The organism is Parazoarcus sp. PS-13 R2A, assembly GCF_057621855.1.
In genome coordinates this window covers 1-57,538 of record NZ_JBYEXN010000002.1, presented here as the reverse complement: position 1 = coordinate 57,538, position 57,538 = coordinate 1, and the positions used below count along the sequence as shown (strand labels likewise).

The window sequence follows — 57,538 nt, the reverse complement described above, 5'->3', positions numbered from 1 at the left end:
GCGTCCGGAAACTCCCTTGAGATCAGACGGCATCGGGTGGCTTGGCTACAATCACGTCCTAGAGCCTTGCCCTTGCTGCTAGCACCACCGGACAGGAAGGCGCGAATTCTACCAATGTTCCGGAGCGCTTCACCCATGTCACTCGAATCTGCCATGTTGCCAGATGTAATCCGTCACGCGGCCGGCCTGTCGCGCTTTCTGCAGCGCATGCTCGATAGCCGTCCCTGGCTTGCAGAAAGCCTGACGGCCAGCGTCGACCGCGCGATCGGGGGCGACGACATGCGCGCGTTCATCGACGCCCGCGGCGCCGATGAAGCGCAGCTGCGCCCGACCCTGCGTCATCTGCGCACCTGGGTGATCTGCCACCTCATCGTTCGCGACCTCGGCGGCCGGGCCAATCTGCCCGAAGTCACGGAAACCATGACGGTGCTTGCGGAAGTCGCCGTTCGCCATGCACACGACGTGCTGCGCGAACCACTTGTGCAGCGCTACGGTCAGCCCCTGTCATCCTCGGGCTGGGAGCAGGAGCTGCTGGTCATCGGCATGGGCAAACTCGGCGGCCGCGAGCTCAACGTGTCCTCCGACATCGACCTCATCTTCACCTACCCGGAAGACGGCGACACCGGCGGCAAGAAGGTCATCAGCAACTTCGAATTCTTCGAGCGTCTCGGCAAGCAGCTGATCCAGGCGCTGGCCGACGTCACCGAGCACGGCCAGGTCTTCCGGGTCGACATGCGCCTGCGCCCGAACGGCGACTCCGGTCCGCTGGTGGCGAGCTTCGACATGCTGGAAAGCTATTTCATTACCCAGGGACGTGAATGGGAGCGCTATGCCTGGATCAAGGCCAGAGTGCTGGCAGGCGAGCGCTGGCCCGAGCTCGAGCAGATCTCGCGCCCCTTTGTTTTTCGCAAGTACCTGGATTTTGGCGCCATCAACGCCATGCGCGAACTGCACGCGCAGATCCGGCGCGAGGTTGCGCGGCGCGACCGTGCACAGAACATCAAGCTCGGCCCCGGCGGCATCCGCGAGATCGAGTTCATCGCCCAGGTCTTTCAGCTGATTCGCGGTGGCCGCGACACCGAACTGCAGGTCCGCCCCACGCTCAAGGTGCTGGCAGGCCTGGCCGAGCGTGGCATTCTCGCCGACACCACAGTGAATGCCCTGAGTGAAGCGTATGTCTTCCTGCGGCGACTGGAACACCGCCTGCAGTATCTGGACGACGCCCAGACTCACGACCTGCCGCAGAGCGACGCCGACTGTGCGCTCATCGCCCGCGCAATGGGCTTCGACGATTACCCCTCGATGCTCGAGGTGCTCGAATCCCACCGCAGCAATGTCAGCCAGCATTTCGATTCGGTCTTTGCCGACCCCAACCAGGAAGACCACTCACTGGATTCGATATGGTCGGGTGCCGAGGACGTCGAGCTGACCACGCCGGCGCTGGCAGCCCTTGGCTACCATGATCCAGGAAAGGCGGCCTCAAGGCTTGCCGCCATCCGCAGCAGCGCACGCTACATTCAGCTGACAAACAAGATCCGCGGCCGCCTCGACGCCCTCATGCCCCGCGTCATCGAGGCGGCTGCGGCCACGCAGGGCGCCGATGAAACCCTGTCACGCTGCCTCGACCTGCTCGAAGGGATCAGCCGTCGCGGCGCCTATCTCGCACTCCTGCAACAGTATCCGCAGGCGCTGCGCAGGGTGGTCGATCTGATCAGTGCATCGCGCTGGGCCGCGCAATACCTGGGACGCCATCCCATCCTGCTCGACGAACTGCTCGACGACCGCAACCTGGAAGCCGTGCCCGACTGGGCGCGCTTCCGGGCCGAACTCGAAGCCCAGCTCGACGCCATCGAACCGGACATGGAACGTCAGATGGACCTGATGCGTGAGCAGCACCACGCCCAGTCGTTCCGCTTGCTGACCCAGGACATCGCCGGCCTGCTGTCGGTGGAAAAGCTTGCCGACAACCTGTCAGCCCTGGCCGACACCATGGTCGAGCTCACCATCCCCCTGTGCTGGCGCAAGATCAAGATCCGCCACCGGGAATCCCCCGCTTTCGCCGTCATCAGCTACGGCAAGCTGGGCGGCAAGGAGCTTGGCTACGCGTCGGACCTCGACATCATCTTCCTCTACGATGACGACGCACCCGAAGCGGCCGAGGTCTATACCCGCCTCGCACAGCGCACCAATACCTGGCTGTCGAGCCAGACTGCGGCAGGCAAACTGTTCGAGACCGATCTCCGCCTGCGCCCCAACGGTGACTCCGGCCTGATCGCGTGCTCGCTCGAGGCGTTCCGCAAATACCAGCTCGAGTCTGCATGGGTGTGGGAGCACCAGGCACTCACCCGCGCCCGCTTCACCGCGGGAGACCCGGAGCTCGGTGCCGCATTCGAACGCATCCGCTGCGAAGTGCTGCGCATGCCGCGCGATGTCGAGAAGCTGCGCACCGACGTGCTCGAGATGCGCGCGAAGATGCGCAGCGCACACAGCGGCAAGAGCAGCCAGTTCGACCTCAAGCACGACCACGGCGGCCTCATCGACGTCGAGTTCCTGATCCAGTATCTGGTGCTGGGCTATGCCCAGACCTATCCGGAGCTGACCGGCAACCTGGGCAACATCGCGCTGCTGCGCATGGCAGGCGAACTCGGCCTCATCCCCGCCGACCTCGCCGCCGCCTGCGGCGACAGCTATCGCAGCCTGCGCCACCTGCAGCACCGTCAGCGCCTCAACGACCTCGCGTCGCGCGTGTCGCTGCAGGAGGCCGAGTCCGCGCGCACACCCGTGATCGCACTCTGGCAGCAGGTATTCGGCACCACATGACTCCCCCGGGGTCTGTCATGGAAATGAACATGACGCCCATTTTTGCGGCAGATAGAATGCGTTCATATCAATTTCGAGGATGCTCGCCCGTCGCGGCGACATCGCCCCGATGAGTCAGGAAATCGAACTCAAGCTGAGCCTGCCAAGCCGCTCGCTCCCCGCGCTGCGCCGCCACCCCCTGGTTGCCGGTGCGCCGCGGGAAGGCAAGACGTGCACGCTGGACAATACGTACTACGACACCCCGGAGCTCGCCCTCAAGGCGCGCAAGGTGGCCGTGCGCACCCGCCACCAGGGCCGGCAGTGGCTGCAGACGGTGAAGTGTGCGGCGGTGTCGACCGGTGGGCTTTCGCAGCGCCCGGAATGGGAGCAGCCCTACACCGACCGCTTCAATTTTTCCGCCATCGACGTGCCCGAGGTCGCAAAGCTGCTCTCGCGGCACAAGGACGAACTGGTTCCGGTGTTCACCACCCGCTTTCGCCGCGAAACACGGCGCTACAGCCCGCGCGAAGGCGTCTGCATTCTTCTCATGATCGACACCGGAAGCGTCGAGGCGGTCAGCCGCAGCGCGCCGATCTGCGAACTCGAACTCGAGCTGGTGGAAGGCAAGCCGCTCGATCTGCTCGAACTGGCCTGCGAACTCGCCCGGACCCTGCCGCTGATGCCGGGCGACGTGTCGAAGGCGCAGCGCGGATACCAGCTCTTCCTCGACCTGCCCGCGCGTCCGACCAAGGCAGAAGCCATCGAACTCTCCCCCGACGACACCGTTATCGAAGCCTTTCGCCGGCACGCCTTCGGCTGCATCCGTCAATGGCAGGCCAATGCGTCGGCGATCAACGAGGGGCACGACGGCCCCGAGTTCATCCATCAGCTGCGTGTCTCGCTGCGGCGGCTGCGCTCACTGATCAAGCTGTTTGCCCCCGCCCTGCCCACCGAGTTTGTCACCGAATGGAATGACCGCCTGCGCGAGAACGCAAACCGGTTTGGCGACACGCGCGACCTCGACGTGCTCCACGCCGAGCTGCTCGCGCCCGTGGTGGCCGAAGGGCTCGCTGACGGCGCCGAAAGCGGCCTGCCGCCGCTGCTGAAGCTCATCGAAACCGCACGCCAGCAGGCGCGCAAGGACGCCTTGCACAACATCACGCACTCCGCGCAAGGGCGGCTCGTGCTCGAACTCAACGCCGCACTGCAGGGGCTCCCGGTCAGCAACCTGATCGCCGCGGTTGACCTCAAGACCTTCGCCCGCCTTCAGCTCGATCGACTGCGCAAGCGCGCACGGCGCCGCTACGAAGCGTCGGTCACCCTCGTTCCCACTCAGCTCCACACCTTGCGCATCGCAATGAAGCAGCTGCGGTACGGGCTTGAGTTCTTCGGCTCGCTGCTCCCCGCGCGCGCAGTCGAGCGCTATCTGACAGGCGTCACCGAAGCGCAGGGCACACTCGGCTTCCTGAATGACGTCGATGTCGCCCGCGGCCGGCTCAATGCATGGGCCGGCAAGCGCAGCGACCTGCTGGCAGCAGCGTCATTCATCATCGGATGGCACGGACCGCGCTATGCCCGCCTTCGACGCCGGGTGCTGCAGGAGGTCGAACCCCTTCTGTGGGGAAAGACACCATGGTGAACCCCTGAATTCCGCCGCTGTCATACCCGTGCAAGACGTGCCGGTTACGCTAACGGCCCCTGACAAGATGGAGCACGGAATGGACTTGCTGTTGTGGCGCCACGCTGAAGCGGTGGATGGAACGCCCGATCACTCCCGCGAACTCACCGAGCGCGGGCTGAAGCAGGCTCGCCGGATGGCGGGCTGGCTTGACGCGCACCGGCCCAAACGCCTCAGAGTGCTGGCGAGCCCGACCGTGCGTACGCGGCAGACAGCCAGTGCATTCACCGACGACTTCGAGATCGTTCCTGCACTTGGACCCGATGCCGGCGTGTCCGACATGCTGGCAGCGTCCGGCTGGCCCGACGCCAGCGGCGCCACGCTGATCGTCGGTCATCAGCCCGGCCTTGGTCGCCTGGCCGCGCTGCTGCTGTCCGGCGCAGAGGCCGACTGGACGATCAAGAAAGGCGCGCTGTGGTGGTTTACCAACCGGGTCCGCGACAACGAAACCCAGACTGTCCTGCGCGCGGTCATTCCAGCCGATTTCGCCTGAGCACGGAAGCATTCCCGCAGACGCCTCCAGGGCTCGACGACGACGGGAATTTTCGCAGGCCTGACTTGTCCTAAGCTTAATCTGGCACACTACAAGGCTGTCGCGATACCGGATCGTTTTGGCGGTTTCGCGGGTGCATTCAGGCGCCAGCCAACATTGCGTAAGATAGGGTCTTTCCTGCAAAGCGGATCATGCTCAAACGTATTCTGCCCACCCATGACAGCATCAAGAAAAGCCGGCTGCTGAGCTGGCTTGGGCCGCGTGTGCACGACCCCTCGCTTTGGCACATCAACCGCCGGGCCGTTGCGCGCGGCGTTGCCATTGGCGCGTTTTTCGGCCTGATGGTACCGGTGGCGCAGATCCCGGCCGCTGCAATCGCCTCGCTCTTTCTGCGCGGCAACCTGTGGATTGCGGCCGTGTCGACGCTGGTCAGCAACCCATTCACCTACGCGCCGATCTACTACTTTGCCTACCGTCTGGGCGCGAGCCTGATCGGCGCTCCGGTCCCGCAACATGCTGCGAACCTGAGCCACGATGCCGTTTCCCAGGCATGGATCAGTCAGATCACCGACCTGTGGGCCTGGATCTCGGGCATTGGCCAGCCGCTGGTACTGGGCATGCTGCTGATGGCGCTCAGCGGCGCTACCATCGGCTACTGGGGTGCAAGACTGTTCTGGCGCTACAAGGTCATTTCGAAGCGTCGTCGCCTGCTTCATGCACGCGTCCTGCGCCAGGCTCACTGAGGCCTCACCGCGCAGCGCGTCGTGCTTTTTTGCAGTGCATGATCAGCGTATGCTGGCGGCTCCGGCCCCCAAACCATACCTATCGTCCCAGTCATGAACACGGAAATCCCCAACGGCACCCCCGACGTCATCGACGGCGTCAATCGCGTCTACTACGACGGCTACTGGATCAAGGCCTACAAGCCTCCTGCCGATTCGCTGCAGGCAAAAAAGACCCTGATCCAGGCCCTGACCCGCAGACTGTTCAACCATGTTGAACACGGCATCAACATTCCCGGCAAGCGTCTCAACGAAGCACGGGAAGCCTACGAGCAGGAGCAGGACCCCGAACGCAAGCGTGTGAAGGGCGCGATGCTCGCGGGTGCGATGTTCAACCGCGCCACCGACATTTTCACCAAGCTGGTCGAAATGCAGGAACTGGGGATCGAGATCGAATCCGACAACGCCCTGATGCGCGAGTGCGGCGTATGTCTGCATGAAGCGCTGATGCTGGGGCGGATGGTTCGGCATCGCAGCGGAGAAGAGGGTATCGACGAACTATGGGGCGAGCCCTTCCGCGCCTTCTCGATTCCGGTCGAGGCCTTCTATGAAAGCCGCTACATCAAGATTGCCCAGACCCTGCGCGATATCGACAGGATCGCATCGGTCATGGTCGACACCTTTGCCAGCGACCCGCTGTTCGTCGGCATCGACGAACTCGTGCGTCACTTCACCGACCTCGCCAAGGACAAATGCGAAACCCTGCGCACGGACAGCAACCTGTTCGACGTGTGGGCCGAGTTCGTGGTGTCTTCCGAGCGCCTGGCGGCGTTCGCCCCGCACCTGCCGGACGATCCCGATCCGGCCACCCTGCGCCGTGCAGCCGACGGGATGCGGCTGATCCTGCAGGGGCGCGATCTGCTCAACTACATCAGCCGGGCGCGCGTGACCATGCCCAAGAGCCGGCGCGAGTACTTCGAGCGCTGCGAGCATTACGCCCGCATCTTTGCCGGTCTCGACAGCCCCCAGACACCTGAGTGGCTGTCGGCACCCTGAACACGCTCAGGCGATGATGCCCCCGCCGAGGCAGACCTTCGACTCATAGACGACGACGCTCTGGCCGGGCGTCAGCGCCCACTGCGCCTCGGCGAAGACAATCTCCGCGCGACCGTCCGCAATGCTGTCGATTTCGCAGGGCATGTCGGGGGTGCGGTAACGCGGCTTGGCGGTGTACACCCAGTGCGTATGGGGGTCGCGCCCGGCAATCCAGTTCAGGTCGATCGCCGTCAGCCGCTCCTTGAGCAGCGCGGGGTGTGCATGCCCCTGCACCGCATAGAGCACGTTCGACTTCACGTCCTTGCGCGCCACATACCAGGCGTCGTGCTCGCCGGCCTCATCCTGGTTACCCTTGATGCCGCCAATGTGCAGGCCCTTGCGCTGGCCGATCGTGTGGTACATCAGCCCCTGGTGCTCACCAATGACGCGATCGTCGTCGAGTGCGCGGATCTCGCCCGGCGAGGTCGGCAGATAACGCATCAGGAACTCACGGAAGGGGCGTTCACCGATGAAGCAGATGCCGGTCGAGTCCTTCTTCGTGGCTACGTGCAGGCCGGCGGCCTCTGCGATCTTGCGCACTTCGCGCTTGTACATTGCACCAAGCGGGAACAGGGTCTTGGACAGCTGCGCCTGATTGAGACGGTAGAGAAAATAGCTCTGATCCTTGGTGCCGTCCTCAGCCTTCAGCAGCTGGAACTCGCGCCGGCCGTCGTTCTCCCACTCACGCACCTGGGCGTAGTGCCCGGTGGCAATGCGGTCGGCGCCGAGCGCCATCGCATGGTCGAGAAAACAGCGGAACTTGATCTCGGAATTGCACAGGATGTCTGGGTTCGGCGTACGACCGGCTTCATACTCACGCAGAAAATCGGCGAACACCCGGTCCTTGTACTCCGCACTGAAGTTCACCACCTCGAGGTCGATGCCGATGACGTCACACACCGAGGCCACATCGACCAGATCCTGCCGCGTCGAGCAGAACTCCGAATCGTCGTCGTCCTCCCAGTTCTTCATGAACAGGCCGGTCACGTCATAGCCCTGGCGCTTCAGCAGCAGCGCCGTGACGGCAGAATCCACGCCGCCGGACATGCCGACCACCACCTTCATCCCACCTGCATCCTGCTTACTGGACATTCGGTCCGTCTCCATCTAACCAGTCGGCCAAGGACAGCACGATCGCTGCCTCGCCATTGTCGACAAACCAGCTGTCGATTACGAAACGCTCGCCCGGCCTGCTGTCGGGGATCGGCGCCGGTGCGGGCACGTCGTCCAGCACCTCCGCACAATCACACAGGGCCAGCATCAGTGGCACATGATCGGGCACGACGACTGCCGGTCGCAAGCTCACGGGCGGCTCCACCTCTTCGACGACCGCGCTGAAATGCTGGAGCACGAAGCGGGTGCGCCTTGCCGGCTCCAGCACCCGGTGAAAGCGCAACATGCCACGCGCCTCAATCAGTTTCAGGAACCGCGTCGTGTTCGTCGAATGGTCAATGCAATCCATCCGGCCATCGACACCCTGATCGAAATAATTGCCGGCGCGATCGGCGCCGACAGGCGTCTGAACACCTGCCTCACGATAAAGCCTGCCCACCACGGCAGCAAGCATGGCGCGCTCTGTCGCCGGATCTGACGCCGCAAGCAACTGCCCACGTGCCTGCTCAAGCAGGGCAGCGTCGAACGCAACCGTCTCGGTGGCAGCACAACTGTAGTTGAAACACACGGGCACCCGCACCTCCTGTGCAGGCACCGCCGCGCTGAACAGTGTCAGCAGCAGCGCGAAGACCTTGCGCATCAGTCGTAATGCCGCAGCAGATCGAGGTCGTAGCGCCGCCCCCCGAGCCAGTCGTCAACACACTGCACGATCAGCGGACTACGGTGCCGATCTGCCGTTGCACGGATCTCTTCCGGGCTCATCCACACCGCGCGCACGATGCCATCGTCCAGTTCGAACCCGGGCACTTCCTCGCCGACCCGCCCGCCGAAGGCGAAGCGCAGATAGGTGATGTCGCCTTGCGGACGGGGCCACTGATACACCCCGACGAGATACTCCGGCACAAAGCGGTGCGCGGTTTCCTCGAGCGTCTCCCGTATCGTGGCCTGAACCAGGGATTCGCCTTCCTCGAGGTGGCCCGCGGGCTGATTGAAGCGCAGCCCATCCTCAGTCTCTTCCTCCACCATCAGAAAGCGGCCATCGCGCTCGATCAGCGCTGCAACAGTGACATTCGGTTTCCAGCTGCGGTCCATGAGACGTCCGGCATCCAAAGAGCGGCATTTTACCCTTGTGCGCGTTTGCTTGTGATCGAGATCTGACCCCCGCGTTTGCGCTAGAATTCGAAAGTTAAGCCCGGAGCGTCCGGGCGCATCCAAACACTTCTCATCGGTGGAGAACCTGATATGTCCATGGCTGATCGCGACGGTTTTATTTGGCAAGATGGCAAGCTCGTTCCGTGGCGCGACGCGACCACGCACGTGCTGACCCATTCCCTGCACTACGGCCTGGCCGTTTTCGAAGGGGTACGCGCCTATAACACCGCCAACGGTACCGCGATCTTCCGTCTCGCCGAGCACACCCAGCGCCTGATCAATTCGGCCAAGATCTACATGATGGACATCCCCTACTCCAAGGATGAACTCATGGAAGCGCAGAAAGAGGTGGTGCGCGCCAACAAGCTCGAATCCTGCTATCTGCGCCCGATCGCCTTCTACGGCTCGGAGAAGATGGGCATTTCCACCCGCGGCTCCACCGTGCATGTCGCCATCGCCGCCTGGCCCTGGGGCGCCTACCTCGGCGAAGACGGTCTCGAGCGCGGCATTCGCGTCAAGACCTCGTCCTATACCCGCCATCACGTCAACTCGACGATGCCGCGCGCCAAGCTCGCCGGCACCTACCCGAACTCGATCCTGGCCAACCTCGAAGTCACCAAGCAGGGCTACGACGAAGCCCTGCTGCTCGACAACCAGGGCTTCGTGGCCGAAGGCGCGGGCGAGAACCTTTTCGTGATCAAGGATGGCAAGATCTTCGAACCCGAAATCGCCTCTGCACTGACCGGCATCACCCGCGACTCGATCATCACCATCGCCCGCGAGTTCGGCCTCGAAGTGCAGTCCAAGCGCATTACCCGTGACGACATCTACATCGCCGACGAAGCCTTCTTCACCGGCACTGCAGCCGAAGTCACCCCGATTCGCGAACTCGACGACCGTACCATCGGCGAGGGCAAGCGCGGCCCGCTCACCACCAAAATCCAGGCCCGCTTCTTCGACGTCGTCAACGGTCGTGCCCCTGAATACCAGCACTGGCTGGCCAAGGTCTGAGGAGGTTTTCATGACTGACAACAAGGCTCGTACCGTCGAAGTCACCGCGCATGACCTGCCGGTGCATTGTCCGCGCCCTGACTCGCCACTGTGGGCGCAGCATCCCCGCGTCTTCCTCGACGTCCTCAAGGAAGGCTCGGCCACCTGCCCGTACTGCAGCACCAAGTACGTTTTCACCGGCGAAGCCCCCAAGGGGCACCACTGAGCCGGATCGGCACGCTCGCCCCTGCACCACGACATGCGGCAGCCGGGGCGGCTGCCTTTCCTGCTCCCATCCGGTACACATCGTGAGCGAAACCGTGTTCACAACCCCAGCAGAGGCGGAAGCCGCGTTTTACGACGCCCTCGCGCGTGCCGACCTCGACACCATGATGTCGGTCTGGTCCGAAGAGGATGAGGTCGTCTGCGTGCACCCGAACGGCCCGCGCATCGTCGGTCTCGCATCCGTACGCGAACTGTGGCGCCAGATTTTCGCCAGCGGCGTACGCCTGAACATCCGCACCACGCAAGCGGTGGTGAGTGAAACCCTGGTGCTGGTCGTCCACAACGTGCTCGAAGAAGTCGCCGAGGCAGGCAGTGAGCCTGGCGGCCCGCCAATCGTAGCGACCAACATCTATTCACGCGGCGCCAAGGGCTGGCGCATGGTGATGCATCACGCCTCGCCCACTCCCAACCTGATGGATATCCAGGTCCAGGGTACGCCACGCGTGGTGCATTGAGCGCGATGCGCGTAGCGGCCTATGAAGCCCCATGGTGGCTGCCAGGCGCGCATCTGCAGACCATCCTGCCCGTGGCCCGCAAGGGCAAGGCGCCCGCCTATCATCGCGAGCGCTGGGACACGCCCGACGGCGACTTCATCGATCTCGACTGGCTCGCAGACGCCCCCGCCGATGCGCCGCTCGTCGTCCTCTTCCACGGACTTGAGGGCTCGAGCCGTTCGCACTATGCCCGCGCCCTGATGCGCGCGCTCGCGGCACGCGGCTGGCGTGGCGTGATCCCGCACTTTCGTGGCTGCTCGGGCGAGCCCAACCGCCTGGCGCGCGCCTATCACTCGGGCGACAGCGCAGAGATCGACTGGATTCTGCGCCGCCTTCACGGCGTCGCCGGACAGGCGCCGCTGTTTGCCGCCGGCGTATCGCTGGGCGGCAATGCCCTGCTGAAATGGCTGGGCGAACAGGAGGCGGATGCCGGAAATGTAATCCGTGCTGCGGCGGCCATCTGCCCGCCGCTCGACCTGACCGTTTCCGGTCATGCGCTCGCACGGGGCTTCAATGCGGTGTACACCCGACACTTTCTGAATACGCTGAAGGGCAAGGCTCTGCACAAGCTTGCGCAGCATCCGGACCTGTTCGATGGGCGACGAATTCGGCAGGCTGCCACGCTATTCGACTTCGATGATGTCTACACCGGTCCGGTGCATGGCTTCTCCGGTGCAGCCGACTACTGGCAACGCGCCTCCTCCCGCCCCTGGCTGGCTGCAATCCGCTGCCCGACGCTGCTCCTGTGCGCGGCCAACGACCCCTTTGTTCCCCCTGCCGCCCTGCCCGCTGCGCACGAACTGAGCGCAGCGGTCCACTTCGAGTGCACCGCCCAGGGCGGCCATGTCGGCTTTCTCGACGCACCGTGGCCCGGTTCGCTCGGCTGGTTGCCACAACGCCTGTTGCAACATTTCGATGCAGTACTATGCAGGGGATAAAACACCGATGTGCATCGGCACAACAGAATCGCCAAAATCCTCTGGCATACTATGCTGCACTGCACTCATTTCAAACTGGAAGCCCACATGACCCAGACTGCGCACGCCCTGCCCGCCCCGGAAATCTTCAAGGCCTACGACATTCGCGGCATCGTCGACAAATCCCTGACTGCCGATGCAGTCCGCGCCATCGGCCACGCCCTCGGCTCTGAAGCAGTGGCACGCGGTCAGAAAACGGTGGCAATCGGTCGCGACGGCCGCCTGTCTGGCCCCGAACTGGCCGGTGCGCTGGCCGACGGCATCCGTGCGGCGGGTGTCGACGTGGTCGATATCGGTTGCGTCCCCACCCCGCTGAGCTACTTCGCTGCTTACCAGCTCGGCACCAACTCCTGCGTGTCCGTCACCGGCAGCCACAACCCGCCCGACTACAACGGGCTCAAGATGGTGCTCGGCGGCCAGACGCTGTTCGGCGACCAGATCCAGGCCCTGCGCCAGCGCATTGCGGACAACAACCTGAGCCACGGTGCAGGAAAGCTCACCACGGCCAGCGTGGATGAGGCCTATCTCGAGCGCATCGTCAGCGACGTCAAGCTCGCCCGCCCGATGAAGATCGTCGTCGATTGCGGTAACGGTGTGGCCGGCGGCATCGCACCCGAACTGTTCAAGCGCCTGGGCTGCGAAGTCATCGAGCTGTTCTGCGAGGTCGACGGCAACTTCCCCAATCACCACCCGGACCCGTCCAAGCCGGAGAACCTGCAGGATGTGATCCGCGCCCTGCAGGAGACCGACGCTGAACTCGGCCTGGCTTTCGACGGTGATGGCGACCGCCTCGGCGTGGTCACCAAGGACGGCGAAATCATCTATCCCGACCGCCAGCTGATGCTGTTCGCCGAGGACGTGCTGACCCGCGTGCCTGGCGGCGAGATCATCTATGACGTGAAGTGCACCCGTAATCTGGCAGGCTGGATCAAGGATCGCGGCGGCAAGGCCACCATGTGGAACACCGGCCACGCGCTGGTCAAAGCCAAGCTCAAGGAAACCGGCGCCCCGCTCGCGGGCGAAATGAGCGGCCACATGTTCTTCAAGGAGCGCTGGTACGGCTTCGACGACGGCCTGTATGCCGGCGTGCGTCTGCTCGAAATCCTTTCGCGCCACCCGGACGGCAATGCCGTACTCAAGGCCCTGCCGGATGCGGTTAGCACGCCTGAGCTGAACATCAAGATGAACGAAGGCGAGCCCTTCGAACTGGTAAAACGCCTGAAGGAAGGCGCGGCTTTCGATGGTGCGCAGGAAGTCATCACGCTCGATGGCGTTCGCGTCGAGTACGCAGACGGCTTCGGCCTCGCCCGCCCGTCCAACACCACGCCGGTCGTCGTGCTTCGCTTCGAAGCCGACAGCGAGGACGCCATCGCTCGCATCCAGGCAGATTTCCGCAAGGCCATCGAAGCGGTGTGGCCGGGCATCAAGCTGCCGTTCTGATCTCTGAAGAGGCTTGAATGATGACAAGGCGCCAGGGGTGAATCCCGGCGCCTTTTTCTTTGCTCATCTCTTTAGTCGGCTGCACTTTTTTCGAGCAGCACTGGCAAGCGGGCGGGGTATTTGCTCCGCCGACTGCGGAACTCGCCCTGCGGGCTCGGACAGTCCTCGCCGGCAGCACAAACACCCCACCCACATGCCAACGCCGGTGCCAATGCACAGTATAAAAGGGCGAGAAACGAAAGTCTGATGGAGCAAGAACGCTCCGATCCTCAGAACTGCCTCAACACAAAAGGCAGCGGCGCCTTCCCGTGACGGGCTGTCGAGAGCGCCGTCGGTTGGGGGGCTGCGGCGGAAACAAGGCGGCGCATGTCTGAGGGCGCGCAGCGACCGAGTTTGCGCCGACGCCGCCGCAGCGCCCCAACCGACGGGAAGCCGAAGGCCGCGAACGTCTGCCCGGCACGGGAAGGCGCCACTGCCGACCACGGAGTGCCCTTCGCTCAGACGACGATCCTCGACCACCACAAGAAAAAACGGCTGCGTGAGCCAAAGCCCACACAACCGTTTTCTGTCCTGAAACAGCCAGCAGCTTACAGCTTGCCGTCCACCCAGCCCTGCACGCCGGCCAAAGCCGCTGGCAGTTTTTCAGGATCGGTGCCGCCCGCCTGCGCCATGTCGGGACGGCCGCCACCCTTGCCGCCAACCTGCAGCGCAACGAAGTTCACCAGTTCGCCAGCCTTCACCTTGGCGGTCTGATCCGCAGTCACGCCGGCAATCAGCGACACCTTGCCATCGACCACCGAAGCCAGCACGATCGCGGCCGACTTCAGCTTGTCCTTGAGCTTGTCCATGGTCTCGCGCAGCGTCGGCACGTCCGCGCCTTCCAGCACCGCAGCCAGCACCTTGACGCCCTTGACGTCTGTCGCCTGATTCACAAGATCGTCGCCCTGGCTCGCGGCCAGCTTCGACTTCAGGCGCGCCACTTCCTTCTCCAAAGCGCGCACGTTGTCGAGCACGCCCGACACGCGCTCGGCGACCTCATCCGGCTGCACCTTGAGCAAGGCCGAGACGCCCTGGACGCGGCGCTCCTGCTCCTGCAGGTAACGCAGCGCGTTCTCACCGGTGATCGCCTCGATACGGCGGACCCCGGCGGCCACGCCACCTTCCATCACCACCTTGAACAGGCCGATGTCACCGGTGCGGCCAACGTGCGTACCACCGCACAGTTCCTTGGACGTACCGATGCTGAGCACCCGCACCTCGTCACCGTATTTTTCGCCGAACAGCATCATCGCGCCCGACTTCTGCGCATCCTCCAGGCCCATCACCGCTGCCTCGGTCGCCGAGTTCGCCAGAATCTCACGATTGACGATCTCCTCAACCTCGCGGACCTCCTCCGCCGTCATCGGTGCCGAGTGCGCAAAGTCAAAACGGGTCTTGTCCGGATCGACCTGCGAACCCTTCTGCTGCACATGCGCACCAAGAACCTCGCGCAGCGCCTTGTGCATCAGGTGGGTGACCGAGTGGTTGCGCGCTGTTGCCGCGCGGGCCTCGGTATCGACCTTCGCGGTGACACCCTGCCCCACCGACAGCTTGCCGGTCTTGAGTACACCGTGATGACCGAACACCGTCGCCTGAATCTTGAGCGTGTCCTCGACCGCAAAGATGCCCGCAGCGCCCTTGAGCTCGCCGCGATCGCCCACCTGACCGCCGGACTCCGCATAGAAGGGCGTGTCATCCAGCACCACCACACCGAGATCACCCTCGACCAGCTCATTGACCGCGACGCCATCCTTGTACAACGCAAGAATGTTGCCCTTCGCCTCTAGATGGTCGTAGCCGTGGAACGTGGTGGCCGGCCCCTCGTATTCGAGGTTTGCCGCCATCTTGAACTTGCCGGCCGCACGGGCCTGCTCTTTCTGGCGTGCCATTGCCGCATCGAAGGCGGCAGCATCCACCGTCACCTCACGCTCGCGACAGATGTCGGCCGTCAGGTCGAGCGGAAAACCGTAGGTATCGTGCAGTTTGAACGCCGTATCACCGTCGAACACCGCCTTGCCGGCCTTCTGCATCGCATCGAGCTCGGCCTCGACAATCGCCATGCCGTTCTCGATGGTGGCGAAGAAGCGCTCCTCTTCCTGGCGCAGCACGTCCATCACCCGCTTTTCGCCCTCTTTCAGCTCGGGATAGGCAACCCCCATCTCGGCGACCAGATCCGGCACCAGACGGTTGAAAAAGGCAGCCCGCGCACCGAGCTTGTAGCCGTGGCGGATGGCACGACGGATGATGCGGCGAAGCACGTAGCCGCGACCTTCGTTGCCCGGAATCACGCCATCGGCAATCAGGAAGGAACAGGCGCGGATATGGTCTGCCAACACCTTGAGCGAGGGCGAATCCATGTCTGCGGCGCTGGTTTCGCGCGCAGCCGCGGCAATCAGCGTCTGGAACAGATCGATCTCGTAGTTGGCATGCACACCCTGAAGCACAGCCGACACCCGCTCCAGACCCATGCCGGTATCCACCGACGGTTTGGGCAGCGGATGCATCACGCCGGCCTCATCGCGGTTGAACTGCATGAACACGTTGTTCCAGATCTCGATGTAGCGGTCGCCGTCTTCCTCGGGCGATCCCGGGGGGCCGCCCCAGATGTGCTCGCCGTGATCGTAGAAGACCTCGGTACACGGGCCGCAGGGGCCAGTGTCGCCCATCATCCAGAAGTTGTCCGACGCGTAACGCCCGCCCTTGTTGTCACCAATACGGATGACACGCTCGGCAGGCACGCCCACTTCCTTGGTCCACAGATCGTAAGCCTCGTCGTCCTCGGCATACACCGTCACCCAGAGCTTGTCCTTGGGCAGCTTGAACACTTCGGTCAGCAACTCCCAGGCGTAGGTGATCGCTTCACGCTTGAAGTAGTCGCCGAAGCTGAAGTTGCCCAGCATCTCGAAGAAGGTGTGGTGACGCGCGGTATAGCCGACGTTTTCGAGGTCGTTGTGCTTGCCACCGGCACGGACGCACTTCTGCGACGTGGTCGCGCGGGTGTAGGGCCGCTTGTCGAAGCCGAGAAAGACGTCCTTGAACTGGTTCATGCCCGCGTTGGTAAACAGCAGGGTCGGGTCTTCGTGCGGCACCAGCGACGAAGAGGCCACGATCTGGTGGCCCTTGGATTCGAAGAACTTGAGGAACTTGTCGCGAATTTCGGCAGATTTCATGGGGTTGGCATTCAGACAGGACGAGTTACCCGGCGCAGCAGGCGAATGCATCAGTTTATCATGAGCACCAAGCCCGTCTGCGAGCGCACTGCACCCGACGCAGTCCTCTATAATTTACGTTCACGTCAACTCAATAACAGAGACAAGCATGGGACACCGACTTTCCAAGATCTACACCCGCACCGGCGACGCCGGCACCACCGGCCTCGGCGACGGCAAGCGGGTCTCGAAGAACAGCTTGCGTATCCACGCGCTTGGCGAGGTGGACGAGGTGAATGCCATCATCGGCCTGCTGCTGTGCGAGGAACTTCCGGACGATGTGCAGTTGCTGATGACCAATGTCCAGCACGACCTGTTCGATCTTGGCGGTGAAGTGTGCATCCCGGGCATGAGCATGATCACCGGAAAACAGGTGGACCACCTCGAAGCCGAACTCGACCGCCTCAACGAACCGCTGGAACCGCTCAAGGACTTCATCCTGCCCGGCGGCACCCGTGCTGCAGCCCTTGCCCACCACGCCCGGACGGTGTGCCGCCGCGCTGAACGCGCACTCGTGGCACTGGCGCTCGAAGAGGCGGTGAATGACGGCCCCCGCCAGTACCTGAACCGCCTGTCGGACCTGCTCTTCGTCCTTGGCCGCGTGCTCAATCGCGCAGGCGGTCGCGGCGATGTGCTGTGGCAGAAGCGCAAGAATGCCTGATCCCGGTTGCGGCCGGAGCTCCTGAGCTCAGGAAATCCCGTCGTCGCCGAACAACGCGATCTGCTCCATGCCGCGCTGCTCAAGACCGGTTTCGGCGAAACGCACCCCGACCCCGAGCAGGCGCACAGGCAAGCCGCGGCGGACGTAACCCTCGTCAAGCAGCGCCATCCAGATCCCGGCATCCGGCGCTGCCGACACGCACTCCACGGTCGTCTGCGAGAAATCAGCAAACTTGATCTTCACGACGGCCTTGTGCACCGGGCGCAGCTCGCGTGCGCGATCGAAACGGCGGAAAAACTCGTCGATCAGCGCAGGCAGCGCGCCGCGGCAGGCGGCCAGATCGGGCAGATCGGTCACATACGTCGTCTCCACCGATAGGGACTTGCGGATACGGTCGCTGCGCACGGGGCGCTCGTCGATTCCCCGGCACAGGCGGTAGAGCGCCGCCCCGAAGCTGCCGAACTCACGCGACAGATCGACCAGACGCCAGCTGCGCAGATCGGCACAGGTCTCAACCCCCAGCCGGCTCAGCTTTGCCGCGGTCACCTTGCCTACACCAAAGAGCTTCTTCACCGGCAGCGCCGCGACGAACGCGTCCACATCCTGCGGACGCACGACGAACTGTCCATTCGGCTTGTTCCAGTCGCTCGCCACCTTGGCAATGAACTTGTTCGGCGCAATGCCGGCCGACGCGGTGATGCCAACCTCGTCGTGGATGCGGGCACGGATTTCCTGCGCCATCAGCGTGGCCGACCCCTTGCAGCGCTCGACGCCACTGACGTCGAGATAGGCCTCATCCAGCGACAGCGGCTCCACCAGCGGCGTGTAGTCGCGATAGATGTCGAGGATGTGGCGGGATGCCGCCCGGTAGCGCTCGAAATCGGGCGGCAGCAGAATGAGCTGCGGACACAGCTTCAGCGCGCGCATGGTCGACATCGCCGAATGCACGCCAAAGGCACGGGCTTCGTAGTTGCAGGTCGCGATCACGCCGCGCGTCTCCGCACGCCCGCCGACGGCCACCGGCAACCCGACCAGCGCAGGGTTGTCACGCATCTCCACCGCAGCGTAAAAGCAGTCGCAATCGCAGTGAATGATCTTGCGCGAAATCGCCGCACCCTCGGCCGCTTCAGACGAAGCGTCAGCCTCTCCCTCCTGCAATTGAATCCTTCCCCTGTTGTCTGGCCACCCGGCGAACCCACCGTGCAGCTGAAGCGAGATGATCGGGCCAGGTCCGGCCGGGCGCAAGCACCGTCGCCGGTCCGACGCGAAACATGGACCACTTCAACTCGAAACACGCCCGCAGTAGCATTCACATGCAGGCTGACAGCGCGCGAGCGTACGCGCATGCTTGAGGCTGCCGACCGGGCAAGGGAGTCCATTCCATGCTGTTTCGCCACCAACCCTCTCATACCGTCAGCCTCGCCCTGCAGGGCGGCGGCGCCCATGGCGCATTCACCTGGGGCGTGCTCGATGCCTTGCTGGAAGACGGCCGCCTGCACTTCGACGGTGTCAGTGGCACCAGCGCGGGCGCAATGAATGCAGTGGTGCTGGCCAGCGGACTGCTGCAGGGCGGGCGAGACGGGGCGCGCGCCGCGCTTGAGCAGTTCTGGCATGCGATCGCCGCAAGCGCGCCGGCGGACCTGCCATTCGGCGCGGACGACGAAGCCGGCGCCGGTCTGTCTGCCGGTATCCGCATGATGATGCAGTGGGCGCGCAACTTCTCGCCGGAACAGCTCAACCCTTTCGACGTCGATCCCCTGCGCGACATCCTCACGGCGCAGATCGATTTCGATCAGCTGCGCGCGGCCTGTCCAGTCAAGCTCTTCGTCGCCGCCACGCATGCCAACACCGGCAAACTCAGGCTGTTCACCGCCAACGAGATGAGCGCGGCGGCGGTGCTTGCCTCGGCCTGCCTGCCTTCACTGCACCGCGCCATCGAGATCGACGGCGAACCCTACTGGGACGGCGCCTACTCAGCCAATCCCGCAGTGTTCCCGCTGTTCTACGACTGCGCTGCCCGCGACATCATGCTGGTGCTGCTCAGCCCCTTGCTGCACGGTGAAACGCCCCGCAGTGCGGACGAGATCCGGGCACGCTCGCTCGACCTTGCCTTCAACTCCACCTTCTTGCGCGAGATGCGCATGTTTGCCCACGCCCGCGAATTTGCCGGTGGCGGGCTGATGCCCAGGGGCCGGCTGGAACGGCGCCTGCAACGCACCCACTTCCATCTGATCGAGGCCGACGAACTGCTCAGCCAGCTCGCATCAGTGACGCGGCTGACGCCAAGCCTGGCCTTCGTGAACATGCTCCGGGACCAGGGCCGGGCCCGCACCAAGACCTGGCTGGCGGCGCACTACCCAGCACTCGGGCGGCGCTCCTCGGTCGACCTGGAAAAAATGTTCTACTGAGCCCGCCGCTGCATGAGCAGGAATTGCACCCTGCAATGAAAAACGGGGACGCATCGTCCCCGTTTCGATTCAGGCCTCAGTTGGTGCTCACTCCCGGCGCTCATTCCATCTCAGCGGCCCGCTTCACCCGGCGCTGACGCACGCCCTCTGCGAGCACGTCGAGCACAAGCACGCTGTCTTCCCAGCCGATGCAGGCATCGGTGATGCTCTTGCCGTACTCCAGCTCAACACCCGGCTGGAGGTCCTGACGGCCTTCCTTGAGGTGGGACTCGACCATTACACCGATGATGCGGTCCTCGCCTGCCGCCATCTGACCGGCGACATCCTTTGCCACCTCGATCTGCAGACGGTGCTGCTTGCGACTGTTGGCGTGAGAGAAGTCGACCATCACCTTGCCCGGCACGCCGCCGGCGGCAAGATCCTTGCACGCGGCATCCACGCTCTCGGCGTCGTAGTTCGGTGCCTTGCCGCCGCGCAGGATGGCGTGGCAGTCCTCGTTGCCGCGGGTGGTGACGATGGCCGAATGCCCGGCCTTGGTCACGCTGAGGAAATGGTGCGGTGCCTGTGCCGCCTTGATCGCATCCACCGCGATTCGCACGTTGCCGTCAGTACCGTTCTTGAATCCGACCGGGCACGACAGGCCCGAAGCAAGTTCGCGGTGCACCTGGCTTTCGGTCGTACGCGCACCGATGGCGCCCCAGGCGATGAGGTCGGCAATGTACTGCGGGGTGATCATGTCGAGGAACTCGGTACCCGCCGGCAGCCCGATCTCGTTGACTTCCCACAGCAGCTTGCGCGCGAGGCGAACGCCCTCGTTGATGGCATAGCTGTTGTCGAGGTAGGGGTCGTTAATCAGCCCCTTCCAGCCTACCGTGGTGCGCGGCTTCTCGAAATAGACACGCATCACGATCAGCAGGTCGCCCTTGAGGCGGTCGGCCTCGGCCTTCAGCTTGTGCGCATATTCGAGCGCGGCCTTGGCGTCGTGGATCGAACAGGGCCCGATCACCACCAGCAGGCGATCATCCGCACCGTAAAGAATGCGATGGATGGCCTGACGTGCCTCGTATGCAACTTCAGCCGCTTTCGGTGTCGCCGGAAACTCCCGCAGCACGTGCGCGGGCGGCACCAGCTCCTTGATTTCGGAAATGCGGACGTCGTCGATATGAATCTTCATTGAGGCGGACATGATGAAACCCTGCGTTCAGGCTGAAGGAAGCCCTCGATTCTAGCCCAAGTCCCCGCCACACTGCGCCCCGGTCGAAAACAAGGACACCAGCCTGCCGCCACAAGGATCACGCACCAGGCATGTTCCGGCTGCACCCCGCACCGCATCGAGAACCCTTTCGCTTGCGCCACGTCATACGGGAGCCCCAGGCCGGGGTCGGCAGCAAACGCCGACCGGTGTAAGAATCCGCCACCGTCCAGCGACTGACTGATAACCCTGCCGCACTCTCCCAAACACGGACCACGATCATGCTCATCAAACGCCCTGACGATATCGCCGCATCCGAGATCACGCCGCGCGCCCTGTTCGAGGACCGCCGTCGCTTCCTGCTAAAGGCGGGTGCGGGCGTGATTGCGGGCGCTGCACTGTGGAACGGCCTGCCGCACGCCGCCGGGGCCGCGCCGATGAAGCTGTCGCCCCTGCAAGCCTCGCCATTCAGCATCAGCGAAGAACAGACCTCATACAAGGCGGTCACCGGCTACAACAACTACTACGAGTTCGGCACTGGCAAGGAAGATCCGGCGATGAATGCCGGCGTGCTGCAGACGCGGCCCTGGACCGTGCGGGTTGAAGGCCTCGTCGGCAAGCCGCGTACCTTCGACATCGACGAGCTGCTCAAGCTGGCGCCGCTGGAAGAGCGCATCTATCGCCTGCGCTGCGTCGAGGCCTGGTCGATGGTCGTGCCCTGGGTGGGTTTTCCGCTCGCCGCACTGCTCAAGCAGGTCGATCCGCTGGGGAGCGCAAAGTATGTCGAGTTCGTCACCCACTACGATCCCAAGATCATGACCCGTCGCCAGATTCTCGACTGGCCCTACACAGAGGGTCTGCGTCTGGATGAGGCCATGCATCCGCTCACCATTCTGGCGCTCGGCCTGTACGGCGAAGTGCTGCCGAATCAGAACGGTGCGCCAGTGCGGCTGGTCGTGCCCTGGAAGTACGGCTTCAAGAGCGCGAAATCCATCGTCGCCATCCGCCTGCACGAGACCCAGCCCGCAACCGCCTGGAACAAGTCGGCGCCGCAGGAGTACGGTTTCTACTCGAACGTGAATCCGGAGGTGGATCATCCGCGCTGGAGCCAGGCCACCGAGCGTCGCATCGGCGATTTCCGCAAGCGCCCCACGCTGATGTTCAACGGCTATGCCGATCAGGTTGCCAGCCTCTATCAGGGCATGGACCTGCGCAGGCAGTTCTGAGTATCCTCGCCAGATGAACCCTGCAATGCGAACCGTCAGCGCCGACCAGATCGGCGCAATCAAGGCTTTTCTCTTCCTGTTGTGCCTGATTCCCGGCGCCCAGCTTGTCCTCGGCTGGCGGGCCGACCAGCTCGGCGCCAATCCGATCGAGTACATCACCCACGCCACTGGCAGCTGGACCCTGCGTTTCCTGCTGATCACGCTCGCCATCACGCCACTGCGACGCTATACCGGCCTGCACTGGCTGGTGCGCCTGCGCCGCATGCTCGGCCTGTTCGCTTTCGCCTACGGCGCGGCGCACTTCGCCATCTATCTGTGGCTGGATCAGTTCTTCGACTGGGCGGCCATCGCCAAGGACATCCTGAAGCGTCCCTACATCACCGTCGGCTTCACCGCGCTGGTGCTGATGGTGCCGCTCGCGGCGACCTCGACCAACGCGGCGATCAAGCGCCTCGGCGGCCGACGCTGGCAGGCGCTGCACCGCTCGATCTACGCCATCGCGATCTTCGGCGTGCTGCATTACTGGTGGCTGGTGAAGGCGGACATCCTGCAGCCGGTGGTCTACAGCCTGATCCTCGCCGCACTGCTGGGGCTGCGCGCCTGGTGGCGCGAACAGGAGCGGCGCCGGCAGCTGTCCACCCCGCCGCCGGTGGCACCCTCGCTCAAGGGCAAGGTCATTCGCATCGTGCCCAAATGAACATCGGCCCCGTCTGCGCAGCGTGAGCGCGGGCGGGGCCGATCTACCGGATACGGACGAAGGCTGAGCTCAGTCCTGTTTTGGCCGGATTGCGTGCTTCGGCCGCCAGGCCTTGATCACGGTTTCATCAGTTTCGACATAGGGGCCGCCCATGAGGTCGATGCAATAGGGCGTGGCTGCAAAGATGCCGACATGCACCACGCTACCATCGGCCGCGCGCACACCTTCGAGGGTTTCCTTTATCGACTTCGGCTGCCCCGGCAGGTTGATGATCAGGGTCTTGCCGCGGATCACCGCGACCTGCCGCGACAGAATTGCCGTCGGCACGAAATTCAGACTGATGCGACGCATCTCTTCGCCATAGCCGGGCATCTCCTTGTCGCCCACGGCCAGTGTTGCCTCCGGGGTGACGTCGCGCGGCGAAGGTCCGGTGCCACCGGTGGTGAGAATCAACGAACACCCGGCCTCATCTGCGAGCTCGATCAGGGTTTGCTCGATGACCGGCCGCTCGTCCGGAATCAGCCGCGTCTCGGCCGACCACGGCGAAGTCAGCGCCTTGCCCAGCCAGTCCTTCAGTGCAGGAATGCCCTGATCTTCGTAACGGCCGTCCGAGGCCCGGTCACTGATCGAGACCAGGCCAATCTTGATGTGTTCGCTCATGCACGCTCCACGTCGTCGCTATCGTCGGGTTCATCCTCGTCGCCCGCTTCCTCTGCCGCACCGGCACGGTCGAGATCGCGCAAGACCTTGAAGATCTCGCGGAAGGCCTTGGGCGGCTTGTTCTGCTCACGCTCCTTGATCGCATTGCGGCGCAGGGTGCGCAGGTGCTGGATATCAACGTCCGGCCAGGTCTCGACCACGTACTCGATGACCCTCTCGTCCTCTACGAGGTCGCTGCGCAGCTTTTCCAGCCGGTGCTGACGCGCCACCTCCGCCGACGATGCGCCGCGGAAAAGCTCCAGCTGCGCCTGAATCGGTTCGGGATCAACGCTGCGCATCAACTTGCCGATGTACTGCATCTGCCGGCGCAGGGCTTCATCCCTGCGGGTCAGACGTTGCGCATCGCGGATCGCGATGAACAGGGATTCGGGCAGCGGCACCTTGCGCAGGCGCGTCGGCGGCAGGGCGACGAGCTCGGCGCCGAGGTCCTGCAGCGCCTGCATCGCGCGCTTGCGGCTGCTCTTGCTCGGCGGCTCGTACTCGGACTCGTCGTCGTGCGGGCCGTTGGAACGGGGTGAATCAGCGTGAGAAACCATCGTAAGGCAAGCATCGGGCGGGATCGGGTTAAGATTATAGCCTTTGCTTACCGGTCTTCAGTCCATGTCCGCTTCCGGCTTCTCTTTCTCCCAGCCTCATTTGCGTGAAATCGCCGCAGATATCCTCAAGTACGCGAAGAAACGCGGCGCCTCCGCCTGCGAAACCGACGTGTCCGAAGGCTTTGGTCAGTCGGTCGCCGTACGCAAGGGCGAAGTGGACACAATCGAGTACAACCGCGACAAGGGCATCGGCATCACGGTGTACCTCGGGCAGCAACGCGGACACGCGAGCACCTCGGACTTCTCCAAGGCCGCGCTGAAGGCCACGGTGGATGCAGCACTGTCCATCGCCCGCTTCACCGCGCCCGACCCTTGCGCTGGCCTCGCCGACAAGGCCCTGATGGCGAAGGACTGCCCCGACCTCGATCTTTTCCACCCGTGGGACATCACGGTGGACGGCGCGCTCGACCTTGCTCGCGAATGCGAGGCGGCCGCTTTCGGCGTGAGCCCGAAGATCAGCAACTCGGAGGGCGCGAACGTCTCCATCCAGCAGTCGCACTTCGTATCCGCCAACAGCCTCGGCTTCATGGGCGGTTACGCCAGCAGCCGTCAGGGCCTGTCGTGCTCGGTGATCGCGGGTGAAGGCGAGCACATGCAGCGCGAGTTCTGGTATGACTCGCGGCGCGACGCGGCAGACCTGATGAGCGCAGCCGACGTGGGCCGCATTGCCGGCGAACGCGCACTGGCACGACTCGGCGCCAAGAAGATCCGGACCTGCAAGGTGCCGGTCATCTTTGAAGCGCCGCTAGCCGTGGCACTGATCGGCAACTTCGTGCAGGCCGTCAGCGGCGGCTCGCTGTATCGCAAGTCAAGCTTCCTGCTCGACAGCCTCGGTCAGCAGGTGTTCTCGCCCATCGTCAGCATCGCCGAGCGCCCCCACCTCAAGAAAGCCTTCGGTTCGGGCTACTTCGACGGCGAAGGCGTGGCCACGCACGACCGCGATGTCGTCATCGACGGCGTGCTGCAAGGCTATTTCCTGTCCAGCTACTCCGCGCGCAAGCTCGGCATGCAGACCACCGGCAATGCGGGCGGCTCGCACAACCTCCGGGTCAGCGCCGGCGAAGACGGCCTCGAGGCCATGATCCGCAACATGGACAAAGGCCTGCTGGTGACCGAACTGCTGGGCCATGGCGTCAATTACGTCACCGGCGATTACTCGCGCGGCGCAGCCGGTTTCTGGGTGGAGAAAGGCAAGATCAAGCACGCGGTCGAGGAAGTCACGATTGCGGGCAACCTGCGCGACATGTTCCGCAACATCGTGGCGATCGGCAACGATGCGCTGCCGCGCGGCGCCAAGCATTGTGGCTCGATCCTGATCGAGCAGATGAAAATCGCCGGTCGCTGAACCACGGATTACAGGGGGTACGGTGCCATCACCGTCCCTGCCTGCGCCCACGTTCAGGGCACGCCCCGCCCGCCTCGCCTGCACCTCTCGCCACGATTGCGAGCGGCCGTACGCATAACCATGCACGAATGATGGCTTTTATACTGCTCCATGAACCTCGCCTATAGCATCCGGCTCCAGCGGCGAATCCGGATCTACGCCACCATCGGCATCCTGTTGACAGGCCTGCTGGTTGCCATTGCGACCGCCATTCCGCTTTACCACGATGCGCATGATCGTGCCGCGACCGCCTATGTCGAGGACGCCCGCGCCCGTGCCCGCTCTGCCGGACAGTTCATCGGCAAGGCCCACGACATCGCACGCCAGATCGCCAGTCGCAGCGGCATCCGCGATCAGCTCGAGGCCTATAACCGGTGGGAGATCGACAGGTCGGAATTGATCAAATACTCCGCCCCGCGCATTCGTGACGCGCTGAGTCAGGGCAGAAACATTGCGGGACTGGTGCGACTCGACCAGGGCAATGATCCGGTCATCGAGATCGGTCAGCAGATCCCCGCATCCCTCCTGCAGATCGCCTCGTCGAAGGAGCCCGTCGCGTGCGGACCGCTGCGCATCGACGACAAGATCATGTTGCTGGTGAGCGCCCCCGTCCTGTCGCGCGATGGTGTTCGTGCAGGCACGGACATCCTCTCCTTCGAGATGGCGGCTCTCGACGAACTGCTCAACAATGACCCCAAGGGCGAGCACAACATCCGCCAGCTCCTGTTCAACAGCACCGATCAGGCAGTGGTGGAGTTCAACCGTCTGACGCCCGGCGGTCGGCTGCTGGATGCGGGGCAGCCGGAACAGGCCTTCCTCGAACGTGCTGCGGGCGGCATGACCGGGCTGGACGAGTTTGAACGAAGCGACGGGTCGGTCAGCATGGTGGCCTATGCGCCCCTGCCCGAGATGCCGGGCTGGAGTCTTGCGCTGGTCACCCCTGCGCGCACCTTCGATACGCCGGTCCTGTTTCGTCTTGCCAGCCCGCTGCTGATGATCACCCTGCTGGTCCTTGGAGGCGCGTGGCTGACGGCGCGCGCCATTCGCCCGTTGGCCGACAAGGTCGTGCAGCAATCACGAAAACTCGGCGAAATGAGCGAGAGCATGGCACTGGCTGCATCCGTCTTCGAGGGCAGCCCGCAGGCCGTGCTCATTCTCGACGCGACGCACCACATTCTCGAGACCAACGAGGCCTGCCACACCATTACCGGCTTCGGCCTCGTGGAATTGCGCGGCAGAACGATGTGTCAGGCCCTGTGCATCAGTACCGACGAGGGCGGCATGTGCAGCGAACTCTGGCGTGGTGTTGATGAGGCCGGCGAGTGGCACGGTGAAGTCCGTCTGATGCGCCGCTACGGGGAAACCTTCCCTGCCTGGTGCAGCGTCAACGCGGTGCTCGACGGCAGCGGCAAGCCACGCCACTACATCGCCATGCTCTCGGACATCAGTGACAAGAAGCAGGCCGAGGACCGCATCCGTCACCTTGCCCAGCATGACCCGCTGACCGGCCTGCCCAACCGCAGCCTGCTTGCCGACCGCCTCGAACACGCCCTGGAACGGGGGCGCCGGAGCGAAAGCCGTGTGGCGCTGCTGTTCATCGACCTCGACCGCTTCAAGCACGTAAACGACAGCCTCGGCCACCCTGTGGGCGACCGCCTGCTGCAGGAGGTTGCCCACAGGCTTCATTCGACGGTGCGCCAGCAGGACACCCTTGCCCGTCAGGGCGGAGACGAGTTCGTCGTCATTCTCGAAGACATCGAAGGCCCGGACGATGCCGCACGGGTCGCCGTGAAGCTTCTGGCGACGCTCGAGTCGCCGGTGATCCTGGATGGGCACGAGATCTTCGTCGGCGGCAGCATCGGGATCAGCATCTTCCCGAGCGACGGAGACAGCAGCGAAGCCCTGCTGCGCTGCGCTGATTCGGCCATGTATGAAGCCAAGGAACAGGGGCGCAGCACCTATCGCTTCTACACGGCCGAACAGACCCGCATCAGCCGCGAACGCTTCGAGCTCGAGAGCGGACTGCGTCGTGCCATCGAGCGTGATGAACTGCGCCTGTTCTACCAGCCCCAGGCGGCGTGTGCGAACGGCCAGCTGGTGGGTGTAGAGGCGCTGGTGCGCTGGCAGCATCCGGAACGCGGGCTGGTGCCGCCCGACCGCTTCATCCCGCTCGCGGAAGAGATCGGCCTCATCGGCCAGATCGGCGAATGGGTGCTGAACACGGCCTGCGCCCAGGCCCGGCAGTGGGCGCAGGCCGGCCATCCTTTGCGGGTTGCGGTCAATCTGTCAAGCCATCAGGTGTCACAGGACAAGCTCTTCGACACCGTGAAAGGGGCACTCAATCGCAGCGGCCTCGCGCCCAGCCTGCTCGAGCTCGAGATTACCGAAGGGCATGTGCTCAAGCGCGTCGAGGAATGCATCGTCGAACTGCATCGGGTCAAGACGCTGGGCGTCAGCCTTGCGATCGACGATTTCGGCACCGGCTACTCCTCGTTGAGCTACCTGAAGCGCCTGCCGGTCGATCGGCTGAAGATCGACCGCAGCTTTGTCGAGGGCATTCCCGACGACCACGACGACATCTCGATCGTGGCCACCATCCTGTCGATGGCACGCAACCTGGGCATGGGCGTGATCGCGGAAGGCGTGGAAACACCCGCCCAGATCGAACATCTGGTTGCGGCCCGCTGCGGCGAATACCAGGGCTATCTGCTGGGCAAACCCATGCCGCCCGACGCGCTGCAGGACTGGATGGACCGCCACCGGGCCAGCCACCCGGACGCCTGACGCGGCTCAGCGCGGGCCGGATCCGGCCTTGCGCAACGCCCTCAGTGCGGCCTGACCTGCACGCCCGTCGCTCTTCAGCCCGAGCGCCTCCAGCTCGACCTTGAGCGCCTCGCGCGTGCGGGAGCCGATCATGCCATCGACCTCACCGATGTCGTGGCCACGATCCAGCAGCAGACGCTGCAGCTCACGGCGCTCGGCCCGCGACAGCCCGGCATCGTCCGTCGGCCAGGGAGCAGCGAATGCACTGCCGCCACGCAGGCGATCGGAGAGATGCGCAATCGCCAGCGCATAGCTTTCGGCCGCGTTATAGCCGTAGAGCGCGTCGAAGTTGCGTCCGACGAGGAAGGCCGGGCCTTCCTTGCCAGCAGGCAGCAACAGGCCACTGACCGGCGTATCTTCCGGCAGCGGGCTGCCATCGATCTGCGTCAGCCCATACTTGACCCAGTCTCGCGCCGGCCGCTTGCTGCGACGTCCGGCAAGACCGGCGTCAAAGCCGGCGGGCAAGGCCACCTCGAAGCCCCACCGTTCCTCGGTACGCCATCCTGCACGGCGCAGGAAGTTGGCGGTCGATGCCAGCGCGTCGGGCACGCTGTCGACCAGATCCCGGCGTCCGTCGCGATCGAAGTCGACAGCCAGTCGCATGAAGGTGGATGGCATGAACTGGGTGTGGCCAAAGGCGCCCGCCCAGGAACCGGTAAGGCGCTCGGGCGCAACATGGCCTTCCTGGATGATCTTCAGCGTGGTGAAGAACTCGCCCTTGAAGAATGACTGCCGACGCCCGAAACACGACAAGGTCGACAGCGATGTCAGCAAGGGCCGACTGCCAAAGTTGCGGCCAAAGTTGCTCTCGACGCCCCACACCGCGACCACCGTGGCGGGGTCGACGCCATAGACAGCCTCCACCCGCTGCAGCACTTCACCCCACTGCTCGAGCATCGCCCGCCCATCGGCAATGCGCTCATCGTCGACCAGTGCCGCGATGTAGTCCCAGATCGGCGTAACGAATTCCGGCTGCGCATCGAGGAAGCCGAGCACGGCCATGTCGGGCTCAAGTCCTGCGGCATGCGCGTCGAAGGTCGACCGCGTGACACCATGCTGAGCCGCCTCGGTACGCAGGCGATCGAGACAGTCTGTAAAAGCCTGGTCCGCAAGGGCGGGAAGGGGCAGCGCCAGCAGCGCGGACAGGGCCAGTGAGCGGGAAGTCAGGTGGGATGAGCGCGTTTTCATGCCGACATTCTACCCTCGGCAGCGGCTGCGGGCTCCACCCTTGCCCGCGGCAAGCGTCCCCGACACACCCGTTTCAGGCTACGATCGCCGCACTGCACAAACGATCCCTTGCCATGGACCTGCTCACCGACATCATCCTGCGCGCCGGCCGCTCGGCAGTCGAGCTCTCGCTCTTCGTGCTCCTTCCGATCATGGTGGTGATGCTCTCGCTGATGCGCCTGCTCGAAGCAAAGGGCCTGATCGACGTGGTCATTGCACGCATCACCCCTGTGCTGCGCCCACTCGGCCTCACAGGACTGGGCGTGTTTGCGGCGTTGCAGATCAGCTTCGTGAGCTTCGCGGCGCCGGTTGCCACGCTCACCATGATGGAGAGCCGGGGCTGCTCCGACCGCCATATTGCGGCCACCCTCGCCATGGTGCTGGCGATGGCTCAGGGCAACGTCACCTTCCCGATGGCAGCGATGGGCCTGGCCTTCGGCCCCACCCTGATGCTGTCCGCGATCGGCGGCCTGGTTGCGGCAGCGGTCACCTACCATCTGTTCGGCCGCGGCCTGTCGGCGGCTGAAGCGCCGCTGGACGAAACCCTCCACCACCGGGTGGCCGACGACGCCAAGGGGGTGCTCGACGTCATCAACCGTGCTGGGGCCGAGGCCTTCAAGATTGCCATCGGCGCGATTCCGATGCTGGTGCTGGCCCTGGTCGCGGTCATGGTGCTGCGCCTGACGGGCACCATCGACCTGCTGACCCAGCTGCTTGCCCCGGGCCTGACCATGATCGGTATCGACCCCGCGCTGATCCTGCCCACACTCACCAAGTTCATTGCCGGCGGCACCGCAATGATGGGGGTGATGGACGACATGCTGAAAGCCGGCTCCGCCACGGTGACCACACTCAACAGCAGCGCAGGCTTTCTCATCAGCCCGCTCGACGTCCCCGGCGTGGCAGTGCTGATTTCCGCCGGCCGGCGGGTGACCAAGGTATGGAAGCCAGCGGTCTTCGGCGCTGCCGTGGGTATCGTGATCCGCACCGCAGGGCACGCCCTGCTCTGAGCCTGGCACCCGCCCCACGGCGCACCGCCAGCCGCGGCGGGTTAAGCTTCCGCTTCCATCCGAATGGAGAACTGCCATGCTTCAGGCCCTCACCCTTCTGCTCGTATTTCAGCTCGTCGGCGAAGTGATCGTGCGCGCCTTCGCCCTGCCCGTGCCGGGCCCGGTGGTCGGCATGGCCCTGCTGTTTGCCGCCCTGATGCTGCGCGGCGGGCCGAGTGAATCCCTGCGCGACACTGCGGGGTCGCTGCTGCAGCATCTGTCGCTGCTGTTCGTGCCGGCAGGAACAGGGGTGATCCTGTACGGCAGCCGGCTCGCCGAAGAATGGCTGCCGCTGACCGCTGCGCTCCTGGGCAGCACCTTCCTGACCATCGCCCTGACCGCGCTGCTGTTGCGCGCGCTCGGCAAGCGCAGCCGCCAACCGGAGCGTCCGTCGTGAACGGCGACCTGAACGAGATCTGGGTCTATCTCTCGACCACCCCGCTGCTCGGCCTCACCCTGACCCTGATCGCCTACCAGGCCGCCTTCTGGATCTACAAGCGGCTCGGCTTTCACCCGCTGGCCAACCCGGTCCTGATCGCCGTGGCGATGCTTGCCAGCGTGCTGCTGCTGACCGGCACGCCCTACACGACCTACTTCGACGGTGCCCAGTTCGTGCACTTCCTGCTAGGCCCTGCCACGGTGGCGCTGGCCATTCCGCTGCATGCACAGTGGCCGCGCCTGAAGGCCATGGCCGGACCGCTCCTGATCAGCCTGCTGGCCGGGTCGCTCACCGCGGCGCTGTCGGCCTACGCCATCGGCGCAGCGCTTGGCGCCAGCCGCGAGTCGCTGATGTCGCTCGCGCCCAAGAGCGTCACCACGCCGATCGCCATGGCCGTCGCCGAGCGCCTGGGCGGCCTGCCTTCGCTGACCGCCGTGCTGGTGATCATGACCGGCATCCTCGGCGCCGTCGGCGCACGCTACATCTATCAGTGGCTGCGCATCGAGGACCACGCCGTCCGTGGCTTCGCCATCGGCATTGCCTCGCATGGCATCGGCACCGCACGCGCCTTCCAGGTCAGCGAGCAGGCCGGCGCCTTCGCGGCCCTCGCCATGGGGCTGAACGGATTGGTCACCGCCCTGTCTCTGCCATGGATCCTGCCCTGGATCGAAAGTCTGCTCAACCGCTGAACACACACTCCTGGAAGGTCTACTGAATGCTGAGTGCGGTATATCGCTGGATTGATCGCAACATCCTCGAACTCGGTCGCGAGATGCGACTTTCCTACCTCCCGCCGCTGATGGTCTATTGCGCCGCCGGCGTGTCCGGGCTCACCGGCATCGTCGGGACCTTCTTCATCAAGGACTATCTCGAGCTCTCGGCCGCCTTTCTCGCCGCACTCGGCTTCTGGGCCGGCATCCCGTGGGCGCTGAAGATGCCCATCGGCCACATGGTCGACCTGCTGTGGCGCTACAAGAGCGGGCTGGTGTATCTGGGCGCGAGCCTGATTGCCGCCAGCCTGCTGATCATGTGCGGCCTCATTGGACAACCTTCGGCCATGCGTACCGTCATGCCGGTCGAAGCCTGGTTCGTGCTCTCGGCCCTGCTCGCACCGGTGGGCTACGTCATGCAGGACGCAGTCGCCGACGCGATGACCGTCGAAGCCGTTCCCCGTATCGACGCCGCCGGCAAGCCGATCGCGGCCGACACCATCCGGCTGATGCACACTACGATGCAGATGCTCGGCCGGGTGGCGATCATCGGCGGCAGCGTGCTCGTCTCCATTGCCAACGTGGTGATGTTCCAGGGCGCGGAGAACCTGCCGGAGGTGGAAAAAGTCGCGATCTACCTGCAGATCTACGAGATGGCGCTCGTCATCCCGCTGCTGTCGATCAGCGGCGTGGTCCTCGCCGGCTTTCTCAAGCGCGCCGAAGCGCGCCGCCTCGCCGGCCTGGGTCACAGCCAGCGCGAGATCGACCGCCTGGTGCATGACCCGGAAGAGAAAACCCAGCCCAACTGGTGGATTCTGGGCGGCAGCGCCGCCTTCGTCGCGCTGACGCTCACGGTGGGTCTGTCTCGTATCGAATACGGCCAGGAGATCATCTTTGTCGGTTCCTTCGCCGTGATCGCAATGATGATGGGCCGGCTGCTGCGCGAGCTCCCGCCGGAGGCCGCCCGCACCCTGCTTGGCACGGCCATCGTCATCTTCGTGTTCCGCGCCATGCCGGGAACCGGGGCCGGCGCCGGCTGGTGGATGATCGACGAACTCGGTTTCGACCAGTCCTTCCTGTCCAAGCTGGATCTCATCACCAGCGCCCTGACCCTGACGGGACTGTTCCTGTTCCGCCGCTTCATGGCAGAGAAGCCGATTGCCTCCATCGTCATCTTCCTGACCCTTGCCGCCACCGTGCTGACCTTGCCCATAATCGGGATGTATCACGGCCTGCACGAATGGACCGCAAGCATGACCGGCGGCGTTGTCGATGCGCGCTTCATCGCCATTGCCAACACCGCGCTCGAATCACCGCTCGGTCAGGTGGCCATGGTGCCGATGCTGGCGTGGATCGCAAACTCGGCCCCGCCACACCTCAAGGCGACCTTCTTTGCCGTCATGGCCTCATTTACCAACCTCGCCCTATCCGCGTCACAACTGGGCACGAAATACCTGAACGAGATCTTCACCATCACGCGCGAGGTGAGGGATGTTGCAAGCAACGCCATCAAGCTGCCTGCCGACTACAGCGAACTTGGCATGCTGCTTGTAGCCGTCACCGCGCTCGGGCTGTGCCTGCCCTTGCTGGCCATCTGGATCACCCGAAGACTCGGCCTGCGCTGCGCCTGACCAGGCCGTCCTAGGCGCTCGCGCACTCGCGTGAGCGCCTGCCCCGGATACCAGGTGCATTTTCGCCACCGCGCAGGTTGATACACCCGGAAAACCCATCTGCATCTATCATGGCACTGCCGGCAAGACCGGGGGCAGCGCTGACGCACAGACTGTGCCGGTGCCATGAGCCGATGACTGGGGACACCACATGAAGGAACCGGACTATCCGCCCGATGAGGCCGAGCGCCTTGACGCGCTGCTCGCGCTCAAGCTGCTGGACACCCCGGGCGAGGACCGGTACGACCGCATCACGCGCCTTGCCCAACGCCTGTTCAAGGTGCCGATCGCGCTGATCAGCCTGATCGACGCGGAGCGCCAGTGGTTCAAGTCGCGGCAGGGCCTCAACGCCACCGAGACCCCGCGCAGGATTTCATTCTGTGGCCACGCCATCCTGCAGGAGGGCATCTTCATGGTGCCCGACACCCTCGACGACCCCCGATTTGCCGACAATCCGCTCGTCACCGACCCGCCCGGCATCCGCTTCTATGCCGGCGCGCCGCTCTCCACCCTGGAAGGCTTTCGCATCGGCACGCTGTGCCTCATCGATACCGCTCCGCGCGAGCTCTCGGCAGAGGATCAGCAGTCGCTCAGAGACCTGGCCGATCTGGTTCAGTCCGAACTGACGCAGATACGGGCGCAGCAGATGGTTGAAGCCCTGCACAACCAGGAGGCGCGCATGCGTGCCATCGTAAACACGGCGATCGACGGCATCGTGACCATCAACGACGCCGGTATCGTCGAATCCTTCAACCCCGCAGCGGAGCGCATTTTCGGGTACGCCGCAGACGAGGTGCTCGGCAACAACGTCAGGATGCTGATGCCCGAGCCGTATCATTCGGAGCATGACGGCTACCTCGAACGCTTCCTCCGCACCCGCGAGCCCCATGTAATCGGCATTGGTCGCGAAGTCATGGGCCGCTGCAAGGATGGCAGCACCTTCCCGATGGACCTCGCGGTCGGCGAAACGGAGCTCGGTTCCCGCCGCCTCTTTACCGGCATCATCCGCAATATCAGCGTACGCAAGAACGCGCAGCGCGATCTCGCTGCACGCGATGCGATGCAGAAAGCCATTCTCAAGGGCGTGAGCTACGCGATCGTCGCCACCGACGAGAGCGGCACCATCCGTGCGTTCAACCCGGCAGCCGAGCGCATGCTGGGCTTCGATGCCAGCGAAATGATCGGCCTCAGCAGCCCGCTCGTCTTTCACGACCCGCTTGAGCTCCGTGCCAGAGCCGCCGAGCTTTCAACCGAATTCGGCTGCACCATCGCGCCGGATTTCCACGCAGTCGTCGCCCGCACGGCTCGCCTCGGCGAGGCAGACGAGCGCGAATGGACGCTCATCCGCAAGAACGGCTCGCGCCTGTCCGCCATGCTGTCGGTCACCGCGCTGCAGGACAGCGAGGGGCGCATCAGCGGCTTTGTCGGCATTGCCTACGATCTGACCGAGCAGAAGGAGAGCGAGCGCCTGAAGAAGGAGTTCATCTCTACCGTCAGCCATGAATTGCGCACACCGCTGACATCGATCCGGGGATCACTCGGCCTGATCATGGGTGGCGTTGCCGGCAGCCTGCCGTCACAGGCGGCAAAACTGGTCGAGGTCGCCCATCGCAACAGCGAGCGCCTGGTCCGGCTGATCAATGACATGCTCGACATCGAGAAGATCGCATCGGGAAAGATGGCGTTCAACCTCAGTGCCCAGGCACTTCTTCCGGTCATCACTCAAGCCATCGATGCAAGTCGCGGGTATGCACGCGAACTCGGCGTGGCCTTCGAGCTCCACGACGACACCGAGGACGTTCATGTCCGCATCGACAGCGACCGCCTGGTGCAGGTGCTGACCAATCTGCTGGCCAACGCGGCAAAGTTCTCTCCGCGCGGCGCGTCCGTCCGGATATCGGTACAGGTCAGCAACGGACGGGTGCGCATCGCGGTGACCGACAGCGGGCCGGGCATTCCTGCGGCGTTCCAGCACCGGATATTCCAGAAATTCTCCCAGGCCGACGCATCCGACGCCCGCCAGAAAGGTGGCACCGGACTCGGGCTGGCGATTTCGCGCGCGCTGGTCGAGGCAATGTCGGGCACCATCGGCTTCGACAGTTCGACATCCGGAACCTGCTTTTGGGTCGAGCTGCCCTGTACCGGCCCCGCCATGCCCCTCCTCCCCTCGCCAGCGCCAGAGCAGGCCCACGGCGCCCGCATCCTGGTGTGCGAGGACGACCCGGATTTCGCCGAGCTGATCCGTTTCGTCCTCGAAGATGCGGGCTACCGTCCAGACATCGCGTCCAGCGCCGCAGCGGCAAAATCCATGCTAAGGCAGCACGCCTACGACGCCATGACGCTCGATATCGCGCTCGCGGACCAGGACGGCGCCTCCCTGATTCGCGAACTGCGCGGGGAAGCCTATGCGCGCAATCTACCTGTCGTCGTCGTGACCGCAACGAGAGTCGCCGGCAAGGCCAGACTGGGCGGAGAACTCGCCATTGCCGACTGGCTGGATAAGCCGGTTGATCATAAACGCCTGCTTGCAGCGCTCGACAGCTCCCGCAATGATGCCGAGGGCAGCGCCGACAGTCCGCGCATTCTCCATGTAGAGGATGACCACGACGTCCATCGCTTCGTCGAAGCACTGATCACGAACATGGCCACGATCGACCACGCCTACGACCTGCAGGCAGCGCGCGCGCTGCTGTCGGAAAACGCCTACGATCTGGTGATCCTCGATCTGGGCCTGCCCGACGGTTCGGGGTGGACACTCGTACCCGTGATCGCGAGCAAACAGCCCGAACCGCGGGTGGTGGTATTCTCGGCGAGCGAACTGTCCGAGCACGATTCGCAGCAATTTGCAGCCTGTCTGCTCAAGTCGAGCACCGATAACGATCGGCTGCTGTCTACGCTTCGGACACAGATTCAACGCAACCTGCCGAGGGGCCAATGAACCCTGATCTGCTCAAGAAAATTCTCTACGTCGAGGACGAGCCCGACATCCAGACCGTGGCTACCATGGCCCTGCAGGCGCTCGGCGGCTTCGAACTCGAGTGTTGCAGCTCCGGTGCCGAGGCGGTAGCCAAGGCGCCCGCCTTCGAGCCCGACGTGATTCTGCTTGACGTCATGATGCCGGACATGGACGGCCCCTCGACATTGCGAGCCCTGCGCCAGCTCCCGGGCCTTGCCCTTACGCCGGTCATTTTCATGACCGCAAAGGTGCAACCGCAGGAGGTGGAGCATTACCGGGCACTCGGTGCGCTGGATGTCATCCACAAGCCCTTCGATCCCATGAGCCTTGCAGAACAGGTGCGCCAGATCTGGCTCCATGCGGAGGCGCTCGACCTTGAGTAAGGAAGCCCTCGCAAGCCGGCTCGCGGCGCTGCAGCGCCGCTTTATCGACCAGTTGCCAGAACGGATGCAGCGGCTGCGGGAGGCCTTGTGTCCGCCCGCCGGACAGGAAGCGTGCCTGAGCACGGCCCGCGCGCTGACGCATGGCCTCTCCGGCTCGGGCGGCACCTTCGGCTTCCCGGAAATCAGTGATGCTGCGCGGGCACTGAGCAACGCCCTTCAGCCTCATGACGAGCACCACCCACCGGAGGCCGTTCAGCCGCTGCTTGATGCGCTTCAGGCTGCAGTCAGCAAGGCCCTCCGGCAAGGTGACACGACGCCACAGCCGCTTATCGAGCGAAAGGCATCCGCCCCTGCAGACGCTGCGCTGCCAGTGTTACTGATCTCGGCCGATGAGGCGCTGATGGGCGAGCTTCGTCTCAAACTCGGCCACTTTGGCTATGCGGTTCGCGCCTTCGATACGGTGGCGGCTGCGCTTGGGCACGCGGGTGCGGACAGCCCGCTCGCCCTGATCGTCGACAGCGACTTCAGCGATGACGAGAAGGCCGGCGTTCAGCCGCTGACCGAGCATCTGTTCCCTGCGCCACCCATTCCGCCGCTGGTCTTCATCTCGGCGCGCGACGATTTCGAAGCCCGCCTGGCAGGCGTGCGAAATGGCGGGCAGGCCTATTTCACCAGACCGGTGGACATTCCTGCGCTCGCCGCCACGCTCGATACCCTGACCGAGCGTATTCCGCCGATGCCGCCAAGAGTCCTCATCATCGAGGACGACGAGAACGTTTCGCGCTTCTACGCCGAAACCCTCGATGCGTCGGGAATCGTGCCAACCTGCCTCACCGATCCGACCCGTCTCGCCCAGGCACTCTCGGAATCCCGCCCCGATCTGATCCTGATGGATCTCTACCTTCCCGGGTGCGACGGCATCGAACTGGCCTCGCTGATCCGGCAGCAGGACGCCTATGTCAGCGTTCCGATCGTGTTCCTGTCCAGCGAAACAGCCGAGGAGCAGCAACTGCTCGCGCTCAAGAGTGGCGCTGACGACTATCTCACCAAGCCGGTCGATCCGACACGGCTGGTATCCGTCATCTGCAGCCGCGCACGGCGGGCAGGTGTGCTGCGCGAGCATATCGACCACGACAGCCTTACCGGCCTGCTCAATCACGGCAGGCTCGAAGAGCGATTGGAGCTCGAGCTGCTGCGCTCCAAACGGCTCGGACATCCACTGGCGTTCGCAATGATCGACCTCGATCATTTCAAGTCGGTCAACGACAACCATGGTCATGCCGCGGGCGACCAGGTGTTGCGCGCCCTCGCACGGCTGCTGCAGAGCCGGCTGCGCCGCACCGATGTTGCAGGCCGCTACGGTGGCGAGGAATTCGCCCTCATCCTGACCGACACCGACGGGGCGTCGGCGCAGCGAATCCTCGAGATGCTGCGCAAGGAGTTCGCCGCCTTGAGCCACCTTGCGGACGGCGCGAGCTTTCACGTCAGCTTCAGTTGCGGTATCGCCGACTTTCCCACCCATCCGGATGCACCGTCCCTCACGACAGCCGCCGACGATGCGCTTTACGACGCCAAGGAGCGCGGTCGCAACCGCATCGAACTCGCCCCCTCCCCCCATGCCCGCCCGGCCGCCTAGCACGGAGCACATCCATGGAAGCATTGCCCTCACTCAAGGTTCTGGTCGTCGAAGACGATCCCTTGCAGCGCGAAGCCTGCGAAGCCTTTCTCGGGGCGCTGGGCCAGCGCGTCGTCACGACAGCCACTGGCGATGACGCCATTGCCCTTTTCGAGCGAGAGGAACCCGACCTTGTCCTGATGGATGTGTTGCTGCCGACGATCGACGGCTTCGAGACCACGCGCCGCCTCCGGGCGCAGTGTGGCGAACGCTGGGTGCCAATCATCTACCTCACCGTCCTCGACAGCTCCGCACGGCTGATCGAGGGACTGGAAGCAGGAGGCGACGACTATCTGGTGAAGCCGGTGAGCGTGGATATTCTGGAGGCCAAGCTTCGCTCCGTGATTCGCACGCTCTCGCTGTACCGGCAGATCGAAGAGTCGCGTGACGACCTGAAGCGCGCAAACATCACGCTCACCCGCGCCAACCGGGAGCTCGACACCTTCGCCTATTCGGTCGCACATGATCTGAAGGCACCGCTGCGCGCAATCGACGGCTACCGCGGGCTACTGATGGAAGACTACGCCGAACGCCTGGCGCCCGAGGCGAAGGGCTACCTCGAGCGAATCGGCCTCAGTGTCGCCCACATGAACACCCTGATCGACGACATGCTCGTCTATTCGCGCATCGAACGCAGCACACAGAAAACCACTACACTGGAACTGAAGCCGCTCATTGAGAGCGCCTTGCAGTTCTATCAGCGCGAACTCGACGCGAGCAAGGCGCAGGTCACTGTCACCGCCACAGGCAGCCTGAGTGCAGATCGCAGGGGGATCGAACTTGCGCTCAGAAACCTCATCGGCAATGCCGTGAAGTTCGTGGCATCGGAGCCTTCCCCAAGCATTGAAATCGGCTTTGAGCAAAACGCCGATCGCCAGCACCTGTGGGTCAGTGATAACGGAATCGGCTTTGACATGCGGCACAGCAACCGCATATTCGACATCTTTCAGCGCCTGCACCCGTCGGACCGATACCCTGGCACCGGCATCGGACTCGCAATCGTGAGAAAGGCCATCGAGCGCATGGGCGGGCGCACATGGGCTGAAAGCAGCCCGGGCAAGGGCGCCTGCTTCCACCTGGAATGGCCCGCCTGAAAGGTATTGTGAGGTGAAGACCTGCCCGGCCCGGGCAAGATCACTGCCTCGCCGGCGACAGACCGGCGCTCAGCGGATCATGCGCCACGCACAGCACTGACCACCACCCATGCCGGCGGAACAGATCAGGCCGAAACGCGAACCGTGGAGGGTGCGGCCTGGCTGCTCGGACGCGACGAATTGTCCAGATAGAGCTGAACCGCTGGCTGGTTTGCGGCCGAAGCGGCGTCGGGTTCGTTTTCTGCCTGAGCAGTCGCGGTCGACACACCACGCGCGCCCGCCGAAGCTTCCGGCGTCTGCCGGACACTCGCAGGATCGCTGGCCGGCCCCGGTGTCGCCACTGCTGATTCAGTCTCACGGCTTGCCGCTGCCTCTGCCGGCCGGGTCACGACTTCGACCCCGCTTTCGTTTGCCGGAGCAGCCTGCGCGCTCAGGACTGCGGCCTGCTCCGCAGCCCGGCCCTCTTCGCTGATGCTGACCTGCGCCGAGGACTCGGTGTCTTCGGCACCCGAATCGCGGACGACCGCCTGCTCGGCCTGTCGTGACGACTGGCGGGCTGATTGCAAAGCTGCAGTATCCGCGGCGGGAAGCCGCATTGTGGTATCCATGATGCCCTCCGGTATCAGGCGTCCTCCGACGCCAGACGGCCCGGGCGTTCAGCCGCCAGATCAGGCTGACGCTCGCGGCGTGCGACTAAAGTATAGACCGTCGGTACGACAAAGAGTGTGAAGAAAGTGCCCAGCAGCAGACCGCCGACAATCACCCAGCCGATCTGTTGCCGGCTCTCCGCCCCGGCGCCCGTGGCCAGTGCGAGCGGAATCGCGCCCAGCACCATGGCGCCGGTGGTCATGAGAATGGGGCGCAAACGCGTGACCGATGCCTCGATGACCGCGGTACGCAGCGACTCGCCCCCTTCGCGCAACTGGTTGGCGAACTCGACGATCAGGATGCCGTGCTTGGTGATCAGGCCCACCAGCGTGACCAGCCCGATCTGGCTATACACATTGAGCGTACCGCCGGTCAGCCACAGCGCAGCAAGCGCCCCAGCCATCGACAGCGGGACGGTGAGCATGATGATCAAGGGATCGCGGAAACTTTCGAACTGGGCAGCCAGCACCAGATAGATGAAGGCCAGTGCGAGCAGAAAGGTCAGCGCGAGACTTGCGGAACTGCTCTTGAACTCGCGCGACTGTCCATCGTAGTCGATGGTGTAGCCAGCCGGCAGCACGCGGCGGCTGACCTCTTCCACGAAGGCGAGGGCCTCACCCATTGAGTAGTCGGGTGCCAGATTGGCCGTGATTGCCACCGCACGACGCTGGCCAAAGTGATTGAGCTCGCGCGGGCTCAGACTCTCATCCACGGTGAGCAGATTGGACAGCGGCACCATGCCGCCATCCTTGCCGCGCACGAAGATGTCGCGGATGTCGCGTGGGTCGGTCCGGCTGCCGGCATCCATCTGCACCACCACGTCGTACTGCTCCGCATCGCGCTTGTAGCGCGTGACCTGGCGGCCGCCGAGCATGGTTTCAAGCGTGCGTCCGATGACATCGATCGAAACCCCGAGGTCTGCGGCCTTCTCCCGGTCGACAAGCACCCCGAGTTCGGGCTTGGTGAGCTTCAGATCGGTGTCGGGCGAGATGAAGCCGGGGTTGGCCTGCAACTCGTCGACAATCCTGTCGGTGTACTCGCCCAGCTCCTCGTACGACGCCGAACTGAGCACCACGACGTTGATCGGACGCGACCGCGAACTCTGCCCGAAGGCTGCCGGCAAGACCGGGAAGGCATTGATGCCGGGAATCGCCCTCAGCTTTGGCCCCAGTTCGCTCGCGATCGCGGACGCATTGCGCTCGCGTTCCGACCAGTCGGTAAAGCCGGCAAAGGAGATGCCCTGGGATACCGTCGGATTCCCGGTGATGACCAGATAGCGATCAATGTCGGCCGTGCGGCTGAAGATGTCCTCGACCTGTGCCGCGTAGCGCGCCATGTAATCGATCGTCGCCCCTTCCGGGCCGCTGAAGATGCTGACCACCCGGCCGCGATCCTCGACCGGCGCCAGTTCGGATTTGAGCGCCCCGAGCAGCACTACCGCGGAGGCCGCGACCAGGCCGAAGGCGAGCATCACCAGCCAGCGCAGTTCCAGCATGCGCGTGAGCATACGCCGGTAGGTGGAACCAAGGCCGACGAGAAAGCGTTCGATCAGGAGGTACAGCCATCCATGACTGCGTTCATGGCGCAGCAGCTTTGAGCACATCATCGGCGACAGCGTGAGCGCCACGAAACCCGACACGATCACCGCCCCCGCCAGGGTCAGCGCAAACTCGGCGAAGAGCTTGCCCGTCCGGCCGGTCATGAAGGCAACCGGTGCATACACTGCGGCCAGCGTGACGGTCATCGCCACGACCGCGAAGCCAATCTCCTTTGCGCCACGGAAGGCCGCCGCCATCGGCGCCATGCCCTCCTCGATATGGCGGTAGATGTTCTCCAGCACCACGATGGCATCGTCGACCACCAGCCCGATGGCGAGCACCAGCGCCAGCAGCGTCAGCGTATTGACCGAAAACCCCATCACATACATCAGCGCGAAAGCCCCGACCAGCGACACCGGGATGGTGACCAGGGGCACCAGCATCGCGCGCCAGTTGCGCAGGAAGAACAGGCAAACGATCGCCACCAGCAGCACCGCTTCCCAGATGGTGGAGAACACGGACGCGATGGAGCGCTCGATGAACACGGTCGTGTCATTGGCGATCGTCATCGACATGCCCTCGGGCAGCTCGGCCTCGAGCCTGGGCAACATCTCCAGCAAGCCCTTCTTGAGCTCCAGTGGATTGGCTGTGGACTGCTTGATCAGACCCAGCGAAATGGCGGGCTTGCCCATGAAGCGCACCGACGTGCGCTCATTGGCGGGCGCCACCTCGACACGGCCGATGTCGCGAATCCGCACCGGGTAGCCATCAGGCGTGCTGGCCTGACGCACCACCACCGCACCGAACTGCTGCGGATCGACCAGGTCGGTGCGCGCCACCACCGCGAACTCGCGCTCGCGCCCCTCGATGCGCCCAGCAGGAAGTTCGACGTTCTGACGCCGGATGGCATCCTCGACATCCTGCGCGACGAGACCGAAGGCGGCCAGGCGATCGCGATCGATCCACACCCGCATCGAGTAGCGGCGCTCGCCATACACGCGCGCATCGGCCGCCCCCGGCAAGGTCTGCAGCCTGGGCTTGACGATGCGGCTGGCAAAGTCGCTCATCTCCAGCGGCGAATGGCGGTCGGACGAGAACGCGACCCAGATGATCGGACTGGCATCGGCCTCCACCTTGGCGATCACCGGTTCGTCCACATCATCGGGCAGCATTCGGCGCGCCCGCGACACCCGGTCGCGCACGTCGGCCGCCGCACTGTCGGCACTGCGCTCGATGCGGAAGCGCACCGTAATCTGGCTGCGCTCCTGGCGGCTGATCGACGACAGCACATCGACGCCTTCGATTCCGGCCAGCGAGTCTTCCAGTGGCTTGGTGACCTGGGATTCGACGATCTCGGCACTGGCGCCGCGATACGTGGTGTCGACCGTGACCACCGGTTCGTCGATATTCGGATACTCGCGAATGGTCAGGCGCGACAGCGACATCAGGCCGACGAGCAGCACCATCAGCGACAGCACGGTCGCAAAGACCGGGCGCTTGATGCAGATTTCGGAAAGAACCACGGCGCCCTCGCTCAGTCCGTGCCAGCGGCGGCGACCGCAGCCACCGGCACGATGCTCACCGCAGCACCATCGCGCAGCTTGAGCTGACCGGCCGTCACCACCGTATCGCCGACGGCAGGTCCTTCGACGAGCTCGACCATGCCGGCCCGACGTGCCCCGGTGAGCACATCAACCCGTTTTGCCCTGCCTTCATCGACGCGATAGACGAACTGCACGTTTCCAGGTGCGGCAACCAGCGCCTCTTCGGGAACGACAGGCACCTCGGGGCGGGCCTCCAGAATCAGGCGCACACGCACGAAAACACCGGGGCGCAAACGATTGCCGCTGTTCGCCAGCCGGGCACGCAATTGCACTGCACGGCCCTGGGCATCGACCAGCGGGTCGATGGCGTCGAGCGTGGCGTCGAAACGCTCGCCCGGCAGCACATCGCTCGTGACTTCGAGCCGCTGCCCGACCTGCAGCCGGCCGAGGTAAAGCTCGGGCAAGCGGAAATCAAGCTTGAGCGTGGCAACATCCTCGACGTTGACCAGCGCCTCGCCATCCTTGATGTAGTCGCCGACACTCACCTTGCGGATCCCGGCAATGCCGTCGAAGGGGGCTCGGATCCGGGTGCGTTCGAAACGCGCCTGCGCCAGCGCAACCGATGCGCGCGCCGCCTCCAGCTGTGACTGCGCGGTGTCGAGGCCGCTCTGGCTGAAGAACTTGCGCGCGAACAGATCTTCGGCGCGGCGGTGATTGGCCACGGCCAGATTCAGACTCGCCTGCGCCTGCAGCAGTTCTGCGCGCTGCACGGAGGCATCGAAAGCCACCAGCACGTCCCCTTTGCGCACCGGCGAACCGTCGCGAAAGCCAATCTCTGCGATGCGGCCGGCCACCTCCGGGCGCAGCACGACCGATTCGTTGGACACCAGGGACCCCACTGCGGTGACATCGTCGGCCATGGGCTGAGTCCTGACCGGCTGCACCTCCACCGCCACAGCAGCGGCAACGGCCTTGGCAGCACCGGACTGCGCAGCGGCCGAGGCCGGCGCACCGCCGGTGCGAACAGACATCGTGGAAGAACGACTGGACTGCCAGGCATAGAGCCCGAGCATCACAAGTCCGGCAAGGCTCAGGGCAAGGACCAGCGGGCGGCGGTTGGACATGACATCGAAACTCTGGTCAGGTTGAACGACAAATGGGCGAAGAATTGTCACACAACACGCATATGACGAGCGGACCAAACGCACCGCTCCGGTCGCAGCGATTTTTCTGTGACGGCAGCATTCAGAGCACAAGCTGCGTCCGGAGTTCCATTTGCACCAAAGCCTTTTTGCACGGGCGCCTGCGGGTCACACGAGGCGCCAGCCCGAGCGCGCATCCACACACCCTCCAAGGCGCGGATTACACAAACAAAAAGGCCGGAAAACATCTCCGGCCCTCGTAATGCTTCAACAGTGAATTTCAGCGATCAGCCGACAATCGTCTGCGCCTCGCCATCCTGGCGCGCATCGATGCGACCGATGCGATGCACCGTCTCGCCTGCAGCACTCAGCTGTGCAGTCACCGCGTCGGCCTGGTCTGCTGCCACCACCACCGCCATGCCGATACCGCAGTTGAACACCCGGTACATCTCCTGCATGTCGACGTTGCCGGCCTCCTGCAGCCACTGGAACAGCGGCGGCAGCGTCCAGCTCGCAGCGTCGATGCGTGCGACGAGTTCGTCGCGCAGAATGCGCGGCACGTTTTCGGTAATGCCGCCGCCGGTAATATGGGCCATGCCCTTGACCACGCCCGGCATCGACTGCATCAGCGCCAGCAGCGGCTTGACGTAGAGGCGGGTCGGCTCCATCACCACGTCGCGGAATTTGCGGCCATGGAAATCGGCATCCAGATCAGGCTGGGCGACGTCGATGATCTTGCGGATCAGCGAGTAGCCGTTGGAATGCGCACCGCTCGAGGCCAGGCCAAGCACCACGTCGCCCGGCACGATCTTCGAGCCGTCGATGATGTCGGCCTTCTCCACTGCACCCACCGCAAAGCCGGCGAGGTCGTATTCGCCATCGGGGTACATGCTGGGCATCTCGGCGGTTTCGCCGCCGATCAGGGCGCAACCGGAGAGTTCGCAGCCCTGGGCGATGCCCTTGACCACATCGGCCGCGGTGTCGACATCGAGCTTGCCGCAGGCAAAGTAGTCGAGAAAGAACAGCGGCTCCGCACCTTGCACCAGAATATCGTTCACACTCATGGCCACCAGGTCCTGGCCAACGGTGTCATGCTTGTTCCAGTGGAACGCCAGCTTGAGTTTGGTGCCTACACCGTCAGTGCCGGACACCAGCACCGGCTCGCGGTATTTTTTCGAAAGTTCGAACAGCGCACCGAAACCGCCGATGCCACCGAGCACTTCGGGACGCATGGTGCGCTTTGCGAAAGGCTTGATGCGGTCGACCAGGGCGTCGCCGGCCTCGATGTCGACACCGGCATCACGATAGGAAAGGGAGGTTTTGTGCGCGCTCAAGATCGTTCCTCTGGCAGTACGGAAGCAGAATTCAACCCCTGTGGCAGCGCCCCGAGCTTGAGGCAATACCGCCAAGTGGCTACATTTACGTGTTTCGCGGGTCATATCGGCCCGCAGCTAGCCCATAATTTTACTTGAAATGAACACGCCCCGCGCCGATCGTCTGCAAACTGCTGCCTGGGCAGGTGCCGCCCTGGCACTGGTCGGCCTGTTCTGGCTGCTGTCTCCCATCCTTGCCCCCTTCGTCGTAGCCGGCGTGTTTGCCTACATCTGCGACCCTGCGGTCAATTGGCTGGTGCGACGAAAAGTGCCGCGCGCCGCCGCCGTGCTGCTGGTCATCACCGGCCTCGGCCTGATTCTGGTCACGCTGACGCTGATCCTGATGCCGATGCTGTACCGCGAAGCCGTCACCCTGATGCGACGCCTGCCCGACCTGATCGAGCTGTTCAACCTCCGCGTGAGCCCCCTGCTGCAGGCACGCTTCAATATCGACCTGCAGCTTGATTCGGCGCAGGTCCGCAGCTGGATGACCCAGCACTGGGACAATGCGCAGGACCTGATCCCCATCCTGCTCGGTCATCTCAAGACGGGCGGAATGGCCATCGTCGGCGTGCTTGCCAACCTGTTCCTGATTCCGGTGGTGATGTTCTATCTGCTGCAGGAGTGGCCGCGCATTGTTGCGGGCCTGCAACACATCGTGCCGCGCCCCTGGATCGGCCGCACCATGCGCATCATCGGCGACGTCGACTCCGTGCTGTCGGAGTTCCTGCGCGGTCAGCTCTCGGTGATGCTGTTGCTGGCCATTTTCTACAGCCTCGGCCTCTGGCTTGCCGGACTCAAGTTCGCGCTGCCGGTCGGCGTCATTACCGGCCTGCTCGTGTTCATTCCCTACGTCGGCTTTGGCGGGGGCCTGCTGCTGGCCATTCTCGCTGCCCTGCTGCAGGGCGACAGCTGGTCGCCGCTGATCGGTGTCGCCGTGGTCTATGGCATCGGTCAGCTGCTCGAGAGTTTTCTGCTCACGCCCTACCTGGTCGGCGAGCGCATCGGCCTGCATCCGCTGGCCGTCATCTTCGCCCTGATGGCCTTCGGCCAGCTGTTCGGTTTTGTCGGCGTGCTGGTCGCACTGCCGGTGAGTGCAGCCTTGCTGGTCGGCCTGCGCGAACTCAGCGCAGCCTGGTTTTCCAGCCCGGTCTATCTGGGCCAACGGAAGGACACATGAAGCAACTGGTACTGGACATCCGCAGCGACGCCCCACCCACGCTGGACAATTTCGTGGTCGGCGCCAACAGCGAGCTCGTCGCCAGCCTGTCGCTTCTCGCGACCGACCGCAGCCTGCTGCCCGCGCCCCATCTCTACCTGTGGGGGACGAGCGGCAAGGGCCGCAGCCACCTGCTTCAGGCTGCGGTCGCGGTTGCCGCCGCCAATGGGCGCCAGACGCACTACCTGAATGCAGACACCGTGCGCGATGCGCTGCCCGAGACCCCCGACGCGCTGCTGGCAATCGACGACATCGACCGTCTGCGCCCGGAAGCGCAGATCGCGCTCTTCAACGCATTCAACCGCGCCCGGCTCAATGGACAATCGCTGCTGCTGGCGGGCCTGCAGCCGCCGCTCGCCCTCGCGCTGCGCGAAGACCTGCGAACACGCATCGGACAGAGCCTGATCTTCGAAGTGCAGCCGCTGGACGACGATTCACGCGCAGCGATTCTCGCAACACTGGCCGAACGCCGCGGTCTGCGCCTGGCCGACGAAGTCGTCGACTTCCTGATGCGCCACGGTCGTCGCGACCTGCCCAGCCTGCTCGCGGCGTTCAACGCACTCGACGCCGCATCGCTGGAACAGAAGCGCCCGATCACCCTGCCCCTGCTGCGCGAGATGATGCAGCAGGGCCTGGCAATCTGAATCGCGCTTCACTCCCCGTATCGACAACATCACCACGCTTACCCGGAACACCTCATGGATCTCGTACTGTTCGACCTCGACAACACCCTGCTTGCCGGTGACTCAGACTTCGCCTGGGCTCAGTTCCTGATTGGCAAGGGCGTACTCGACCGTGAAGTGCAGGAGGCGAAGAACATTGCCTTCTATGAACAGTACAAGAATGGCACCCTCGACATTCACGAGTTCCTCGACTTCCAGCTTGCACCGCTCGCCCGCCACCCACGCGAACAACTCGACATGTGGCACCGCGAGTTCATGGAACAGAGCATTCGGCCGATGATCACCCCGAAGGCCAGAGCCCTGGTCGAGCAACACCGCTCAAGCGGCGCGATGGTCGCTGTGGTTACGGCCACCAACAGCTTCGTCACTGGCCCGATCGTGCGCGAATTCGGCATTCCACACCTGATCGCCACCATCCCTGCCCAGGAGAACGGCCAGTTCACCGGCAAGCCACGCGGCACCCCCTCGTTCAAGGCGGGCAAGATCGAACGCGTCGATGCCTGGCTCGAATCCCTCGGCCTCCACGATGGCAGCTTCGACAGCACCTGGTTCTACAGCGACTCGCACAACGACCTGCCGCTGATGCAGCGCGTGCAGCAACCGGTTGCGGTCGACCCGGACGACACCCTGCGCGCATACGCAGCCAGCCACGCCTGGCCGGTGATCTCGCTGCGCTAAACATTCAGAACGGAAACGGCCCGGGGAAGCTGTCGATATAGCTCGAGTGGCTGACCATCGGCATGCCGGGCACGCAGCGGTGGAGCGATACCCGCCCGGGCTCGAGGCAGTATGCGAGTGCCGCCCCCTCGCGGAGATCGAGCGCAACCTGGTGCGCCGCCGAACTGGCGACATGCACGGGCACCCCGCCCACCGTTGTTTGAATTGGGCGGTGCACGTGCCCGCACACGATGCCCGACACGGAGGCGCTTCTGCGGACGAGTTCTCCAAACCGCTCACGCCCGTGCAGCAGCCCGCAACGGTCCATTGCCTCGATGCCGGTGTCGAACGGCGGGTGGTGCATGAAGATCAGCACCGGCGTCCCGCCGCCCCCGGTCAATGCGTTTTCGAGCCATGCGAGACGATTCGCACATAGTTCGCCATAAGCCATGCCGTTTACCGACGTATCCAGCCCGATGATCCGTAACCGCGGCCCTTCGATCACGAACGACGCGTGCCCCGGCTCACGCGCGGGGACTTGAACCGGCAGACAGTCACGCATCATCGCCGCCGAGTCATGATTGCCGGGAACTGCAAACACCGGCATCTGCAGCGTCGACAGTGATTCGCGGACAAGAGCGTACTCGTCCGCACCGCCATGCTCGGTCAAGTCACCGCTGACCAACACGACATCGGGGCGTGGCACCAGGCGGTTCAGGTGGGCAACCGCCCGCTCAAGGCACTGCCGGGGGGCGACCCTTCCGTCCAGAAAGCCGCTCTCACGGCTGATGTGCAGGTCCGAGACCTGGGCAACGAGCATGCATGCCTCCTCTTCATCTTTCGTTTGACACCACCAGGGCGGCGAACCGGCGTGCCACCAGTTGCCATCGAAGCACTCTGCTGTGACACCACGATGAAGAACACATCATTCCAACATATTTCAACACTGAAACCTCGCCAATCAACAACTATCAACAAATCGTCACGCTGTCGTAACCAGACAGATCGAAAGTGCGGGGGCCCGGTTTTCGGCGGTCTCCGGTGTTCGCGAGACGCTCCCGCCGCGAACGTCGTGCGATCTACCCTCCCATCGCGAAGAAGGATCAACGATCATGAATTCCAGCAATACCCGCATCTCGAGGCGCGCTTTCCTCGGCAACACCGCAGCCCTGTCAGTCGCCGGCATGCTCGGCGGCATGCCCCTGCTGGCATCAGGCAAGGAACAGGTCAAGCTCAGCTTCATGTATCCGGTCGGCGTATCCGGCGACATCAACCGCATCGTCTCCGGCATGATCAGCGGCTTCAACGCCGCTCACCCGGACATTCTTGTCGAGGCCATCTACGCAGGCAGCTACGACAATACCGAACAGAAAGTCATGACCTCACTCGGTGTTGGCGACCCTCCAGGCACGTGGCTGCCGATCAACTCCGCACTGCAGACCTTCCTCAGCATGGGTGCGCTCGAGGACGTCACAGCGCTGGCCAAGGCGGATGACATCTACCAGGACTTCCTGCCCGGCTTCCTTGGCACCTGCATTTCGGACGACAAGCTTTACGGCCTGCCCTTCCAGTGCAGCACGCCTGTCCTCTATTACAACAAGGCCGCGCTGGCCAAGGCCGGCATCACGTCCGCCCCCAACAACTGGGACGAACTGTTCGCGACCGCAAAGGCGCTGACCGTACGTCAGGGGCAGGACGTCACCCAGTGGGGCCTGACCATCGGCGGCGGATGGCACGACTGGATGTTCGAGAGCTACGTCCGACAGAACGGGCTGGTGCCGTGGACCAAGGACAAGGTGATGTTCGACGCCGCCGAATCGGTGGATGCGCTCGAATTCTGGCTGCGCATGGCGCAAGCCGGCGTAATGCCGACCGCATCCACCTGGCAGGGCTCGGCCAACGACTTCATGGCAGGACGCACGGCCATGCTCTACCACTCCACCGGATCGATGACCAATCTGCGCAAATCCTCCCCGTTCGAGGTCGGCGTCGCACCGATGCCCAAGAACAAGACCTTTGGCGCGAGCATGGGCGGTGGCCCGATCCTGATCGCCAAGCATCAGCCAGACGCGCACAAGCGTGCATGCTGGGCCTTTGCGCGCTGGATGACCAACACGGCCAACCAGTCCATGTGGTGCAAGGAAACCGGCTACCTCGCCGCGCGCAAGTCGTCGTGGGAAAGCGCCGAACTGACGAGCTTTGTTGCCGAGGTGCCGGAGGCAAGGATTGCCCTCGACCAGGCCGCCTTCGCCGGCGCCTTCCTGCAGGTGCCGGGCTATCACAAGGTGCGCGAGTATCTGAAGAGCGCGATCGACCGCACCCTGATCGGTGAAATCCGCCCCGACGCTGCGCTGCGTGAGGCGACCGTCAGCTCGAATCGCGAGATTCAGCGCATGTTGCGCCGGCGCGGCTGAGCCTGCACCCGGGGCACGGATACCTCAGGTATGCGTGCCCCGCCCCTTCCGCAAGGACGATCTGCAAATGCCCCGATTCAAGCACGAAGACCTGCGCGACATCCCTGCTGCGGCCCTGATGCTGCTGCCGTCGCTCGTGTTTCTGGCCCTGTTCACCTACTGGCCGATCCTGCGTTCGGTCTGGTTCAGCTTTCACGATGTCATGCTCGGTTCGCCGGAGATCTTCTTCCTCGGGCTGGAGAATTACACCCGCCTGCTCGCCGACGGCCTGTTCTGGAAGTCTTTCGGCAACACCGCCATGTACACGCTGCTCACGATCCCGCTGTCCATCATCTGTGCACTGCTGCTTGCCGTCGCCCTCGACACCAGGCTGCGCGGCATGGCCTTCTACCGCTCGGCCTTTTTCTACCCGGTCATGATCCCGTCGGTCGCCGCCGGCATGGTGTGGGTATTTCTGTATGCCCCCGGTTACGGCCCGATCAACGGGCTCATGGCTGCACTCGGGCTGCCCCGCCTCGAATGGCTCTACGACCGCAGCTGGGCCATGCCGGCCATCATCCTGATGAGCATCTGGAAATACGCCGGTTATTTCATGCTGATTCTGCTGGCGGCCCTGCAGCTGGTACCGCGCGACCTCTACGAAGCGGCGAGGCTGGACGGCGTCTCCGCCACACGCCAATTGCTGCACATCACGATCCCGCTCATCTCGCCGACGCTCTACTTCGTGATCATCATCGGCGTGCTGCATTCGTACCAGATCTTCGATTACGTCTACGTGATGACGCAGGGCGGACCGGCAGACGCAACCAATGTATTGACCTTCTACATCTACCAGAACGCCTTCCAGTTTCAGGACATCGGCTATGCGTCGGCCGTCGCCAATGCCTTGCTCGTGTTCATCATGGCCCTGATCGCCATCCTTGCTGCCACGCTCGGGCGTCGGGTTCACTACCTCGGCAACTAGAGAAGGACTCGCTCATGCGTCATACCCTAAGCAAGTACTGGCACCACCTCGTGCTGTTGCCGCTCGCAATGCTCTGGCTCAGCCCCATGCTCTGGATCGGCGTCACTTCGCTCAAGACCAAGTCAGAGGTCTTCGACAGCGCAGCCAGCTGGCTACCCAGTGTCGCACAGTGGTCAAACTACCCTGCTGCCCTGTCGGTAGCGCCCTTCGGCCGTTACCTGATCAACTCGGTGCTGGTTACGGGCAGCATCATCGCTGCCCAGCTCATTACCATCACCCTGGCCGCTTACGCATTCGCCCGTCTGCGCTTCCCGGGCAAAAACCTGTTGTTCGGGCTGTTTCTGGTGCAGATCATGTTTCCGATCTACGCGATCTTTCTGACCAACTTCGTGACCATCCGTGAGCTCGGCCTGATGAACAGCCTGTGGGCGCTGATCGTCCCCTTCGTCGCCAGCGGCTACGGCACCTTCATGCTGCGCCAGGCCTTCCGCCAGGTACCCGCAGAGCTGGCCGATGCCGCCCGCCTCGACGGATGCGGACACCTGTCGACGCTGTGGCACGTATATCTTCCGCTAGTAAAACCGACCCTGGTGGCGTTTGCCATCATCTCCGTGGTGACGCACTGGAACGACTACATGTGGCCGCTACTGGTCACCAACAGTGAGGAAGTGCGCACCCTGCCGATCGGGCTCGGACTGCTGGCCAAGGCCGACAGCGGCGCCGACTGGACAAGGCTGATGGCCGCCACGATCGTCGTTGTCTCGCCGCTGCTGCTGTTCTTCGTCATTTTCCAACGCCGCTTCGTCGACAGCTTCATGCATGCCGGCATCAAGTAAATCGAATAAGCAGAAAGGACCACACTGATGGCAAGCCTCTCATTGCAACAGGTCGGCAAGACCTACGGTACCCAGACCGCCGTCGAAGCCCTCGACCTGGACATCGCCGACCGCGAATTCACCGTTCTCGTCGGCCCCTCGGGCTGCGGAAAATCCACCACCCTGCGGATGATCGCCGGCCTGGAGAGCATCACGTCCGGCCGTCTGCTGATCGACGGCAAGGATGTGACCGAGGTTCCGCCACAACAACGTGACATCGCGATGGTGTTTCAGTCATATGCACTCTATCCGCACATGACGGCCTACATGAACATGGCCTTCGGGTTGATGAAGAGCACACGCCTGGACAAGCGCGAGATCGAAGCACGGGTACACGAAGCTGCATCCATCCTGCACATCGAGGATCTGCTGCTGCGCAAACCCAACGAACTCTCCGGTGGTCAGCGCCAGCGCGTGGCCATTGGGCGAGCCCTGGTCCGCAAACCCAAGGTTTTCCTGTTTGATGAACCCCTGTCCAACCTCGATGCAAAGCTACGCAACCACATGCGCGCCGAACTCAAGCGTCTGCATTCGGAGTTGGGCATCACTGTGGTTTACGTCACCCACGACCAGGTGGAGGCCATGACAATCGGGACCCGGATCGCCGTCATGGCTGCAGGCCGGTTGCAGCAATTCGACACGCCGATGACGGTGTACCGCAAGCCCGCCAACACCTTCGTCGCCGCCTTTATCGGCGCCCCCGAAATGAATCTCCTGCGATGCCATCACAGTCAAACAGCTGAAGGCAGGGTCATCGATGGCATGTCGTTCAGGATCACGCTCGACGGTCCAACGCCAGCACCGGCAGGCGACGACATCCTCCTCGGGATCCGCCCCGAGGAACTCTTTCTTGCGCCGGCGGATACACTGCCTGGGGGGCAATTCATGGCCCACGGCACGGTCGGCCGGGTCGAGTTGCTCGGAGCTGACGCGCTGGCAGAGGTGGATCTGGGGCACCATCGCCTCGTTGCTCGGGTCAGCGCAGAACAGCTGCCGCAACCCGGACAGCAGGTCGTGCTCGGCATCGACACCCGTCGCGCACGGCTTTTCGACCCTGTTTCCGGATCCGCACAGGCCTGAGCGAAGCGCGACAGAAATGAATATCAGACAAGAGAAAATAGTCGAAATCCTCCACGCCACCCCCACCCTGAGCATTCTGGAACTGGCACGCTCGCTCAACGTTTCGGATGAGACCATTCGCCGCGATCTCAAACGCCTTGCGGACGAAGGCCTCATCGAGCGCTTTCACGGCGGGGCCCGTCTGAGCGCGGAACATTCCGAAGCGCCTTTCAAGCAACGCCTGCGCACCCGGGCGTCAAGCAAGCACGCAATTGCTTGTGCCAGCGCCGAACTGGTCGCTGAGGACAGCACGCTGTTTCTGGACAACAGCAGCACTGCCTGTTTTCTTGCGCGGCGACTTGCTCGACGCAAGGGTCTCACCATCATCACCCCCTCGATTCAGGTCGCCAGGCTGCTTGCCGAAGGAGGCAACAGCAACCGCATAATCGTTCCTGGGGGCGAGTTGCGCACCAGTGACATGACAATGGTAGGTGCATCTGCAATCAGCTTTGCGGCACAATTCTCGCCTGCCCTGTTCATGCTGTCGGTCGCTGCCTTGACGACGGGCGGCTGCCTGGATTTTGACCTTTACGAAGCCGAGTACAAGCGCACACTGATCCCGCACGCCGCGCAGGTCGTCCTGCTTGCGGATGCGAGCAAATTCGGCAGTGCAGGCCTCGTCCGCACCTGCAGCCTCGACGACATCGACGTCCTCGTTACCGACTCGCAACCACCCGTCGAACTGGCGCAGGCGCTCGCCCCCCGGACACGCGTCATCGTGGCGAACGTCAATCATGAACAAGGCGAGCTGGAGCGCGCCTGATTCTGTCGTCTCGCATCAAACTGATCGCTGGAAGCTCACAGCATCATGCTGACACTGCGACGCGCCCCATGGCCCGCTGCTGTTGCCGTGCGTCGAGCAGGCGACCGCGGTCAGTCCAAACGATTCCGGTGCACATCCGCCACAGCGCGTGCTCCGACGGGTATCTCGTCGCCCTGAACACGCCAATCCGTCATGGCCTGCGGCTGCATCGGTTATGATTGCAGGCTTGACTCGCACGAAAAACTGAAGCCTCGATGATTCGAAAACTGCTACGCAAGGTCTTTACCCGCGTTGCCACCCCTGTCCGCACCGACCCGGCCCTGATTCCCGTCGACCTGCATGGCATTCGCAGCGAACAACTTTCGCCCGCTGCGCGCAAGACCTGCGCCGTGCTGCAGGAGAACGGTCACAAGGCCTATGTGGTTGGCGGCGCAGTGCGTGACCTGCTGATCGGCCACCCCCCCAAGGATTACGATGTGGCCACCAGTGCCACACCGGAACAGGTTCGCGCACTGTTCCGGCGCTCGCGCATCATCGGCCGCCGCTTCAAGATCGTGCACGTGATGAGCGGGCCCGAGACCATCGAAGTCTCGACCTTCCGCGCCAGTCAGGACGCCGAGACCGACGAGCACGGACGCGTCCTGCACGACAACGTTTACGGCTCGCAGGAAGAAGACGCCAGCCGACGCGATTTCACCGTCAATGCGCTGTACTACGATCCGGGCACCGAAACCATCATCGATTACCACCACGGCGTTGCCGATGTGCGGCAGAAGACGCTGCGCATCATCGGCGACCCGCGCACACGGTATCGCGAAGATCCGGTGCGGATGCTGCGCGCCGTGCGCCTCGGCGCCAAGCTGGGGCTGTCGATCGACCCGGCCGCGCGCGCGCCGATCCGCGAGATGGCCGTGCTGCTGGAAAACGTGCCCGCGGCACGCCTGTTCGACGAGATGCTCAAGCTGCTGTTCTCGGGCTACGCGGTCAAGTGCCTGACCCAGTTGCGCGAAGAAGGACTGCATCACGGCCTGCTGCCACTGCTCGACGTCATCCTCGAACAGCCGATGGGCGAACGCTTCGTGTGGCTGTCGCTGGAGAACACCGACGAACGCGTGCGCCAGGACAAATCCGTCTCGCCGGGCTTCCTCTTCGCCACCTTGCTGTGGCACGAAGTGCTCAAGGCCTGGGAGGTTCGCAAGAGTGCCGGCGTCGCAAACCAGCCCGCACTGTTCGAGGCGATGGACGAAGTCCTCGATACACAGGCGCGCAAGCTCGCGATCACCCGCCGCATCGTTGGCGACATCAAGGACATCTGGGCGCTGCAACCGCGCTTCGACAAGCGTGCAGGCAAGACGCCCTACCGCCTGATCGAGCAGCCGCGCTACCGCGCCGGCTGGGACTTCCTGCGCCTGCGTGCGCAGTCGGGCGAGATCCCGATGGAGATTCCCGACTGGTGGAACAACTTCGCACACGCCGGGCACGACCAGCGCGAAAACCTGCTGCGAGCAGCCCCGCAGACGGCCGACGCGCCTGCAAAGAAGCGCCGCCGCAAACGGCGCAAACCCGCAGCAGCCGACGGTGAAGCGGCAATGGCGGACAGCAGCGCAGAATGAACTCAACCCTCGTGCGTGCGTACGTCGCGTTTGGTGCCAACCTGGGGGAACCGCGCGCGGCGCTCGATTGCGCCATTCAGGCGCTGTCCGAACTTCCCGGAACCCGTGTCGTCGCCTACTCGTCGTGTTACCGCACCGCGCCGGTTGGCGTGGAAGGCGAGCAGCCGGACTACACCAATGCCGTCATCGCGATCGACACCACGCTCGCGCCACGGCCCCTGCTTGAATCCCTGCTCGCGATCGAACATGCCGGCGGGCGCACCCGCGACTACCATCAGGCGCCGCGGACCATGGATCTCGATCTCCTCCTGCACGGCGACGCGGTCGTCGACGAGCCGGGCCTGGTGCTGCCGCATCCGCGCATGCACCAGCGTGCATTCGTACTGCAGCCACTGGCAGAGATCGCGCCCGATGCCTCGGTTCCGGGCATCGGCCGGGTAACAGACCTGCTGCCCGGCGTGGCCGACCAGCAGATTTCCCGCCTCTGACATCTTCGCCGTGCCCGCCTGGCTCACCGTCCCTGCCGCCCTGCAGAGCGTTCCCGTGTGGATGCAGACCGCCGCGCTGCTGACGCTCTCCAACGTGTTCATGACCTTCGCCTGGTATGGACACCTGAAGAACCTGCAACACCGCGCGTGGTACGTTGCCGCACTGCTGAGCTGGGGCATCGCCCTGTTCGAATACCTGTTGCAGGTTCCGGCAAACCGGATCGGCGCCACAACGCTCAACCTTGCCCAGCTCAAGATCATGCAGGAAGTGATCACGCTGGTGGTCTTCGTCCCCTTCGTGGTGATCTACATGAAGCAGCCACTGAAGCTGGACTACCTGTGGGCTGCGCTGTGCATGCTGGGTGCCGTGTATTTCATCTTCCGCAACTGAGTGATCAGTAATCCAGCAGGCTGCGGCAGGTTTCCTGGCGCCCGGTCAGCTGACTGAAGCGGGCAAGGCGCTCGCGCACAAACTCATCCGACACCCTGCGATCCGAACAGTAGTCGCGCAGATGCATTGCATGGGCCAGGTTTTGCATGTCGGCCACGGTCTTCGCCAGCGCGGGAAAGGTATAGCCTTCGGTGCCGCGCCAGTCCTTGTCCAGCGCGACATCGGCGGCCGGCGCGGAAACTGGCGCAGAAGCAGGCGCGGGAACGCCCTGGCCATGAGCGGAGGGTAGACAGGCAAGGCAGAGAAGTGCAACAAGCGTGGGTAAACGCATCGGGCCGCAGACCGGAAAGGGATACCTTCCAGTCTACGGCCCGACTTCGTTCAAACTTGAGGGATCAGGCTTCGAGCGCCTTCACGTGCGTAATCACCTCACCAATGGCCTGCTGCGCACTGCCGTACAGCATGCGGCAGTTGTCCTTGTAGAACAACGCGTTTTCGATGCCGGAGTAGCCCGCGCCCTTGCCGCGCTTGACCACGATCACATTCTGCGCCATGTCCACGTTGAGGATGGGCATGCCGTAGATCGGGCTGCTCTTGTCGGTACGCGCCACCGGGTTCACCACGTCGTTGGCACCAATCACCAGCGCCACATCGGCCTGCGGGAAGTCGGCGTTGATTTCCTCGAGGTCGAAGATCTTGTCGTACGGCACG

General features: G+C 64.0%; 51 protein-coding genes. 35 read left to right on the top strand and 16 right to left on the bottom strand.

Going from position 1 to position 57,538, the window contains the following annotated elements; all coding sequences use genetic code 11:
* The first annotated feature begins 135 nt into the window (after positions 1-135).
* The 5 genes from glnE (at position 136) to AC22G6_RS02175 (ending at position 6,748) form a co-directional block, all read left to right on the top strand.
* On the top strand, positions 136-2,820 hold the full coding sequence (gene glnE / locus AC22G6_RS02195; RefSeq protein WP_487365433.1) for a bifunctional [glutamate--ammonia ligase]-adenylyl-L-tyrosine phosphorylase/[glutamate--ammonia-ligase] adenylyltransferase: 2,685 nt from the start codon (positions 136-138) through the stop codon (positions 2,818-2,820).
* A 79-nt stretch (positions 2,821-2,899) separates the two neighbouring features.
* Positions 2,900-4,438 (top strand): CYTH and CHAD domain-containing protein, encoded by a 1,539-nt coding sequence (locus AC22G6_RS02190; RefSeq protein ID WP_487365432.1) that lies wholly within the window; start codon positions 2,900-2,902, stop codon positions 4,436-4,438.
* Between the two features lie 79 nt (positions 4,439-4,517).
* Positions 4,518-4,970, top strand: a complete 453-nt coding sequence (locus tag AC22G6_RS02185; RefSeq protein ID WP_108951330.1) for a SixA phosphatase family protein — start codon at positions 4,518-4,520, stop codon at positions 4,968-4,970.
* A gap of 191 nt (positions 4,971-5,161) precedes the next feature.
* On the top strand, positions 5,162-5,713 hold the full coding sequence (locus AC22G6_RS02180) for a DUF2062 domain-containing protein (RefSeq protein WP_108949216.1): 552 nt from the start codon (positions 5,162-5,164) through the stop codon (positions 5,711-5,713).
* Positions 5,714-5,806: 93 nt separating this feature from the next.
* A complete protein-coding gene (locus tag AC22G6_RS02175; RefSeq protein ID WP_108949217.1) occupies positions 5,807-6,748 on the top strand; it encodes a hypothetical protein in 942 nt (313 codons plus the stop codon).
* 6 nt (positions 6,749-6,754) lie between these two features.
* Here the strand turns inward: AC22G6_RS02175 and mnmA are convergent, their stop codons facing one another.
* Genes mnmA through AC22G6_RS02160 form a run of 3 tightly spaced genes read right to left on the bottom strand, consistent with a single transcriptional unit; the run spans position 6,755 to position 8,992 of the window.
* Positions 6,755-7,879: a tRNA 2-thiouridine(34) synthase MnmA gene (mnmA, locus tag AC22G6_RS02170; RefSeq protein ID WP_487365431.1), complete on the bottom strand. Its 1,125-nt coding sequence runs from the start codon at positions 7,877-7,879 to the stop codon at positions 6,755-6,757.
* Positions 7,869-8,540 carry a hypothetical protein gene (locus AC22G6_RS02165; RefSeq protein ID WP_487365430.1) on the bottom strand — a complete coding sequence of 224 codons (672 nt, stop codon included), beginning with the start codon at positions 8,538-8,540 and terminating at the stop codon, positions 7,869-7,871. Before AC22G6_RS02165 ends, mnmA begins: the two co-directional genes overlap by 11 nt.
* A complete protein-coding gene (locus AC22G6_RS02160; RefSeq protein WP_487365429.1) occupies positions 8,540-8,992 on the bottom strand; it encodes an NUDIX hydrolase in 453 nt (150 codons plus the stop codon). The genes AC22G6_RS02165 and AC22G6_RS02160 overlap by 1 nt, the downstream gene beginning before the upstream one ends.
* 150 nt (positions 8,993-9,142) lie before the next feature.
* On the opposite strand from AC22G6_RS02160, the gene AC22G6_RS02155 reads away from it, so the two are divergent.
* From AC22G6_RS02155 to AC22G6_RS02135, 5 genes are all read left to right on the top strand, one after another.
* Positions 9,143-10,063 carry a branched-chain amino acid transaminase gene (locus AC22G6_RS02155; protein WP_108949221.1) on the top strand — a complete coding sequence of 307 codons (921 nt, stop codon included), beginning with the start codon at positions 9,143-9,145 and terminating at the stop codon, positions 10,061-10,063.
* A gap of 10 nt (positions 10,064-10,073) precedes the next feature.
* Positions 10,074-10,268, top strand: a complete 195-nt coding sequence (locus tag AC22G6_RS02150; RefSeq protein WP_487365428.1) for a zinc-finger domain-containing protein — start codon at positions 10,074-10,076, stop codon at positions 10,266-10,268.
* A gap of 94 nt (positions 10,269-10,362) precedes the next feature.
* Complete coding sequence (locus AC22G6_RS02145; protein ID WP_487365427.1) at positions 10,363-10,782, top strand: YybH family protein; 420 nt, start codon at positions 10,363-10,365, stop codon at positions 10,780-10,782.
* 5 nt (positions 10,783-10,787) lie between these two features.
* Entirely contained in the window at positions 10,788-11,759 is a 972-nt protein-coding gene (locus tag AC22G6_RS02140) for a hydrolase (RefSeq protein WP_487365672.1), read from the top strand.
* A gap of 87 nt (positions 11,760-11,846) precedes the next feature.
* The gene (locus AC22G6_RS02135; protein ID WP_487365426.1) at positions 11,847-13,238 is read left to right on the top strand and encodes a phosphomannomutase/phosphoglucomutase; all 1,392 of its coding nucleotides are present in this window, start codon (positions 11,847-11,849) and stop codon (positions 13,236-13,238) included.
* A 587-nt stretch (positions 13,239-13,825) separates the two neighbouring features.
* Here AC22G6_RS02135 and alaS read toward each other — a convergent pair.
* Complete coding sequence (gene alaS / locus AC22G6_RS02130; RefSeq protein ID WP_487365425.1) at positions 13,826-16,447, bottom strand: alanine--tRNA ligase; 2,622 nt, start codon at positions 16,445-16,447, stop codon at positions 13,826-13,828.
* 148 nt (positions 16,448-16,595) lie between these two features.
* Here alaS and AC22G6_RS02125 point away from each other — a divergent pair, with 148 nt between their 5' ends.
* Positions 16,596-17,147 (top strand): cob(I)yrinic acid a,c-diamide adenosyltransferase, encoded by a 552-nt coding sequence (locus tag AC22G6_RS02125; protein ID WP_487365424.1) that lies wholly within the window; start codon positions 16,596-16,598, stop codon positions 17,145-17,147.
* Positions 17,148-17,174: 27 nt separating this feature from the next.
* On the opposite strand, the gene dinB is transcribed toward AC22G6_RS02125, so the two are convergent.
* Complete coding sequence (gene dinB, locus AC22G6_RS02120) at positions 17,175-18,305, bottom strand: DNA polymerase IV (RefSeq protein ID WP_487365423.1); 1,131 nt, start codon at positions 18,303-18,305, stop codon at positions 17,175-17,177.
* A gap of 224 nt (positions 18,306-18,529) precedes the next feature.
* Between dinB and AC22G6_RS02115 the strand changes: the two genes are divergently transcribed.
* A complete protein-coding gene (locus AC22G6_RS02115; RefSeq protein WP_487365422.1) occupies positions 18,530-19,555 on the top strand; it encodes a patatin-like phospholipase family protein in 1,026 nt (341 codons plus the stop codon).
* 100 nt (positions 19,556-19,655) lie between these two features.
* On the opposite strand, the gene aroG is transcribed toward AC22G6_RS02115, so the two are convergent.
* Positions 19,656-20,741 (bottom strand): 3-deoxy-7-phosphoheptulonate synthase AroG, encoded by a 1,086-nt coding sequence (gene aroG, locus AC22G6_RS02110; protein WP_487365421.1) that lies wholly within the window; start codon positions 20,739-20,741, stop codon positions 19,656-19,658.
* Positions 20,742-21,028: 287 nt separating this feature from the next.
* Between aroG and msrP the strand changes: the two genes are divergently transcribed.
* Positions 21,029-21,973 carry a protein-methionine-sulfoxide reductase catalytic subunit MsrP gene (gene msrP / locus AC22G6_RS02105; RefSeq protein ID WP_487365420.1) on the top strand — a complete coding sequence of 315 codons (945 nt, stop codon included), beginning with the start codon at positions 21,029-21,031 and terminating at the stop codon, positions 21,971-21,973.
* A gap of 13 nt (positions 21,974-21,986) precedes the next feature.
* Positions 21,987-22,670: a protein-methionine-sulfoxide reductase heme-binding subunit MsrQ gene (locus AC22G6_RS02100; RefSeq protein ID WP_108949229.1), complete on the top strand. Its 684-nt coding sequence runs from the start codon at positions 21,987-21,989 to the stop codon at positions 22,668-22,670.
* A 69-nt stretch (positions 22,671-22,739) separates the two neighbouring features.
* Here the strand turns inward: AC22G6_RS02100 and mog are convergent, their stop codons facing one another.
* Together mog and yjgA are read right to left on the bottom strand one after the other, a co-directional pair.
* Positions 22,740-23,330 (bottom strand): molybdopterin adenylyltransferase, encoded by a 591-nt coding sequence (mog, locus tag AC22G6_RS02095; protein ID WP_487365419.1) that lies wholly within the window; start codon positions 23,328-23,330, stop codon positions 22,740-22,742.
* Entirely contained in the window at positions 23,327-23,926 is a 600-nt protein-coding gene (yjgA, locus tag AC22G6_RS02090) for a ribosome biogenesis factor YjgA (RefSeq protein ID WP_487365418.1), read from the bottom strand. Before yjgA ends, mog begins: the two co-directional genes overlap by 4 nt.
* Before the next feature lie 64 nt (positions 23,927-23,990).
* Between yjgA and pmbA the strand changes: the two genes are divergently transcribed.
* Entirely contained in the window at positions 23,991-25,331 is a 1,341-nt protein-coding gene (pmbA, locus tag AC22G6_RS02085) for a metalloprotease PmbA (protein WP_487365417.1), read from the top strand.
* 150 nt (positions 25,332-25,481) lie between these two features.
* Positions 25,482-28,154: a bifunctional diguanylate cyclase/phosphodiesterase gene (locus tag AC22G6_RS02080; RefSeq protein ID WP_487365416.1), complete on the top strand. Its 2,673-nt coding sequence runs from the start codon at positions 25,482-25,484 to the stop codon at positions 28,152-28,154.
* 6 nt (positions 28,155-28,160) lie between these two features.
* Here the strand turns inward: AC22G6_RS02080 and AC22G6_RS02075 are convergent, their stop codons facing one another.
* Positions 28,161-29,381, bottom strand: coding sequence for a lytic murein transglycosylase (locus AC22G6_RS02075; RefSeq protein ID WP_487365415.1), 1,221 nt, complete (start codon positions 29,379-29,381; stop codon positions 28,161-28,163).
* A 113-nt stretch (positions 29,382-29,494) separates the two neighbouring features.
* Between AC22G6_RS02075 and AC22G6_RS02070 the strand changes: the two genes are divergently transcribed.
* The 8 genes from AC22G6_RS02070 (at position 29,495) to AC22G6_RS02035 (ending at position 39,396) form a co-directional block, all read left to right on the top strand.
* Entirely contained in the window at positions 29,495-30,430 is a 936-nt protein-coding gene (locus tag AC22G6_RS02070) for a nucleoside recognition family protein (RefSeq protein ID WP_487365414.1), read from the top strand.
* Positions 30,431-30,506: 76 nt separating this feature from the next.
* Positions 30,507-30,866 (top strand): CidA/LrgA family protein, encoded by a 360-nt coding sequence (locus AC22G6_RS02065; protein ID WP_487365413.1) that lies wholly within the window; start codon positions 30,507-30,509, stop codon positions 30,864-30,866.
* A complete protein-coding gene (locus tag AC22G6_RS02060) occupies positions 30,863-31,597 on the top strand; it encodes an LrgB family protein (RefSeq protein ID WP_108949237.1) in 735 nt (244 codons plus the stop codon). The genes AC22G6_RS02065 and AC22G6_RS02060 overlap by 4 nt, the downstream gene beginning before the upstream one ends.
* A gap of 26 nt (positions 31,598-31,623) precedes the next feature.
* Positions 31,624-33,249, top strand: coding sequence for an MFS transporter (locus tag AC22G6_RS02055; protein WP_487365412.1), 1,626 nt, complete (start codon positions 31,624-31,626; stop codon positions 33,247-33,249).
* A gap of 190 nt (positions 33,250-33,439) precedes the next feature.
* Positions 33,440-36,226 (top strand): PAS domain S-box protein, encoded by a 2,787-nt coding sequence (locus AC22G6_RS02050; protein WP_487365411.1) that lies wholly within the window; start codon positions 33,440-33,442, stop codon positions 36,224-36,226.
* Complete coding sequence (locus tag AC22G6_RS02045; RefSeq protein WP_487365410.1) at positions 36,223-36,627, top strand: response regulator; 405 nt, start codon at positions 36,223-36,225, stop codon at positions 36,625-36,627. Before AC22G6_RS02050 ends, AC22G6_RS02045 begins: the two co-directional genes overlap by 4 nt.
* On the top strand, positions 36,620-38,263 hold the full coding sequence (locus tag AC22G6_RS02040; protein WP_487365409.1) for a diguanylate cyclase domain-containing protein: 1,644 nt from the start codon (positions 36,620-36,622) through the stop codon (positions 38,261-38,263). Before AC22G6_RS02045 ends, AC22G6_RS02040 begins: the two co-directional genes overlap by 8 nt.
* Positions 38,264-38,277: 14 nt before the next feature.
* Positions 38,278-39,396: a sensor histidine kinase gene (locus AC22G6_RS02035; RefSeq protein ID WP_487365408.1), complete on the top strand. Its 1,119-nt coding sequence runs from the start codon at positions 38,278-38,280 to the stop codon at positions 39,394-39,396.
* 125 nt (positions 39,397-39,521) lie between these two features.
* On the opposite strand, the gene AC22G6_RS02030 is transcribed toward AC22G6_RS02035, so the two are convergent.
* The 4 genes from AC22G6_RS02030 to purM form a co-directional block, all read right to left on the bottom strand.
* Positions 39,522-40,004, bottom strand: a complete 483-nt coding sequence (locus tag AC22G6_RS02030; RefSeq protein WP_487365407.1) for a hypothetical protein — start codon at positions 40,002-40,004, stop codon at positions 39,522-39,524.
* Positions 40,005-40,018: 14 nt separating this feature from the next.
* Complete coding sequence (locus AC22G6_RS02025) at positions 40,019-43,105, bottom strand: efflux RND transporter permease subunit (protein WP_487365406.1); 3,087 nt, start codon at positions 43,103-43,105, stop codon at positions 40,019-40,021.
* Between the two features lie 11 nt (positions 43,106-43,116).
* Complete coding sequence (locus tag AC22G6_RS02020) at positions 43,117-44,250, bottom strand: efflux RND transporter periplasmic adaptor subunit (protein ID WP_487365405.1); 1,134 nt, start codon at positions 44,248-44,250, stop codon at positions 43,117-43,119.
* A 305-nt stretch (positions 44,251-44,555) separates the two neighbouring features.
* The gene (purM, locus tag AC22G6_RS02015) at positions 44,556-45,602 is read right to left on the bottom strand and encodes a phosphoribosylformylglycinamidine cyclo-ligase (RefSeq protein ID WP_487365404.1); all 1,047 of its coding nucleotides are present in this window, start codon (positions 45,600-45,602) and stop codon (positions 44,556-44,558) included.
* 139 nt (positions 45,603-45,741) lie between these two features.
* On the opposite strand from purM, the gene AC22G6_RS02010 reads away from it, so the two are divergent.
* From AC22G6_RS02010 to AC22G6_RS02000, 3 genes are read left to right on the top strand one after another with little or no spacing between them, the layout of a single operon-like run.
* Positions 45,742-46,821, top strand: coding sequence for an AI-2E family transporter (locus AC22G6_RS02010; protein ID WP_487365403.1), 1,080 nt, complete (start codon positions 45,742-45,744; stop codon positions 46,819-46,821).
* Complete coding sequence (gene hda / locus AC22G6_RS02005; RefSeq protein WP_108949248.1) at positions 46,818-47,504, top strand: DnaA regulatory inactivator Hda; 687 nt, start codon at positions 46,818-46,820, stop codon at positions 47,502-47,504. Before AC22G6_RS02010 ends, hda begins: the two co-directional genes overlap by 4 nt.
* Before the next feature lie 54 nt (positions 47,505-47,558).
* Positions 47,559-48,221, top strand: a complete 663-nt coding sequence (locus AC22G6_RS02000; protein WP_487365402.1) for a histidinol-phosphatase — start codon at positions 47,559-47,561, stop codon at positions 48,219-48,221.
* Positions 48,222-48,225: 4 nt separating this feature from the next.
* Here the strand turns inward: AC22G6_RS02000 and AC22G6_RS01995 are convergent, their stop codons facing one another.
* Positions 48,226-49,020, bottom strand: a complete 795-nt coding sequence (locus AC22G6_RS01995) for a phosphodiesterase (protein ID WP_487365401.1) — start codon at positions 49,018-49,020, stop codon at positions 48,226-48,228.
* A 292-nt stretch (positions 49,021-49,312) separates the two neighbouring features.
* Between AC22G6_RS01995 and AC22G6_RS01990 the strand changes: the two genes are divergently transcribed.
* From AC22G6_RS01990 to AC22G6_RS01955, 8 genes are all read left to right on the top strand, one after another.
* Positions 49,313-50,614, top strand: coding sequence for an ABC transporter substrate-binding protein (locus tag AC22G6_RS01990; RefSeq protein WP_487365400.1), 1,302 nt, complete (start codon positions 49,313-49,315; stop codon positions 50,612-50,614).
* Positions 50,615-50,681: 67 nt separating this feature from the next.
* Positions 50,682-51,578 (top strand): carbohydrate ABC transporter permease, encoded by an 897-nt coding sequence (locus AC22G6_RS01985; protein ID WP_487365399.1) that lies wholly within the window; start codon positions 50,682-50,684, stop codon positions 51,576-51,578.
* 14 nt (positions 51,579-51,592) lie between these two features.
* Positions 51,593-52,414 (top strand): carbohydrate ABC transporter permease, encoded by an 822-nt coding sequence (locus tag AC22G6_RS01980; protein WP_487365398.1) that lies wholly within the window; start codon positions 51,593-51,595, stop codon positions 52,412-52,414.
* A 27-nt stretch (positions 52,415-52,441) separates the two neighbouring features.
* Positions 52,442-53,533 carry an ABC transporter ATP-binding protein gene (locus tag AC22G6_RS01975; RefSeq protein ID WP_487365397.1) on the top strand — a complete coding sequence of 364 codons (1,092 nt, stop codon included), beginning with the start codon at positions 52,442-52,444 and terminating at the stop codon, positions 53,531-53,533.
* Positions 53,534-53,549: 16 nt separating this feature from the next.
* Positions 53,550-54,335: a DeoR/GlpR family DNA-binding transcription regulator gene (locus AC22G6_RS01970; protein ID WP_108971137.1), complete on the top strand. Its 786-nt coding sequence runs from the start codon at positions 53,550-53,552 to the stop codon at positions 54,333-54,335.
* A gap of 254 nt (positions 54,336-54,589) precedes the next feature.
* Positions 54,590-55,948 (top strand): polynucleotide adenylyltransferase PcnB, encoded by a 1,359-nt coding sequence (gene pcnB / locus AC22G6_RS01965; RefSeq protein ID WP_108949250.1) that lies wholly within the window; start codon positions 54,590-54,592, stop codon positions 55,946-55,948.
* Entirely contained in the window at positions 55,945-56,436 is a 492-nt protein-coding gene (folK, locus tag AC22G6_RS01960) for a 2-amino-4-hydroxy-6-hydroxymethyldihydropteridine diphosphokinase (RefSeq protein ID WP_487365396.1), read from the top strand. Before pcnB ends, folK begins: the two co-directional genes overlap by 4 nt.
* Positions 56,437-56,497: 61 nt before the next feature.
* A complete protein-coding gene (locus AC22G6_RS01955; RefSeq protein ID WP_108976846.1) occupies positions 56,498-56,827 on the top strand; it encodes a DMT family protein in 330 nt (109 codons plus the stop codon).
* A gap of 4 nt (positions 56,828-56,831) precedes the next feature.
* Here AC22G6_RS01955 and AC22G6_RS01950 read toward each other — a convergent pair whose 3' ends face one another.
* The gene (locus AC22G6_RS01950) at positions 56,832-57,158 is read right to left on the bottom strand and encodes a hypothetical protein (protein WP_487365395.1); all 327 of its coding nucleotides are present in this window, start codon (positions 57,156-57,158) and stop codon (positions 56,832-56,834) included.
* 64 nt (positions 57,159-57,222) lie between these two features.
* Positions 57,223-57,538 (bottom strand): NAD(P)(+) transhydrogenase (Re/Si-specific) subunit beta (locus AC22G6_RS01945; protein WP_487365394.1); only part of this gene is annotated, 316 nt, incomplete at its 5' end.

Bases quoted from the DNA above. Each gene is read 5' to 3' on its own strand.
- pcnB (WP_108949250.1), top strand. From the start codon at position 54,590: ATGATTCGAAAACTGCTACGCAAGGTCTTTACCCGCGTTGCCACCCCT.
- pmbA (WP_487365417.1), top strand. From the start codon at position 23,991: ATGTCCGCTTCCGGCTTCTCTTTCTCCCAGCCTCATTTGCGTGAAATC.
- AC22G6_RS01990 (WP_487365400.1), top strand. From the start codon at position 49,313: ATGAATTCCAGCAATACCCGCATCTCGAGGCGCGCTTTCCTCGGCAAC.
- AC22G6_RS01950 (WP_487365395.1), bottom strand. From the start codon at position 57,158: ATGCGTTTACCCACGCTTGTTGCACTTCTCTGCCTTGCCTGTCTACCC.
- AC22G6_RS02115 (WP_487365422.1), top strand. From the start codon at position 18,530: ATGCTGTTTCGCCACCAACCCTCTCATACCGTCAGCCTCGCCCTGCAG.
- AC22G6_RS01980 (WP_487365398.1), top strand. From the start codon at position 51,593: ATGCGTCATACCCTAAGCAAGTACTGGCACCACCTCGTGCTGTTGCCG.
- AC22G6_RS02150 (WP_487365428.1), top strand. From the start codon at position 10,074: ATGACTGACAACAAGGCTCGTACCGTCGAAGTCACCGCGCATGACCTG.
- AC22G6_RS02165 (WP_487365430.1), bottom strand. From the start codon at position 8,540: ATGCGCAAGGTCTTCGCGCTGCTGCTGACACTGTTCAGCGCGGCGGTG.
- AC22G6_RS02185 (WP_108951330.1), top strand. From the start codon at position 4,518: ATGGACTTGCTGTTGTGGCGCCACGCTGAAGCGGTGGATGGAACGCCC.
- glnE (WP_487365433.1), top strand. From the start codon at position 136: ATGTCACTCGAATCTGCCATGTTGCCAGATGTAATCCGTCACGCGGCC.
- aroG (WP_487365421.1), bottom strand. From the start codon at position 20,741: ATGTCCGCCTCAATGAAGATTCATATCGACGACGTCCGCATTTCCGAA.
- AC22G6_RS02050 (WP_487365411.1), top strand. From the start codon at position 33,440: ATGAAGGAACCGGACTATCCGCCCGATGAGGCCGAGCGCCTTGACGCG.
- AC22G6_RS02000 (WP_487365402.1), top strand. From the start codon at position 47,559: ATGGATCTCGTACTGTTCGACCTCGACAACACCCTGCTTGCCGGTGAC.
- mog (WP_487365419.1), bottom strand. From the start codon at position 23,330: ATGAGCGAACACATCAAGATTGGCCTGGTCTCGATCAGTGACCGGGCC.
- AC22G6_RS02075 (WP_487365415.1), bottom strand. From the start codon at position 29,381: ATGAAAACGCGCTCATCCCACCTGACTTCCCGCTCACTGGCCCTGTCC.
- AC22G6_RS02160 (WP_487365429.1), bottom strand. From the start codon at position 8,992: ATGGACCGCAGCTGGAAACCGAATGTCACTGTTGCAGCGCTGATCGAG.
- hda (WP_108949248.1), top strand. From the start codon at position 46,818: ATGAAGCAACTGGTACTGGACATCCGCAGCGACGCCCCACCCACGCTG.
- AC22G6_RS02045 (WP_487365410.1), top strand. From the start codon at position 36,223: ATGAACCCTGATCTGCTCAAGAAAATTCTCTACGTCGAGGACGAGCCC.
- AC22G6_RS02140 (WP_487365672.1), top strand. From the start codon at position 10,788: ATGCGCGTAGCGGCCTATGAAGCCCCATGGTGGCTGCCAGGCGCGCAT.
- AC22G6_RS02070 (WP_487365414.1), top strand. From the start codon at position 29,495: ATGGACCTGCTCACCGACATCATCCTGCGCGCCGGCCGCTCGGCAGTC.
- AC22G6_RS02030 (WP_487365407.1), bottom strand. From the start codon at position 40,004: ATGGATACCACAATGCGGCTTCCCGCCGCGGATACTGCAGCTTTGCAA.
- AC22G6_RS02010 (WP_487365403.1), top strand. From the start codon at position 45,742: ATGAACACGCCCCGCGCCGATCGTCTGCAAACTGCTGCCTGGGCAGGT.
- AC22G6_RS02190 (WP_487365432.1), top strand. From the start codon at position 2,900: ATGCTCGCCCGTCGCGGCGACATCGCCCCGATGAGTCAGGAAATCGAA.
- AC22G6_RS01955 (WP_108976846.1), top strand. From the start codon at position 56,498: ATGCAGACCGCCGCGCTGCTGACGCTCTCCAACGTGTTCATGACCTTC.
- AC22G6_RS02020 (WP_487365405.1), bottom strand. From the start codon at position 44,250: ATGTCCAACCGCCGCCCGCTGGTCCTTGCCCTGAGCCTTGCCGGACTT.
- AC22G6_RS02180 (WP_108949216.1), top strand. From the start codon at position 5,162: ATGCTCAAACGTATTCTGCCCACCCATGACAGCATCAAGAAAAGCCGG.
- alaS (WP_487365425.1), bottom strand. From the start codon at position 16,447: ATGAAATCTGCCGAAATTCGCGACAAGTTCCTCAAGTTCTTCGAATCC.
- AC22G6_RS02175 (WP_108949217.1), top strand. From the start codon at position 5,807: ATGAACACGGAAATCCCCAACGGCACCCCCGACGTCATCGACGGCGTC.
- msrP (WP_487365420.1), top strand. From the start codon at position 21,029: ATGCTCATCAAACGCCCTGACGATATCGCCGCATCCGAGATCACGCCG.
- AC22G6_RS02065 (WP_487365413.1), top strand. From the start codon at position 30,507: ATGCTTCAGGCCCTCACCCTTCTGCTCGTATTTCAGCTCGTCGGCGAA.
- AC22G6_RS01970 (WP_108971137.1), top strand. From the start codon at position 53,550: ATGAATATCAGACAAGAGAAAATAGTCGAAATCCTCCACGCCACCCCC.
- AC22G6_RS02100 (WP_108949229.1), top strand. From the start codon at position 21,987: ATGAACCCTGCAATGCGAACCGTCAGCGCCGACCAGATCGGCGCAATC.
- folK (WP_487365396.1), top strand. From the start codon at position 55,945: ATGAACTCAACCCTCGTGCGTGCGTACGTCGCGTTTGGTGCCAACCTG.
- AC22G6_RS02035 (WP_487365408.1), top strand. From the start codon at position 38,278: ATGGAAGCATTGCCCTCACTCAAGGTTCTGGTCGTCGAAGACGATCCC.
- yjgA (WP_487365418.1), bottom strand. From the start codon at position 23,926: ATGGTTTCTCACGCTGATTCACCCCGTTCCAACGGCCCGCACGACGAC.
- AC22G6_RS02135 (WP_487365426.1), top strand. From the start codon at position 11,847: ATGACCCAGACTGCGCACGCCCTGCCCGCCCCGGAAATCTTCAAGGCC.
- AC22G6_RS02125 (WP_487365424.1), top strand. From the start codon at position 16,596: ATGGGACACCGACTTTCCAAGATCTACACCCGCACCGGCGACGCCGGC.
- AC22G6_RS01995 (WP_487365401.1), bottom strand. From the start codon at position 49,020: ATGCTCGTTGCCCAGGTCTCGGACCTGCACATCAGCCGTGAGAGCGGC.
- AC22G6_RS02080 (WP_487365416.1), top strand. From the start codon at position 25,482: ATGAACCTCGCCTATAGCATCCGGCTCCAGCGGCGAATCCGGATCTAC.
- AC22G6_RS01985 (WP_487365399.1), top strand. From the start codon at position 50,682: ATGCCCCGATTCAAGCACGAAGACCTGCGCGACATCCCTGCTGCGGCC.
- AC22G6_RS01975 (WP_487365397.1), top strand. From the start codon at position 52,442: ATGGCAAGCCTCTCATTGCAACAGGTCGGCAAGACCTACGGTACCCAG.
- AC22G6_RS02055 (WP_487365412.1), top strand. From the start codon at position 31,624: ATGCTGAGTGCGGTATATCGCTGGATTGATCGCAACATCCTCGAACTC.
- AC22G6_RS02155 (WP_108949221.1), top strand. From the start codon at position 9,143: ATGTCCATGGCTGATCGCGACGGTTTTATTTGGCAAGATGGCAAGCTC.
- mnmA (WP_487365431.1), bottom strand. From the start codon at position 7,879: ATGTCCAGTAAGCAGGATGCAGGTGGGATGAAGGTGGTGGTCGGCATG.